The organism is Halalkalibacter akibai JCM 9157 (genome assembly GCF_000513135.1).
Lineage (GTDB): Bacteria > Bacillota > Bacilli > Bacillales > Bacillaceae_D > Halalkalibacter > Halalkalibacter akibai.
Window position 1 is genome coordinate 1 of sequence record NZ_BAUV01000024.1, and the last position, 56,850, is coordinate 56,850.

The 56,850-nt window shown below is 37.4% G+C and carries 64 protein-coding genes, 1 pseudogene and 2 riboswitches (1 of these 67 only partly in view); of the genes and pseudogenes, 58 read left to right on the plus strand and 7 right to left on the minus strand.

The features are described from left to right. Positions 1-88: 88 nt before the first annotated feature. The 4 genes from JCM9157_RS13390 (at position 89) to JCM9157_RS13405 (ending at position 2,498) form a co-directional block, all read left to right on the plus strand. A complete protein-coding gene (locus tag JCM9157_RS13390) occupies positions 89-274 on the plus strand; it encodes a cysteine-rich CWC family protein (RefSeq protein ID WP_035665388.1) in 186 nt (61 codons plus the stop codon). A 78-nt stretch (positions 275-352) separates the two neighbouring features. Then, positions 353-994: an SIMPL domain-containing protein gene (locus JCM9157_RS13395; RefSeq protein WP_158318625.1), complete on the plus strand. Its 642-nt coding sequence runs from the start codon at positions 353-355 to the stop codon at positions 992-994. A 309-nt stretch (positions 995-1,303) separates the two neighbouring features. After that, the gene (locus tag JCM9157_RS13400) at positions 1,304-1,918 is read left to right on the plus strand and encodes a hypothetical protein (protein WP_035665392.1); all 615 of its coding nucleotides are present in this window, start codon (positions 1,304-1,306) and stop codon (positions 1,916-1,918) included. A gap of 109 nt (positions 1,919-2,027) precedes the next feature. Beyond that, the gene (locus tag JCM9157_RS13405; protein WP_035665393.1) at positions 2,028-2,498 is read left to right on the plus strand and encodes an SMI1/KNR4 family protein; all 471 of its coding nucleotides are present in this window, start codon (positions 2,028-2,030) and stop codon (positions 2,496-2,498) included. A gap of 69 nt (positions 2,499-2,567) precedes the next feature. Here the strand turns inward: JCM9157_RS13405 and JCM9157_RS13410 are convergent, their stop codons facing one another. Together JCM9157_RS13410 and JCM9157_RS23475 are read right to left on the minus strand one after the other, a co-directional pair. Further along, positions 2,568-5,777: a DEAD/DEAH box helicase gene (locus JCM9157_RS13410; RefSeq protein ID WP_035665394.1), complete on the minus strand. Its 3,210-nt coding sequence runs from the start codon at positions 5,775-5,777 to the stop codon at positions 2,568-2,570. Between the two features lie 94 nt (positions 5,778-5,871). Then, on the minus strand, positions 5,872-6,078 hold the full coding sequence (locus tag JCM9157_RS23475; protein ID WP_052013144.1) for a hypothetical protein: 207 nt from the start codon (positions 6,076-6,078) through the stop codon (positions 5,872-5,874). A 459-nt stretch (positions 6,079-6,537) separates the two neighbouring features. Here JCM9157_RS23475 and JCM9157_RS13420 point away from each other — a divergent pair, with 459 nt between their 5' ends. From JCM9157_RS13420 to JCM9157_RS13455, 8 genes are all read left to right on the plus strand, one after another. Beyond that, positions 6,538-6,951, plus strand: a complete 414-nt coding sequence (locus JCM9157_RS13420; RefSeq protein WP_035665396.1) for an ATP-binding protein — start codon at positions 6,538-6,540, stop codon at positions 6,949-6,951. Positions 6,952-7,029: 78 nt separating this feature from the next. Next, the gene (locus JCM9157_RS13425) at positions 7,030-7,848 is read left to right on the plus strand and encodes a mechanosensitive ion channel domain-containing protein (RefSeq protein WP_052013145.1); all 819 of its coding nucleotides are present in this window, start codon (positions 7,030-7,032) and stop codon (positions 7,846-7,848) included. 102 nt (positions 7,849-7,950) lie between these two features. After that, entirely contained in the window at positions 7,951-8,967 is a 1,017-nt protein-coding gene (gene ltaE / locus JCM9157_RS13430; RefSeq protein WP_035665399.1) for a low-specificity L-threonine aldolase, read from the plus strand. A 166-nt stretch (positions 8,968-9,133) separates the two neighbouring features. Continuing rightward, a riboswitch (FMN riboswitch) is annotated at positions 9,134-9,280 on the plus strand. A 209-nt stretch (positions 9,281-9,489) separates the two neighbouring features. Continuing rightward, entirely contained in the window at positions 9,490-10,575 is a 1,086-nt protein-coding gene (gene ribD / locus JCM9157_RS13435) for a bifunctional diaminohydroxyphosphoribosylaminopyrimidine deaminase/5-amino-6-(5-phosphoribosylamino)uracil reductase RibD (RefSeq protein ID WP_035665401.1), read from the plus strand. Next, a complete protein-coding gene (ribE, locus tag JCM9157_RS13440; protein WP_035665403.1) occupies positions 10,576-11,232 on the plus strand; it encodes a riboflavin synthase in 657 nt (218 codons plus the stop codon). Positions 11,233-11,253: 21 nt separating this feature from the next. After that, a complete protein-coding gene (locus JCM9157_RS13445; protein WP_052013146.1) occupies positions 11,254-12,474 on the plus strand; it encodes a bifunctional 3,4-dihydroxy-2-butanone-4-phosphate synthase/GTP cyclohydrolase II in 1,221 nt (406 codons plus the stop codon). A 98-nt stretch (positions 12,475-12,572) separates the two neighbouring features. After that, positions 12,573-13,043 carry a 6,7-dimethyl-8-ribityllumazine synthase gene (gene ribH, locus JCM9157_RS13450; RefSeq protein WP_035665405.1) on the plus strand — a complete coding sequence of 157 codons (471 nt, stop codon included), beginning with the start codon at positions 12,573-12,575 and terminating at the stop codon, positions 13,041-13,043. A 298-nt stretch (positions 13,044-13,341) separates the two neighbouring features. Continuing rightward, positions 13,342-13,695, plus strand: a complete 354-nt coding sequence (locus JCM9157_RS13455) for a GNAT family N-acetyltransferase (RefSeq protein WP_035665407.1) — start codon at positions 13,342-13,344, stop codon at positions 13,693-13,695. Positions 13,696-13,721: 26 nt separating this feature from the next. Here the strand turns inward: JCM9157_RS13455 and JCM9157_RS13460 are convergent, their stop codons facing one another. Beyond that, the gene (locus tag JCM9157_RS13460; RefSeq protein WP_035665409.1) at positions 13,722-14,252 is read right to left on the minus strand and encodes a DUF309 domain-containing protein; all 531 of its coding nucleotides are present in this window, start codon (positions 14,250-14,252) and stop codon (positions 13,722-13,724) included. Between the two features lie 113 nt (positions 14,253-14,365). Here JCM9157_RS13460 and JCM9157_RS13465 point away from each other — a divergent pair, with 113 nt between their 5' ends. From JCM9157_RS13465 to JCM9157_RS13475, 3 genes are all read left to right on the plus strand, one after another. Further along, a complete protein-coding gene (locus JCM9157_RS13465) occupies positions 14,366-15,154 on the plus strand; it encodes a segregation/condensation protein A (protein ID WP_035665411.1) in 789 nt (262 codons plus the stop codon). After that, on the plus strand, positions 15,123-15,710 hold the full coding sequence (gene scpB, locus JCM9157_RS13470; protein ID WP_035665412.1) for an SMC-Scp complex subunit ScpB: 588 nt from the start codon (positions 15,123-15,125) through the stop codon (positions 15,708-15,710). Before JCM9157_RS13465 ends, scpB begins: the two co-directional genes overlap by 32 nt. A 130-nt stretch (positions 15,711-15,840) precedes the next feature. Next, positions 15,841-16,746, plus strand: a complete 906-nt coding sequence (locus tag JCM9157_RS13475) for a superoxide dismutase (protein WP_035665415.1) — start codon at positions 15,841-15,843, stop codon at positions 16,744-16,746. Positions 16,747-16,869: 123 nt separating this feature from the next. Here the strand turns inward: JCM9157_RS13475 and JCM9157_RS13480 are convergent, their stop codons facing one another. From JCM9157_RS13480 to JCM9157_RS13490, 3 genes are read right to left on the minus strand one after another with little or no spacing between them, the layout of a single operon-like run. After that, positions 16,870-18,381, minus strand: a complete 1,512-nt coding sequence (locus tag JCM9157_RS13480; protein WP_035665417.1) for an alkaline phosphatase family protein — start codon at positions 18,379-18,381, stop codon at positions 16,870-16,872. Positions 18,382-18,402: 21 nt separating this feature from the next. Further along, positions 18,403-19,083 carry a DUF421 domain-containing protein gene (locus tag JCM9157_RS13485; RefSeq protein WP_035665418.1) on the minus strand — a complete coding sequence of 227 codons (681 nt, stop codon included), beginning with the start codon at positions 19,081-19,083 and terminating at the stop codon, positions 18,403-18,405. Positions 19,084-19,137: 54 nt separating this feature from the next. Beyond that, on the minus strand, positions 19,138-19,650 hold the full coding sequence (locus JCM9157_RS13490; protein ID WP_035665421.1) for a hypothetical protein: 513 nt from the start codon (positions 19,648-19,650) through the stop codon (positions 19,138-19,140). Positions 19,651-19,812: 162 nt separating this feature from the next. On the opposite strand from JCM9157_RS13490, the gene JCM9157_RS13495 reads away from it, so the two are divergent. The 37 genes and pseudogenes from JCM9157_RS13495 (at position 19,813) to JCM9157_RS13670 (ending at position 52,852) form a co-directional block, all read left to right on the plus strand. Further along, a complete protein-coding gene (locus JCM9157_RS13495) occupies positions 19,813-20,016 on the plus strand; it encodes a DUF1657 domain-containing protein (RefSeq protein WP_035665423.1) in 204 nt (67 codons plus the stop codon). A gap of 72 nt (positions 20,017-20,088) precedes the next feature. Continuing rightward, positions 20,089-20,520, plus strand: coding sequence for a YhcN/YlaJ family sporulation lipoprotein (locus JCM9157_RS13500; protein WP_035665425.1), 432 nt, complete (start codon positions 20,089-20,091; stop codon positions 20,518-20,520). Between the two features lie 12 nt (positions 20,521-20,532). Further along, on the plus strand, positions 20,533-21,018 hold the full coding sequence (gene spoVAC / locus JCM9157_RS13505) for a stage V sporulation protein AC (RefSeq protein WP_035665428.1): 486 nt from the start codon (positions 20,533-20,535) through the stop codon (positions 21,016-21,018). Next, complete coding sequence (gene spoVAD, locus JCM9157_RS13510; RefSeq protein WP_035665431.1) at positions 21,012-22,028, plus strand: stage V sporulation protein AD; 1,017 nt, start codon at positions 21,012-21,014, stop codon at positions 22,026-22,028. The genes spoVAC and spoVAD overlap by 7 nt, the downstream gene beginning before the upstream one ends. Further along, positions 22,025-22,375, plus strand: a complete 351-nt coding sequence (gene spoVAE, locus JCM9157_RS13515) for a stage V sporulation protein AE (RefSeq protein WP_035665433.1) — start codon at positions 22,025-22,027, stop codon at positions 22,373-22,375. The genes spoVAD and spoVAE overlap by 4 nt, the downstream gene beginning before the upstream one ends. A 15-nt stretch (positions 22,376-22,390) precedes the next feature. Continuing rightward, positions 22,391-22,594, plus strand: coding sequence for a DUF1657 domain-containing protein (locus JCM9157_RS13520; RefSeq protein WP_035665435.1), 204 nt, complete (start codon positions 22,391-22,393; stop codon positions 22,592-22,594). A gap of 15 nt (positions 22,595-22,609) precedes the next feature. Beyond that, positions 22,610-23,191, plus strand: a complete 582-nt coding sequence (locus JCM9157_RS13525; protein WP_052013147.1) for a DUF421 domain-containing protein — start codon at positions 22,610-22,612, stop codon at positions 23,189-23,191. Between the two features lie 53 nt (positions 23,192-23,244). Next, complete coding sequence (locus JCM9157_RS25385; protein ID WP_235715004.1) at positions 23,245-23,472, plus strand: DUF1657 domain-containing protein; 228 nt, start codon at positions 23,245-23,247, stop codon at positions 23,470-23,472. Between the two features lie 412 nt (positions 23,473-23,884). Next, a complete protein-coding gene (locus JCM9157_RS13535) occupies positions 23,885-25,033 on the plus strand; it encodes a D-alanyl-D-alanine carboxypeptidase family protein (protein ID WP_035665441.1) in 1,149 nt (382 codons plus the stop codon). Continuing rightward, the gene (locus JCM9157_RS13540) at positions 25,026-25,619 is read left to right on the plus strand and encodes a nucleoside recognition domain-containing protein (protein WP_035665444.1); all 594 of its coding nucleotides are present in this window, start codon (positions 25,026-25,028) and stop codon (positions 25,617-25,619) included. The genes JCM9157_RS13535 and JCM9157_RS13540 overlap by 8 nt, the downstream gene beginning before the upstream one ends. Beyond that, positions 25,620-26,152, plus strand: a pseudogene (locus JCM9157_RS13545) (spore maturation protein). A gap of 188 nt (positions 26,153-26,340) precedes the next feature. Next, positions 26,341-27,498, plus strand: a complete 1,158-nt coding sequence (locus tag JCM9157_RS13550) for an iron-containing alcohol dehydrogenase (protein WP_035665446.1) — start codon at positions 26,341-26,343, stop codon at positions 27,496-27,498. A gap of 70 nt (positions 27,499-27,568) precedes the next feature. After that, a complete protein-coding gene (locus tag JCM9157_RS13555) occupies positions 27,569-28,984 on the plus strand; it encodes an NAD-dependent succinate-semialdehyde dehydrogenase (protein ID WP_035665449.1) in 1,416 nt (471 codons plus the stop codon). A 137-nt stretch (positions 28,985-29,121) separates the two neighbouring features. Then, on the plus strand, positions 29,122-29,850 hold the full coding sequence (locus JCM9157_RS13560; protein ID WP_035665522.1) for a pseudouridine synthase: 729 nt from the start codon (positions 29,122-29,124) through the stop codon (positions 29,848-29,850). A gap of 65 nt (positions 29,851-29,915) precedes the next feature. Beyond that, the gene (gene resA, locus JCM9157_RS13565) at positions 29,916-30,440 is read left to right on the plus strand and encodes a thiol-disulfide oxidoreductase ResA (protein WP_035665452.1); all 525 of its coding nucleotides are present in this window, start codon (positions 29,916-29,918) and stop codon (positions 30,438-30,440) included. Between the two features lie 17 nt (positions 30,441-30,457). Then, a complete protein-coding gene (resB, locus tag JCM9157_RS13570; RefSeq protein WP_035665454.1) occupies positions 30,458-32,104 on the plus strand; it encodes a cytochrome c biogenesis protein ResB in 1,647 nt (548 codons plus the stop codon). Between the two features lie 55 nt (positions 32,105-32,159). Continuing rightward, positions 32,160-33,350 carry a c-type cytochrome biogenesis protein CcsB gene (ccsB, locus tag JCM9157_RS13575; protein WP_035665457.1) on the plus strand — a complete coding sequence of 397 codons (1,191 nt, stop codon included), beginning with the start codon at positions 32,160-32,162 and terminating at the stop codon, positions 33,348-33,350. Positions 33,351-33,594: 244 nt separating this feature from the next. Next, positions 33,595-34,308: a response regulator gene (locus tag JCM9157_RS13580; protein ID WP_035665460.1), complete on the plus strand. Its 714-nt coding sequence runs from the start codon at positions 33,595-33,597 to the stop codon at positions 34,306-34,308. 2 nt (positions 34,309-34,310) lie between these two features. Then, the gene (locus JCM9157_RS13585) at positions 34,311-36,092 is read left to right on the plus strand and encodes an ATP-binding protein (RefSeq protein WP_035665463.1); all 1,782 of its coding nucleotides are present in this window, start codon (positions 34,311-34,313) and stop codon (positions 36,090-36,092) included. Positions 36,093-36,258: 166 nt separating this feature from the next. Beyond that, positions 36,259-36,441: riboswitch (cobalamin riboswitch) on the plus strand. A 184-nt stretch (positions 36,442-36,625) separates the two neighbouring features. Next, positions 36,626-37,624: an ABC transporter substrate-binding protein gene (locus tag JCM9157_RS13590; protein ID WP_035665466.1), complete on the plus strand. Its 999-nt coding sequence runs from the start codon at positions 36,626-36,628 to the stop codon at positions 37,622-37,624. Then, positions 37,587-38,645 (plus strand): FecCD family ABC transporter permease, encoded by a 1,059-nt coding sequence (locus JCM9157_RS13595; protein ID WP_035665470.1) that lies wholly within the window; start codon positions 37,587-37,589, stop codon positions 38,643-38,645. The genes JCM9157_RS13590 and JCM9157_RS13595 overlap by 38 nt, the downstream gene beginning before the upstream one ends. Positions 38,646-38,671: 26 nt before the next feature. Continuing rightward, positions 38,672-40,138 (plus strand): heme ABC transporter ATP-binding protein, encoded by a 1,467-nt coding sequence (locus tag JCM9157_RS13600; protein WP_035665471.1) that lies wholly within the window; start codon positions 38,672-38,674, stop codon positions 40,136-40,138. Further along, on the plus strand, positions 40,135-41,091 hold the full coding sequence (cbiB, locus tag JCM9157_RS13605; RefSeq protein ID WP_081734184.1) for an adenosylcobinamide-phosphate synthase CbiB: 957 nt from the start codon (positions 40,135-40,137) through the stop codon (positions 41,089-41,091). The genes JCM9157_RS13600 and cbiB overlap by 4 nt, the downstream gene beginning before the upstream one ends. Continuing rightward, positions 41,078-42,151, plus strand: a complete 1,074-nt coding sequence (cobD, locus tag JCM9157_RS13610; protein WP_035665473.1) for a threonine-phosphate decarboxylase CobD — start codon at positions 41,078-41,080, stop codon at positions 42,149-42,151. Before cbiB ends, cobD begins: the two co-directional genes overlap by 14 nt. Further along, entirely contained in the window at positions 42,148-42,726 is a 579-nt protein-coding gene (locus JCM9157_RS13615; RefSeq protein ID WP_035665476.1) for a bifunctional adenosylcobinamide kinase/adenosylcobinamide-phosphate guanylyltransferase, read from the plus strand. Before cobD ends, JCM9157_RS13615 begins: the two co-directional genes overlap by 4 nt. 60 nt (positions 42,727-42,786) lie before the next feature. Next, positions 42,787-43,575: an adenosylcobinamide-GDP ribazoletransferase gene (locus JCM9157_RS13620; RefSeq protein ID WP_035665480.1), complete on the plus strand. Its 789-nt coding sequence runs from the start codon at positions 42,787-42,789 to the stop codon at positions 43,573-43,575. Continuing rightward, positions 43,533-44,168 (plus strand): histidine phosphatase family protein, encoded by a 636-nt coding sequence (locus JCM9157_RS13625; protein ID WP_081734187.1) that lies wholly within the window; start codon positions 43,533-43,535, stop codon positions 44,166-44,168. Before JCM9157_RS13620 ends, JCM9157_RS13625 begins: the two co-directional genes overlap by 43 nt. A 65-nt stretch (positions 44,169-44,233) precedes the next feature. After that, positions 44,234-44,533: a bifunctional adenosylcobinamide kinase/adenosylcobinamide-phosphate guanylyltransferase gene (locus JCM9157_RS13630; protein ID WP_052013150.1), complete on the plus strand. Its 300-nt coding sequence runs from the start codon at positions 44,234-44,236 to the stop codon at positions 44,531-44,533. A gap of 15 nt (positions 44,534-44,548) precedes the next feature. Then, entirely contained in the window at positions 44,549-45,130 is a 582-nt protein-coding gene (locus tag JCM9157_RS13635; RefSeq protein WP_035665486.1) for a cob(I)yrinic acid a,c-diamide adenosyltransferase, read from the plus strand. 138 nt (positions 45,131-45,268) lie between these two features. After that, the gene (locus JCM9157_RS13640; protein WP_035665488.1) at positions 45,269-46,183 is read left to right on the plus strand and encodes a VanW family protein; all 915 of its coding nucleotides are present in this window, start codon (positions 45,269-45,271) and stop codon (positions 46,181-46,183) included. Between the two features lie 133 nt (positions 46,184-46,316). Beyond that, the gene (locus JCM9157_RS13645) at positions 46,317-47,810 is read left to right on the plus strand and encodes a spore germination protein (protein WP_035665490.1); all 1,494 of its coding nucleotides are present in this window, start codon (positions 46,317-46,319) and stop codon (positions 47,808-47,810) included. Positions 47,811-47,824: 14 nt separating this feature from the next. Then, positions 47,825-48,937, plus strand: coding sequence for a GerAB/ArcD/ProY family transporter (locus JCM9157_RS13650; protein WP_035665492.1), 1,113 nt, complete (start codon positions 47,825-47,827; stop codon positions 48,935-48,937). Then, positions 48,915-50,027, plus strand: a complete 1,113-nt coding sequence (locus tag JCM9157_RS13655; protein WP_035665494.1) for a Ger(x)C family spore germination protein — start codon at positions 48,915-48,917, stop codon at positions 50,025-50,027. Before JCM9157_RS13650 ends, JCM9157_RS13655 begins: the two co-directional genes overlap by 23 nt. 81 nt (positions 50,028-50,108) lie before the next feature. Beyond that, positions 50,109-51,056 carry a peptidoglycan DD-metalloendopeptidase family protein gene (locus JCM9157_RS13660; protein WP_035665496.1) on the plus strand — a complete coding sequence of 316 codons (948 nt, stop codon included), beginning with the start codon at positions 50,109-50,111 and terminating at the stop codon, positions 51,054-51,056. Positions 51,057-51,122: 66 nt separating this feature from the next. Further along, the gene (locus JCM9157_RS25390; protein ID WP_235715005.1) at positions 51,123-51,332 is read left to right on the plus strand and encodes a hypothetical protein; all 210 of its coding nucleotides are present in this window, start codon (positions 51,123-51,125) and stop codon (positions 51,330-51,332) included. Continuing rightward, positions 51,332-51,511 (plus strand): hypothetical protein, encoded by a 180-nt coding sequence (locus JCM9157_RS25395; RefSeq protein WP_235715006.1) that lies wholly within the window; start codon positions 51,332-51,334, stop codon positions 51,509-51,511. The genes JCM9157_RS25390 and JCM9157_RS25395 overlap by 1 nt, the downstream gene beginning before the upstream one ends. A 294-nt stretch (positions 51,512-51,805) precedes the next feature. Next, a complete protein-coding gene (locus JCM9157_RS13670) occupies positions 51,806-52,852 on the plus strand; it encodes a M14 family zinc carboxypeptidase (RefSeq protein WP_235715007.1) in 1,047 nt (348 codons plus the stop codon). A 46-nt stretch (positions 52,853-52,898) separates the two neighbouring features. Here the strand turns inward: JCM9157_RS13670 and JCM9157_RS13675 are convergent, their stop codons facing one another. Then, positions 52,899-53,147, minus strand: coding sequence for a ferredoxin (locus JCM9157_RS13675; protein ID WP_035665498.1), 249 nt, complete (start codon positions 53,145-53,147; stop codon positions 52,899-52,901). A 242-nt stretch (positions 53,148-53,389) separates the two neighbouring features. Between JCM9157_RS13675 and JCM9157_RS13680 the strand changes: the two genes are divergently transcribed. The 6 genes in view from JCM9157_RS13680 to JCM9157_RS13700 are tightly spaced (at most 56 nt apart) and all read left to right on the plus strand, a layout consistent with a single transcriptional unit that may run on beyond the window. Continuing rightward, a complete protein-coding gene (locus JCM9157_RS13680; protein WP_035665499.1) occupies positions 53,390-54,448 on the plus strand; it encodes a YpbB family protein in 1,059 nt (352 codons plus the stop codon). Continuing rightward, complete coding sequence (locus tag JCM9157_RS13685; protein ID WP_052013151.1) at positions 54,438-55,484, plus strand: RecQ family ATP-dependent DNA helicase; 1,047 nt, start codon at positions 54,438-54,440, stop codon at positions 55,482-55,484. The genes JCM9157_RS13680 and JCM9157_RS13685 overlap by 11 nt, the downstream gene beginning before the upstream one ends. Further along, entirely contained in the window at positions 55,460-55,957 is a 498-nt protein-coding gene (locus tag JCM9157_RS23485) for a RecQ family zinc-binding domain-containing protein (protein ID WP_052013152.1), read from the plus strand. Before JCM9157_RS13685 ends, JCM9157_RS23485 begins: the two co-directional genes overlap by 25 nt. Then, positions 55,941-56,525 carry a CPBP family intramembrane glutamic endopeptidase gene (locus tag JCM9157_RS13690; protein ID WP_035665501.1) on the plus strand — a complete coding sequence of 195 codons (585 nt, stop codon included), beginning with the start codon at positions 55,941-55,943 and terminating at the stop codon, positions 56,523-56,525. The genes JCM9157_RS23485 and JCM9157_RS13690 overlap by 17 nt, the downstream gene beginning before the upstream one ends. A gap of 15 nt (positions 56,526-56,540) precedes the next feature. Continuing rightward, positions 56,541-56,777, plus strand: coding sequence for a hypothetical protein (locus JCM9157_RS13695; protein WP_035665503.1), 237 nt, complete (start codon positions 56,541-56,543; stop codon positions 56,775-56,777). A gap of 56 nt (positions 56,778-56,833) precedes the next feature. Then, positions 56,834-56,850 carry the start of a DUF2663 family protein gene (locus JCM9157_RS13700; RefSeq protein ID WP_035665505.1) on the plus strand. The gene runs 436 nt beyond the window's last position, so the window shows 17 of its 453 coding nt (coding positions 1-17); the start codon lies at positions 56,834-56,836; its stop codon lies off the right edge, out of view.

Consider the following 56,850-nt stretch of genomic DNA (forward strand, 5'->3'; position numbering starts at 1 on the left):
GCCGTATACGGAACCGTATGTACGGTGGTGTGAGAGGTCGGGGGTTAGTCACCCCCTCCTACTCGATTTTTGATTAGGGGGAACAGAGATGGAGCTATGTCCAATTTGCAACAAAAAGAATAAGTGTGAAATGAAAAGTAAAGGGCAGTCTTGTTGGTGTTTTAATCAATCATTCCCTAAAAATATTTTTACATTAATTCCAGAAAACAAGCGGGGTCTAGCATGTGTTTGTGAGCAATGTGTATTATTTTTTACAAAAAAAGGGAACTTGTAAATCGTTGGTCTTTAACTTGAAAAAGACAATATATTTAGCTATGTATGGAATATGACTTGAATGAGAGGTTGGGATGAAATGAATCACCGACAGAACGTTCAACAAAGGAAAAATCAAACAGTAAAAGTGGTTGGTGAATCTACACTAATGGCTACACCTGATCAAGTACAGATTAGGATGGGTGTGATTACGCAAAATGTAGAGGTAACAGTTGCACAAGCTGAAAATGCTGAAACTATGACCACTGTTATTTCTGAAATTCAAGAGCTTGGTGTTCAAGAAGATCAAATCCAAACCGTCGTCTACCGTATAGACCCTGAGTACGATTATATAGAAGGTGAGCAAGTTTTTCGGGGATACCGAGTCGTTCATCTTATTCAAGTCACTCTTTCTCAAGTTGGATTAGTGGGCACGATTGTCGATGCAGCTGTTTTGAGAGGGGTTAACTCATTAACTTCAATTGACTTTATGGTGCAAGAACGCCAGGCGTTGTATTTAATCGCTTTACAAGAAGCTGTGAATCAAGCTAAAGAAAAAGCTTTAGCTTTAGTAGAAGCAATTCAAGGTACTCTTCATCCTATGCCAATCGAAGTAAAGGAACTAACGAATGAATCATTTCCAGATAGATATCCAGCGGTTCTTTCTGCTCAAACAACTCCGATCCAGCCTGGTCAATTAACTTTTCAAGTATCAGTTGAAGCAATTTTTAGTTATTATTAATAATGCTAAAAGGCGACTGAAAAAATGATTTGCACCCCAAAAGTTAGAGTTAGAATCTAACTTCTGGGGTGTATTTTTATGACCAAATATAGTGACGAGTTTAAATTAACGGTAGTATATGCGCAACATATAGGGCCATTGACTACCTTTGTGAATATGCTAATAAAGATTTTTTTAGCGGATCATATCGAAATGACTGCTTGAGAATTGACTAGAAATAACGAATTACTTCTAGTTTTGTCATGTACTTGAATCGAAGGTTTAATCATAGTAGTCTTTTCATAGACTGATATGATAGGGGTTGCTGATATGAATAAAATACTTATTAGTATACTGGGAGTTATTGTGGTAAGTATTTGTATGTATTACATAACTACGGATCGTTCAAAAGGAGAAACTGTAGTAGACGCTGAGGTTCTTCAAACAGAGATTAAAGAGGAAACGGAACAGTTGGAGGAAAATGAGGAAGCTGTTATTACCAAAGTTGATGCTTCAGAACAGTTGGCAGAGCCGGTAGCCTATCAACCAGGTCAAGAAACAGCTGTGAAAAATATAATTGCCAAGCAACATGATTTTTTAAACGAATTAGCAGGGTGGGGAAATGCGGAAAGTGTAAATTCTACTGAGCTACAACATGATCGAAATTGGATGAAGTTAGAAGAAGATGTTAAGTGGTTAATGGAAGAAGGTTTTGCCGAATCTTTAATTCTTGAAGATATGTTGCATGCAACCGAATTTCTCTCCATTTCCAGTCAAACTGGGGATGAGATGGCCATTCGCTATCTTCACCGTATTTTCCATGATTTAGATGCTCATATAAATGAGGAAAAAGTAGATCGCATTTGGAATGTGACAATTGCTTTTGGTTCGGAAGGACAGCAAAATCAACTATATGCGTATTTATCCGGTTCTAATAATGAATAATTGGTGTTAATACATAATAGCAACTTATAATACTTTTCTCTCCATTTAAATGTTATTCTATAAAAAGTTCAAATACTCTTGCTAGAAAGGGTTCAATGGGGGAAATAAAATGTCAATGGAATTTTATAAACAAACCGGCTTTTGGAAGAAGTCAACTCAATATAAACCAGGTGAACCATTAACAAATGAGAAGCTCATAAAGGTTGAGGAGCATCTAGGTCGCCAATTGCCTGCATCCTATGTAACTTTAATGAAAGCACAAAATGGTGGTGAGTTGAAGCATCGTTATGTTTTATTTGAAGATGGTGAAGCAGCCATAATTCCGTATTTTTATGAGGTAGACCTTGATCATGGGATTGGCTTGACTCCTGTTTTTATAGAGGAATGCGGTCTCCCAGAAGGGCTTGTTCTTTTAACAGGTGATCTTCATTCTTGGTTAGCACTTGACTATCGTAAGAGTAAAGATCCTTCTGTCGTTTATATTTCGGAAGATGAGTCAGAAAGTGGTTTATGGGAAGAGTATCCGTTAGCATTAACGTTTAGTGAATTTACAGCTCGATTGTTTAGAAAAGAAGGATAAATATGTAGTTTATTGGCTTTTTGATACTGTTAACCCCACTCATCATGAGTGGGGTTATTTAACAAACTCTTACGTTGTATATGACAATAAATCTCTAATGTCATCAGCACTTAATGACTGTAACGTTTCTTCCCCAGGTTGTATAATCGCGTCAACTAGTGCTTTCTTACGCTCATGAAGGTCTAGAATTTTCTCTTCGATCGTTCCATTTGCAATCAGTTTAACGACTTGAACATTTTTCGTTTGACCATAGCGATAGACGCGGTCAGCTGCTTGTTCTTCAATCGCGGGATTCCACCATGTATCATACAGGATGACTGTGTCTCCACCAATTAAATTTAAACCAGTGCCTCCAGCTTTTAGGGAGATTAAGAACAGAGATTTTTCTCCTTGATTAAACCTTTCAGCCATTTCTACACGGTTTTTGGCAGGGGTTTGGCCATCTAAATAGTGATACTCCCACTGGTTTTCATCAAAAGATTTTTTTATGATGTGAAGCATCGATGTAAACTGGGAGAATATGACCATCCGTTGTCCGGACTGTAACCCTTCTTCAACATATTCCTGAAGGCGCTCCATTTTACCAGACTGATAGGGCATGTCTTGATTAACTAGGTTCGGATGACAACAGATTTGCCGCAGACGTGTTAAGCCAGCTAATATTTCAATTCGTTTTTGTTGGAATTGGTTAGTTGTGATTGCTTCATTCACATCATGCGTTAGTTGTTTAACTTGGGCAACATACATTTTCTTCTGATCAGGACTCAGATCAGTATATTGAACCATTTCCATTTTGTCAGGCAATTCAGTTAGAACTTCTTTTTTTAGTCTTCGAAGAATAAATGGTCTGACTTTCTTTGCAATTTGTTCATTCTCAAGATCTTTGAACTGTTTCTTTGTCCCAAGCATACCTGGAAGCAGACTGTGAAAAATTGAATATAATTCATCTTGGTGATTCTCAACGGGTGTACCACTTAAAGCAAAACAACTATTTGCTTGAATAGATCGGACAGCTTTTGTTGTTTTCGTCGTTTCATTTTTAATTGCTTGTGCTTCATCTAAAATGAGACTATGAAACAGATGAGGCTCATATATATCGCTATCACGTTGAATCAAAGGGTAAGAAGTAATAAAAATATCGGCTTCGTTATAACGATCAAGTAGATCTTTCCGCATTTGTTTTGTTCCAGCAACGACTATTACGTTCAGGTTCGGAGCAAATTTACTGATTTCCTTTTCCCAATTATAAATTAAACTTGCAGGGGCGATGATCAGCGCTTTAAAGGAAGATCTATTTTCTCTTTCGGCTTGTAAGAAGGCAATGGTTTGCACGGTTTTACCAAGTCCCATATCATCTGCTAATATACCACCTAATCCTACTTGAGCAAGAGTCCGTAACCAACAATAACCATTTATTTGGTAATCCCTAAGTTGAGCTTTCAAGCCTTGAGGGAGATCCCAATCACTAAATTCAGGGGATTGGATATCAGCAAGAAGTTGGTGAAGCTTCTTAGATACACGTGTGTAGCCTTTTTCACGGTCGATTTCAAAAGCTTTGTGTAAGGGAACAGACATTTCTTTAGTTAAAGGCTGTTTAGAGGATGAAACCGATTTAAGTACTTGTTTCATCGGGTCAAAACGGTCATGATTTAATTGCAAGTAGGCACCTGAAGATAACTTGTAATACTTGATATTTGCTTGAAGAGCTGAGAGTACATTCATAATGTCTTCTTCAGGAATTCCTTCGATTGAAAAAGAAAGATCAAGCCAGTTCGTTTCTTGATTAACATCTAAATGAACGCTTGGTGTTGAAGTTGGGGTAGCAATTACTTTTTTTACAGCTGACGATGTATAAACATCAAGATATGATTGCAATAAAGGCAATTCCTCAAATAAAAACGGAATAATCTTCTCCCAAGAAGTAAGGGTGAGCTGTCCTTGTTTAGTGTCAAAATCGGTTCGACTGAGATAATCTAAAATAACTTCTTCTCTTCTAACATCTCTAGTAATAATTTTATCTAGAGATTGTTTTATATCTTCAGCAAAGGGATTTCTAGTATGCTCGCCATATTCAAAAGCAACTCGACCAGTTAGAATACCTTGGTCTATATCAAGGAAAAACTTAGCTCTAAGTGGCTTGGTCTCGATGGTTTCTTGCAACACATCAGTCATTTCCACTTGACCAATGGATTGTAAAGCAGGAAGGACATATGAGCAAAAGGCTTCTAGCTCTTCTTTGGGGATTTTATCAATGACATTACCGTTTTCTGGAAGTTCCCCGATGATTTGTAGTTGTTTTGCTTGTTCCTCATTTAGTCGATAGATGTTATTTTCGCATACTAGAACTTGAAACTCTTCTTCAGCAAAATAAAAATCTAGCTTGTTTGAGCACTGTAATTCAATATGATTCTCTAGCTCTATTGATTCTTTCATTGAAAAGGACAATAACCGTTGTTCGGCTAGTGGTTTAACTCTCACATCTGTTTGGATGTTTCCTTCAAGAGAATAATTGAAGGACGTATCTGTCAACTTGTCTAATAAAGGTTGAAGACTAATAGCTGGAATTTCTAAAAGGCGTTTTTGGTTCGAACGAAAGGAATAAGGTTGTCGCTCGGTTGCTTGTATTTCTAAATGCGTATAAATCTGCCTGAAAACGGCTAAATCCGACTCGGAGAAAAAGTGAATGGATGGATCATAACTGAAATTCGGAGTAAAAATATAAGATTCTTGAGAAATAGTCGCTTGAATGAATTCCTCTAGATCTCTTACAACATACATTCGTTTTGATCCAACCTTTAATTTTAATTCCACTTTAGAAATAACATCATTGCCATAGGAAGTTGTGAACAATAGTTCATATTCGACGAGTAACTGTTCTCTGGGCTTAGTAGAAGTAACTGGAAGCTTGGTCGAATAACCACGGAATCTTTCTAACATAATACTAGTAGAAGCTGATGTTGATTCGATATCAGCTATTATAGTTCCCTGCTCTTTTATTTCATAAAGCAAGGCTATAATATGCTTACAAGCACCAGTGTAAGATAGTGCTGCTTCACAATCACATGAATATGAAATATCTTCTATGTCATAGATTTTAACTTCACAATCATAAAGTGTCGAACCGTCAACAACAGCGCGGTAGGTATCTACTCTTGTACCACCTGTTCGATTTAAGTCTGAGATTTTTCCTAGACGGTGATAGTTAATTCCTCTATTAAAGGTTGCTTGATTAGTAGCAACAGACAAAATGAAAGCAGCCGTTAGCCACGGGTAGGGCATGTTGGATCCTCCTTAAACTTTTTATATATCATAACATGATCTGTCAGAATGAGGGAACGACACCGTTAGTTCTCAATGATGGCTGATTAGTATATTAATTAACGTTTCTTTTAAATTGTAATAATATTAGTTGTGAGACAAGAGCTAAAATAGGTAATTTCAACAGTGGACCGATTACTAAGGTTAATGCTATTATTGGTTGCTCAGGAAAAGCAATCATAGCAACGGCTAGGGCAAGAGGAGAATTTCTAGCTAGTGTAGTCAAGGTTAAGCTTGCTCTCTCTTTGTATGAGAAACGCATGGTTCTCCCCATTTTTTGGCTAACGATATAATTAATAATGAAAATAAAGAAATGGGAACAAGCAAAGATAATAGCAAATCCAAGTGTTGAAGTAAGATTAAGTCTTGAGATGCAAACATAGCAATAATAGTGTAGCTAAGAAAAATAATCGGCAACCAGCTTAAAGTAGAAGCTGTATGTTCTAACAGCTTCTGTTTAATAAGTAGCTTTGTTATCAAAGCTACTATTTTAGGTATAACCAAGATAAGAAAAAGACTTTTTATAAGAAATTAAAGGGTATAACTTTTCAATCACATTCATGTCAAACGCCACCTAGTGGAATAACCTTATTTTACTTATCATAATTAGGTTTTAAGTATGAATGTGTATGCTTTACTATTTAATGTTGCTCTGGAATATGCTTCTCGCTCATAGTGTAGCGAAAGCAACCTTCACATAAAAGTTTAAAAGAGGTGTATCATGTCTTTAGCATTAAAAATTACAACGTTTGAAGAGTTTGAACAGCACCTACCGAAAATTGAACAATTCCTTTTGCTTCACACAAACGATATGAATTTAATTTTGTTCTCTTTACTTGAAGCAATTAATAATGCTTTTGAACATGGAATGAATCAAAGTAACGGTATTGTTATTAAAGTAAATATATTCTTAGATAAAAAACATTTAGTTGTGACAATTAGCCACAATGGAGTCGGTTTTGACTACGAAGAAAAATTATTAGCTGTAACAGACCCAGATCAGTATTTCCTTAATCATTTAACGAGCCTTCGCGGTAGAGGAATAGCTATTATGAAAAGATGTGCGGATAAGCTTACATATAGTGATAAAGGACGAAAAGTCACATTGTTTTTTAATTTAGGCGAAATGTCTTAACTAATCTTGATTATTAAGTTAACAATTAATTTAAACGGGGCTTCCTAATATATAAAGTCTCTAGGTCCGGAGGGTACGATGCAAGAAGTTATCTTATATTTTAATGATAATCCAATCATCTATAAATCATTTTTAAGTTTAATTATTTTACTAATATACATTAAACTTATAAGAATTATAAATAGACTATTATTTAAAACAATCAAAGATAATAATTTATATTACATGACTCGGAAAAGATTATATTATTTACATTCTGTCATTATAATCGTGATTTTTGTCATACTGTGGTCGGAATCACGTTTAGATCTAACTATTTATGTTGGTTTTATTTCAGCTGGAATCGCTATCGCTCTTAGAGAGATTTTTACCAATCTAGCAGCATTAATAATCATAGTTATTCAAAAGACATTTGAAGTGGGAGACCGGATTATGGTAAATGATCGTGTTGGTGATGTGATTGATCAAAAGATATTTCATTTTGTCATTATGGAGATCAGCACGGGAAAGGTTGTTCATATTCCTAATAATTATATTTTTTTACATCCGATCTCTAATGCAAACAAAGGGTTTGGGTATATATGGGGTGAGATCGAGGTACGACTTACTGTAGAGAGTGAGTGGGAAGTAGCAAAAGAGCGATTTGAGATTATACTAAATAAGCATGTTTATCATATAGCAGCCGAAGCAACGGATAAAGTACGTGAAGCCTCAAAAAAATATAGAATCCATGATCAAAATCTAAATCCAAAAGTGTACATGGCAGTAAAAGATGGTGTTATTATACTTACAATGAGGTATTTAATGGATCCTAGACAGTCTAAGGTAATAGAAGATCGAATTTGGAGTGAAATACTTCTTTACGTTAAAGGAAACGATTCCGTTCACCTAAAGTAATTACTCTTGGTATAAAAGTCTTTGAAGTTTTATGAAATGATTGGTAGACAGGTCTGTTTGGATGTATAAATGTTTTAAGGGGAAATGAGGAGGAATTTAAAAATGATTGATTTAAGAAGTGACACCGTAACGAAACCGACCTCTAAGATGAGAGAGGCGATGTTAACAGCACCACTAGGGGACGATGTATATAAAGAAGATCCAACCGTTATTCAATTAGAGGAGTTAGCTGCAGAAACTTTAGGAAAAGAAGCGGCATTGTTTGTAACGTCCGGAACACAAGGTAATCAAATTGCAGTTTTAACTCATTGTGTAAGAGGAAATGAAGTAATACTTGAGAAAGACTCACACATTTTCTATTACGAAGGAGGAGCTATATCAGCTTTTGCGGGCGTTCAAACACGTACGCTTCCAAGTTTTAAGGGGGCAATGGATCCAAGAGAGGTTCAAGCCGCTTTACGAGGAGAAGATATTCACGAACCCGAGACTGGTTTAATCTGTTTGGAAAATACGCATAATCGTGCAGGTGGAGCAATTGTTCCGGTTGAGAATATGAGAGAGATTTATCAAATCGCTAATGAAACAAACATTCCATTACACCTTGATGGAGCACGATTATTTAATGCTGCAGTTGCGTTGAACGTTTCGGTGAAAGAATTCACTAAATATACGTCGACGGTGCAAATCTGTTTATCAAAAGGTTTAGGAGCACCTGTAGGTTCCATCATTGCTGGTAGTCATGAATTTATCATGAAAGCTAGAAAATGGAGAAAGAGATTAGGCGGTGGATTGAGACAAGCAGGAGTTTTAGCAGCCCCTGGTATTATTGCATTAACGGAAATGGTTGATCGTCTAGCTATTGATCATGAACACGCACAGTATCTTTCCAATGAAATGATGAATATACCTAAACTAAAAGTTGTCAATGCTGTAGATACCAATATTATATTAGTTGATATCTCCGACACTCGAATGTCTTCAACTACATATTTAGAGAAGCTAAAAGAAAAAGGTGTGTTGGCAGTAGCGTTTGGTCCATCTGTTGTTCGGTTAACCACACACTTTGATTTGACAAAAGAACAGTTGGAAAAGGCAATCGTTGCAATGGCGAAGATTTAAATGATTCAAGATAATTCGTTTGAATTATCCTAGCCATTTTATATTAAAACTTAACAAGGATTTAAATTTCTTGATTAAATAAAAATTAAATGATAAGATTCGATTAATTAAGGTACATTCTGCTAATTATTGTAGAGATGAAAGAACATTTCTTTAAAACTTAATATAGTTTCTTCGGGGCTGGGTGAAACTCCCGACCGGCGGTGATGAAGCTTTAGCTTCTTAGTCCGTGACCCGACTCTGTATTTTGGAGGCGGTGGACCTGGTGTAATTCCGGGACCGACAGTGAAAGTCTGGATGGGAGAAGGAACGAAACGGTGTACATAGGTCATTTGTTTAATTTTAAAAATGACTTTTAATATTAAGGGAGTAGTCTATCCTTTTTTAAGTACGTCGATGAACGGCAATTTTCTGTAATTGTGCGTCTATTTCGTAACCCTTTTATATTTCCAGTCCTGAGTTGATAATACTCAGGACTTTTTTGATGCTTTTTAACGGCAAAACTTGTGTGAGGGATCTTCTATGAATGATTTTGATTATATGAAACTGGCTTTGGAATTAGCAGAGAATACTCGAGGCCAGACATCGCCTAATCCGATGGTTGGTTCGGTAGTGGTCAAAGATGGTGCGATCGTTGGCGTTGGTGCACATTTAAAAGCAGGGGAAGGTCATGCTGAAGTTCAAGCTCTTAAAATGGCCGGTGACAAAGCGGAAGGTGGCACGATTTACGTGACACTAGAACCTTGCAGTCATTACGGTAAGACGCCACCTTGCGCTGATCTAATTATTGAGAAAAAGTTAAAAAGAGTAGTGGTTGCAACGACAGATCCTAACCCAGAAGTAGCCGGGCGCGGGATAGAAAAGCTTAAAAATGCTGGCATTGAAGTGATAGTGGGGATTCAAAAACAACAAGCAGATGAGTTAAATCAAGTTTTTTTTCATTATATTCAAACGAAAAAACCTTATGTGACCTTGAAGTCTGCTACAACTCTCGACGGTAAAACGGCAACTGTTGCTGGAAAGAGTAAATGGATTACTGGTCCGTTGGCGCGAGAGGATGTCCATCGTTTACGTCATATTCATGATGCCATTTTAGTTGGTGTCGGAACAGTTCTCGCTGATAATCCGTCTTTAACGACCAGACTACCGAATGGTGGGAAAAATCCTATTCGGGTTGTGTTAGATCGTAAATTGCGAACACCAATTGATTGTAAATTGATACAAGATCAGGAGGCTCCAACATGGATTATGGCGTCAGCAGAAGCTTCGCAAGAGCGACGAGTGGAATTAGAACAACATAATGTAGAAGTCATTCTTTTACCTGATGACGAGATTGAAACGATGTTGCATATTCTCGGGGCAAAGGGTGTAACATCATTATTTGTTGAAGGTGGAGCAGAAGTAAATGGAAGTTTTTTAAAAGCAAGAGCTGTTAATCAAGTGATTACTTATTTTGCTCCTAAATTATTTGGAGGAAAAACAGCTCCGACTGCGATTGGTGGAGACGGATTTTCAGAAGTCGATGAAGCAATTGAATTAGAAATTAAAGAAGTAACAACAATAGGTAATGACATTAAAGTTGTTTCCATTGTGAAAGGAAGTGAGTAAATGTTTACCGGAATTATTGAAGAAATTGGTCATATTGAGGAAATGCGTTCCAGTGGTGAATCCATGATTTTGAAAATTGTCGCACATCGTATTTTAGAAGATGTACATCTTGGCGATAGTATTGCTGTAAATGGAGTCTGTTTAACGGTAACTTCCTATTCATCTTCATCTTTCACAGTAGATGTAATGCCCGAAACAGTAAGAGCAACTAGTTTGCAAGGGTTAGGGAGAGGCTCTAGAGTGAATCTTGAACGGGCAATGAGTGCTAAAGGAAGATTTGGTGGACATTTTGTCTCAGGCCATGTAGATGGAACAGGCACCATTTTAATGAAAAAGCCAGAACATAATGCAATCTATTACCGTATAGGGGTATCGGCAGATTTAAGGCACTACATGATAGAAAAGGGCTCCGTTGCTGTAGATGGCACGAGTTTAACGATATTTGCAGTTGATGAGGAAAGTTTCACGATTTCGATTATTCCCCACACAATGGAAGAAACCATTATTGGATCAAAAGGTGTCGGTGACATTGTAAATATTGAATGTGATATGGTTGGTAAATATATTGAACAGTTCATCTCAAGACGTTTTGATTCTAATAAAAAAACAAAATCATCCTTAACAGAAAACTTTCTTGCAGAGCACGGCTTTAAGTAAAAAGGATTGGAAGTGAATGAAATGACCCAACAAAATGAAGCAGTTAAATTTGATCCAATTGAAGAAGCGATCTACGAATTAATGCAAGGTCGTTGTGTGATTGTTTGTGATGACGAGGACCGTGAAAATGAAGGAGATTTCGTTGCGATTGCGGAAAAAACAACTCCTGAGGTTATTAACTTTATGGTTACACACGGAAGAGGACTTGTTTGCGCTCCGATAACAGAAGATCGAGCGAAAGAACTAGATCTTTATCCGATGGTTGATCATAATACCGATCCGCATGGGACAGCTTTTACTGTGAGTGTTGATCATTACACGAATTCAACAGGAATTTCAGCTAAGGAACGTTCAGATACCGTTCGGGCTTTAATTGATGATGAATCGAAGAAACATCATTTTAAGCGTCCAGGTCACATTTTTCCACTTATAGCTAAAAACGGTGGGGTATTACGCCGGGCAGGACACACAGAAGCAGCGATTGATTTGGCGCGCTTATCTGGAGCTAAGCCTGCTGGAGTTATTTGTGAGATTATGAATGAAGATGGTACGATGGCAAGAGTACCAGAACTGAGAAAAATAGCAGATGATCTTGAGCTAAAGCTAATTACGATTAAAGATCTAATTAAATATCGTCATCGTAAAGATAAATTAGTCAAGCGTGAAGTTGAGATTCAACTACCAACTGACTTTGGTGATTTTCGTGCAGTTGGCTTCTCAGATATTATTGATGGTAAGGAAAGTGTAGCTTTAATTAAAGGTGACATTGTTGAAGGTGAACCGACTTTGGTTCGTGTGCACTCTGAATGTTTAACTGGAGACGTATTTGGATCGCATCGTTGTGATTGTGGGCCTCAACTTCATGCTGCTTTAGCCCAAATTGAACAAGAAGGTAAAGGGATCTTGCTTTATATGCGTCAGGAAGGTCGAGGCATTGGCCTTATGAATAAATTGCGTGCATATAAGCTACAAGAAGAAGGTTATGATACAGTAGAAGCAAATGAAAAGTTAGGGTTCCCAGCTGACTTACGTGATTATGGAATTGGTGCTCAAATTCTAAGAGAATTAGGCGTTAAAGAAATGAGATTATTAACAAATAATCCACGTAAAATAACGGGGTTAAAAGGCTATGAACTCGAAGTCATTGAACGAGTGCCACTCCAACTGCCCCACAATAAAGACAATGAGCGTTATTTGAAGACAAAGTCTGAAAAGTTAGGGCATATGCTTCATTTTAGATAAACAAAAGTAAAAGAAAAAACGAAGCTGCCGAACACAAATTCTGAATTAGCAGCTTCGTACATAAATAATATAATTTAAAACCAGGGAGGAAATGAAAAATGGGACATGTTTATGAAGGACATTTAGTAGCAACAGGATTAAAAGTAGGGATTGTAGTAGGGCGATTTAACGAATTTATTACAAGTAAATTACTTGGGGGAGCTGAAGATGCTCTTAAACGTCATGGTGTCAATGAAGCAGATATCGATGTAGCCTGGGTACCAGGTGCATTTGAAATTCCTTTTGCTGCAAAGAAAATGTTAGACACTGGAAAATATGATGCTGTCATTACATTAGGAACAGTAATTCGTGGTGCAACTCCTCATTTTGATTTTGTTTGTAGTGAAGTAGCAAAAGGGGTTGCGTCGTTAACTCTATCTTCAGGAAAACCTGTTATTTTTGGGGTTCTAACAACAGATACGATTGAACAAGCTGTTGAACGTGCAGGTACAAAAGCAGGTAATAAAGGATGGGATGCTGCTACTGCTGCGATTGAGATGGCTAATCTAGGTAGAAGCTTTGAAAAGTAAATTTAAAGCTAAAGGATAGATCTTAAAAGATCTATCCTTTTTTATTAATTTTTAATCTAAAGCATGGGACAGTTCAAATTATATTTTCATAAACCCTTCGCCTTTACGTATAAAAACCACCATAATCAATTAGAATAATTGGATATAAACATTTTTTCGATAAGTGCATAAAATATCATATAAAAAAAGAAATTGTAAAAAAAAAGGAACTAAATCTAGCGAATTATGGTAGAATAAAATTGGTGAAAGCGCATACGAAAACAACCCATTGTGGGGTTAGAAACGTGAGAGGGTTAATATGCTTGTACCTTATAAAACAACGAATCAAAAAATAGCAATGGGATTACTTTCTTTTATGCCAGAAGAGAAGGATGTAAAAAAGCTGTTAAAAACGATAGAACGTTACGACAGTGATCCTAATTGGAAACTTTATTTATGGAAGAAGGAAGACTTTGTAGGAGTAATAGGGATTTTTATTAAAGAGGATAGAGCCTACCTTGAACATGTCTGTGTTAATCCATCATTCCGACATGAAGGTATTGGTAGGGCTATGCTTAACGAATTAAGAAGGATACTTCCTTGTGAACTATCACCTACGTCTGCTACAAGAAACTTTATGATTGCATGTTCAGAGGAAGAAAAAAGTAGCTAGATACATCTAAGGCAGTTGAGTTAACCTCACTGCCTTTTTTGTTTTCGTAAATGAAGTTGCTTATCGCGCTCGGCAATGACTTCTTGTCGATTTCTTAATTTATGTTTATGAATGATGTTTTGACTTACAGTTGAGGAAGAAATGTAAGCCCAATTCAAACCTAGTTGCTTACATCTATTTTGGCATTCTTTAATTAAATTATGATCGTGTAACGGAAGGTTGATATCCTCAAATTTTGATCCTGGAGTTAATGTTAATTTAATTTGTTTGTTTAATTGTTGAGATAACTCTGAAACGTTAACTCCTAGATTCTCTATTGCTGTCGCATAGAGGGAAATACCCTTTAGGGCTTTATAATACATGCGTGTAGCTCCAGCTCTATTATTTCTTCTATGATGGTATAATCCTACTGCGATTTGAATGAATGTTACCCAATAATGATGGCGTTGATTTAATTCTTCTTTCTTCCAGTGTTCTTCTAATACTTCATGACATTCAAAATAGTCACGTTCTATATGAAAATGGATCAAATAGTCTATGTAAGCTGTAGGATACATGGCATAACTCCTTTTTGTGCTTTCTTTATTCTATCATAATTCAATCATGTTGCTTGTTTCAAATTATGTTATAATTTCATCTGTGGAAATTTAAAAAGCTAGTGGTGGTAACAATGAATCCCTATAGTGTAAAAATTGATTTATTTGAGGGACCGCTAGATCTTCTTTTACATTTGATTAACGAAGCTGAAGTAGATATTTATGATATTCCAGTAGCGGTAATTACCGATCAATATTTGGAATACATTCATGCTATGCAAGAGTTAGAACTTGATGTAGCAAGTGAATATTTAGTAATGGCTGCAACGCTTTTAGCAATTAAAAGTAAAATGCTTCTCCCAAAGCAAGAGGAGGAGCTTTTTGATGATGATTGGCACGTTGAGGAAGAAGATCCGCGCGATGAACTCATTTTTAAATTAGTCGAATACCGAAAATATAAAGAAGCGGCGACAGAGTTAAAAGAAAAGGAACAAGAGCGTAGTCTCGTTCATACTAGGCCTCCTTTTGATCTAGATCCGTACATATCTGATGAAGACAGACGAGATCTTGCTATTCAAGGCGTCTCATTATTTGATATGTTAAGTGCTTATCAAAGGTTACTCAAAAGAAAAGAATTAAAGGCGCCACGTATGACAACGGTAAAAAGTCAGGAGTACTCGATTGAAGATCGAATGCAGGAAATTGTATTAGAACTTGAAAATTTAAACGGGCACTGCAAGTTTACAGACCTTTTTCCAGATCAAAATCGTTGGCATATTGTCGTCAGCTTTTTAGCGATTCTCGAACTAATGAAAACGAAAACGATACGTTGTGAACAGACAACGAATTTCTCAGACATCATGATATACCGAACAGAGGAGGGGGCCCACAGTGACAATTCAAGAACTTCAAGCAACGATTGAGGGATTGTTATTTGTGGTTGGAGATGAAGGAATGACTATTGCTGAAATGGCTAATGTACTAGAAATGGAACCTGAAACCATCGCAGAAGTTGTTTACTCACTTCAATTATTATTTACGGAACAAAAACGCGGATTGCAAATTGTGGAAGTTGCAGGTGCCTTTAGATTTACTACAAGACCCGAGCATGCACCTTATTTCAAGAAGTTAGCTACTTCTCCATTGAACTCAAGCTTATCTCAAGCAGCCCTTGAAACGTTAGCAATCATTGCGTACCGTCAGCCTATCACACGAATGGAAATTGATGAAATAAGAGGCGTGAAATCAGATCGCTCTATTCAATCTTTAGCTGTTAAACTTTTAATAAAAGAAACAGGACGAGCTCCAGGACCGGGTAGGCCCATTTTGTATGGGACGACAAAGTTCTTCCTAGATCACTTTGGTTTGAAAAATCTGAAAGAACTGCCGCCATTACCTGATGGTATTGACGAAGATTCAATCGAAGATGAGGCGGATTTATTTTTTAAGAACTTCGAAGAACAGTTAGATTTAGATTAACAAAAAAGTTGCGAATGAGTGGAAGCTCAGTCGTAGCTTTTTTATTTCTATTTAGATTTCCTTGTAAATGTAGACATTCATCTTGCATAGGATAAAGCGTTACTGTCAAGTGAGATGAGGAGGAATTTAAATGAGTGAACAGCAAAATGCAATTTTACAATGGGCTAGAAATGTTAAAAAAGTATGGAATGAATATGGTTCTGAAATTGAGCGTAGAGCTGGTGTAGAGAAGACGCGATCTTTTATTGAATCATTAACAAAGCTAGAAAACGAATTAGGAGAAGATTCTTTAGAGGGATCTAAAAAGAATCGTGAAGATGAATTAGGTCTATTAGCGAATGAAGTATATGAGAAGTGGTGTCAATTAGAAGAAGTTCGTGCTGAAGGAAGGAAGGAGCCTATTGATCCAGTCCCAATTGGAGGGCATAAATTACCACCACTTCCTTACGCTTATAATGCATTAGAACCTTATATTGCTGAGGAAATCATGAGACTTCACCATAGTAAGCATCACCAGAGCTATGTAGATGGCCTAAATAAAGCTGAAAAAGAGATGCAAAAAGCTAGAAAAAATAGTGATTATGATCTTATTAAACACTGGGAAAGAGAAGCTGCTTTTAATGGAGCCGGTCACTTTTTACACACGATTTTCTGGCATATTATGAGTCCGCGTGGCGGGGGACAGCCAAAAGGAGAATTAGCCACTCAAATTAATAAAGATTTTGGAAGTTTTAATAAAATGAAAGAACATTTTTCAAAAGCAGCTGAAAATGTAGAAGCTGTTGGTTGGGCATTATTAGTGTGGTCTCCTCGTACTCACCGCCTTGAAATTCTTCAAGCAGAAAAGCACCAAAATTTAAGCCAGCAAGACATTATTCCTTTGCTCGTTCTTGATGTGTGGGAGCATGCTTACTACTTACAATATAAAAACGAAAGAAAACCTTATATTGAGAATTGGTGGAATGTGGTAAACTGGCCGGAAGTAGAGAAGCGTTATAAAGAAGCAAGAGAATTAAGGTGGAAAACATATAAATAATGAAGAACGCCTCAAGAGGTTAATTTCCTTTGAGGCGTCCTTTTGTAAACTCGCTGAAATGTAGCGGTTATTGTTCAAGTAAATCAATGAAATATTCTTTTAAAGATTCCATTCTACGATCGGTTAATGGTTGATCGGTTCCTGCGATAACGATAGAAGCCATTGTATCATTTTTATGCAAACCACCGTGTTCACCGCCGCCTGATGCACAGGTGCTCCTTCTGTTTTAAGGGTGTGACCAGGTTTAGCTGTTATAACCATTGTTGGGTCATGACTCCCTAAAGCACCAAACATCTGATGAAAAATATCAGGATAGTCACCGTACATAATTAATTCATCCTTTAATGTAATGTCTGCTACTTTTTCATCGCCGTTAATAGTCCATGTTTGATCGTACATGTCCCTGAACTGACCGTTTTTCTTTACACGTAAGGGCTCATCATGTAAACCATTCTTGAATAATATAAGTTCATCTCCTTCAAGCCATCCAATATGATCAATTCTTTCATCTTGCATAAGCTTTTCAGTGATATCTTCATAAGTAACCGCATTAGTAGTTGGATATAAATATGCAGACCTATGATTATTGGCAATAACAATATCACCACTAGTTGGCTCATCTAAAAGCGGAGTAACAACAAATGGATCAAGTAAAGGTTCAAGCTCAATCGCAACTTCTTCTTTTGATTCTTTTAGGAGATCTTGTCCGTGGTCACCTAGCACGACAAAAATATTTTCTTCTAATGCTTGTTCCCAACTATCGTATGAATTAAGAATGGTTTGCAAATGTAAGTCTGTTTTTGCAAAATGATTTGGACTAACAGGACCATGATGGTGGGCGTCTTTGTCGTAATTTGGGAAGAAAACCATTAGAAAATCAGGTTGTTGTTTTTCTTTAATCAACTTTTCTGTAACGGAAGCCGAATAAGAATCATTTAAACCAAAGCGATGATAAAGACTATCTTTTAGCGTGGCCCCTTGAACGATTTTTGGTTGTACTGCTGAACCGAAAGCTAATAAATCAGGACCTTTGGTCTTTAATTGATTAGGTAAATGTAAAAGAGTTTTAATGTAGCCTGGCAAATTTAAGTCGTGATTTGTATCTCCACGGTATACGATCATGTTTATAGCCCCTGTGGAATATCCTTTGTCATTTAATGTTTCGTAAATAGTCTCCACTTTAGGCGAGATATGACTTGAGTTTAAATGCACAAGCGAATTCATTAATGTATCATTCATACCGAGCTTCCAATACTTTGATAAGGTAGAGCCATAATCAACAAGGGTCTCTGCTTGTTGGTCGTACCAGACTAACCCTGGGATGCGGTGCTCCATAGGAGAGACTCCTGTTATCAAAGTTGTTTCAATCGGAACTGACATGGAAGGAAACGGCGCTATTAAATCGTGATGAACAAAGCCATTCTCCATTAGAAAAGACAGAGCGGGAAGGGCACCTCGTTTTAGACTTTCTTCCACAACTGGTTGCGTCATAGAATCAATAATAACGACTATTACGTTTTTGTCGTTTACAGGATCTGCTTCTGTCGACTGTACTAAAGATGCTCCTTCAGGACTCTTATTTCCACATCCAATCAGTAGACCGCTAATCAGAATACAAATAATGATGTTCCTCATTTTTATCACCATCCTATCATACTAGTACGTCTGAATTTCTAATCCTTCACCTTCTAACCATTCGGCATATAAAACCTCTTTCGGTCCAGAAATGCCTCTTTTAAATAATTCTTCTTTTAACCATGTGTTTTCTCGTTGTATTGTAAGAAGCCCTTCATCAACTACTTCACCATCAAGAATTAACAATACGGGAAGAGCCGTTTGTCTGAACGGAATATTCAGCTCATAATTTATTGGAATGTCGTACTTGTGCTTTCGCAAAACATTAACTGCCCCATTGGTTTCAAGCACACCGTATTCAACCTCTCTTATTGAAAAAACACCTCTATCTCGGAGAAGGTGTAATAGCTGATCAAGATCCAACTTGTTTTTTCTTAATTCGTCATAGTTAATCTTTCCATTCGCAATAATTAACGCAGGAGTTCCTTCCAACCAAGGTCTAGACTGACGAAACTTCTGTGTAATCATTTCAATTACATAAATTAAAGCCCCCCATACCACGACTGCATAAAGGACATAGTGTAGGCCAATATCTTTATCATAGATTGCATTCCCAACAAGTTCTCCTAAAACTAGAGCTGAAATAAAATCAAAAGGAGTTAGTTGAGTAATTTGGTTTTTTCCGAGTACTTTTGTCATGACAAGAAGGGCAAAAAAACCGACAAACAGCTCCAACGTTAATGACAGGAAATTTGTATTCACACTACTACCCCTCTTTTTGAGACTCTAATTTAGTTTGAACGAAACGTTCTGAGTTTATGAGTTTGAATTTAATTCAGCTAACCAAATATCTAATTGTTTGGAAATGTTTTTAGAGGCGTGGTGCATTTGTCCTAACTCAGTTTGAGGGTCATCTGCCCGACCTTTGAAAATCGTTTTAATTTTTCCTTCATGTGTTAACCAATAAGTCTCGATATATTGGTCGGCTAGAGCCCAATACTTTTTCATTAATAATGCCTGACTAGGAGAAAACACACTTGCTAATTCTAGATCAGACAAAGAATGTTTAAGAGGCATGTTTTCAATTGCATTGGCGTGGATCGAATACTGTTGCTTTGCTATCGCGTCTCGAATTTGAAAAGCAAGAATAAGGATATGGGCTTTTTTTTCTTCAAGTAATTTATGTTGATAATACTGGGTGGGTTCCATTAAAGATGTCTGAAGTTGTCTTAATGAATCTACATTCTTATTTAGAGTACGTTGGTTGCGAAGGACGAGGATAAGAACGATTAAAATGAAAAACAATAAGAGTAAATCTAAGATCAGCAAAAAAATACACCTCTGTTTCATAGTAATATCATTAGTTTAGCACAGAGCCTCTTTCAATTTACAAAATTTACAGCTAATAGTTTACTCGTTATGATTTCAACCTATAACGTAAGAATTTGTTTTACAACTTTATTCTCTTTTAAAATTTCAAGGAGGTAGCAGATGACAGTAGCTGCGAAAATGAAACAGACAATAGCGGGATTAAAAAGTGCTCAGGCTAGCTTAGAAACATTTGCTTTGGAAACGGAAAATCAACAAGCGAAACAACTGTTTCAACAGATGGCGCAACAAACACAAGGAGTTGTAGACGGATTAACTCCGCGCTTACAGCAAATTGAAGCGGAAGAGCCGCAGTACAGGCAATAAAAAATAAAATTGACATGAACCATTCAAAAGGTTCATGTCTACCCTACATATCTTAAAAAAGGAGAGAATTTGATGAAAGGTCTTATAAAAGGATTTATAGTTTTAGCCGTCTTAACCGGTTGTCAGATGCTTGAGCCTCAACAAGACATTAGACCACTTGAACTTTCAACAAATGCCGTAATCGACCAAGAATCAGCAGATGAAGCAAAAAAAATTGTTCTCTCTATGGAGGAAGTTACGGAGATAAAAGGAGTATCTTATGAAAATGAAATTTATTTAGCGCCGAGGGTGAAGCACTTTGACCGTTTTCGTTTAAAAGAAATTCGGAAAACTGGACATCAATCTGTTAAAAAACGCTATCCTGATGCAACTGTTCATGTCTCGACCGATCAGAAAATTTTTATGGAACTAGAGAAACTTGAAAAGGAGTTAAAAGAAAAAACAATCAGTGAACAGCGTTTGAAACAAAAACTAAAACACTTAGATGAAATGATGAGAGGTTAAGGAGGGTGAACAATGTCGTCTAGCAAAGAAAAGAATCTTACTCCTGCTCAAATTGAATACAAAAAATTAGCGGGGAAATATGAAAAGAAAAGACCAGTATTAAAAAATTGCATACGAGCTTTTCTAGTAGGGGGGTTCATTTGTTTAATCGGCCAAGGCTTAAATGTGTTTTATTATACATTTTTTGATTTTACCCAGCGTACAGCTGGTGACCCTACCGTTGCGACTTTGATCTTTATCTCTGTGCTACTTACAGGCTTTGGTGTTTATGATCACTTTGCTCAATTTGCGGGTGCAGGTACAGCTGTGCCTGTTACAGGTTTTGCTAATTCTGTCGCTTCTGCTGCGATTGAACATAGAACAGAAGGTTATGTTCTTGGAGTTGGTGGAAAGATGTTTAAACTCGCTGGATCGGTGATCGTTTTTGGAACAGTCGCAGCGTTTATCATTGCATTAATTAAAACGGTACTTATTCAATGGGGGGATTGTAGATGTTAAAAGGTCATCAAACATGGGAATTTGAAAATCAGCCTGTTATATTTTCAACAGGTACGGTTGGTGGACCTTTTGAAGCTGATGGTCGATTAGCAGATGATTTCGATTTATTGCATAATGATTTGTGGCTAGGTCAGGATTCATATGAAAAAGCTCAGAAAATACTACTAGAAGAGTCAATTTCGAAAGCTATTGAAAAAGCTGAACTTAGGAAAGAAGATATTCAATTTATGTTTACTGGAGATTTGATCAATCAACTCACACCTTCAAGTTTTGCAAGTCGAACTCTTGCCATTCCTTATCTCGGCTTATTCGGTGCTTGTTCAACCTCTATGGAAGGACTAGCTCTAGCTGCTTTTATTATCAATGCAAAAGGAGCACAGCGGATTGTTACTGCGGCCTCGAGTCATAATTCAGCAACGGAAAAACAGTTTCGCTATCCAACGGAATACGGGGGACAAAAGCCACCGACTGCACAGTGGACTGTTACTGCGTCTGGTGCAGCTGTCGTTTCTGCAACGGGCGAAGGTCCAGTCGTAACCTCAGCAACAATTGGAAAAGTAATTGATATGGGCTTGTCAGATCCCTTTAACATGGGTGCAGCAATGGCTCCAGCTGCAGCTGATACCCTTATCTCTCATTTTAGAGATCGTGAGCTTCCTCATGACCATTATGATTTAATCGTTTCTGGTGATTTAGGTGAAATTGGACTTCCAATTGCTAAAGAACTTATAAGGCAGAAAGGCCTAGAACTACCAGAAGAAACCTTTCAAGATTGTGGCTTAATGATTTACAAAGAAGATCAACCTGTTTTTGCAGGAGCAAGCGGACCTGGATGTTCAGCATCTGTTTTATATGGACATTTACTAAACCGGATGAAGCGTGGAGAACTAAAGCGAATTCTTGTTTGTGCAACAGGAGCTTTGTTATCGCCTTTATCTTTTCAGCAAAAAGAATCTATTCCATGTATAGCCCATGCTGTTTCAATTGAAATAGGGGGGATTTCTTCATGATATTTCTATCAGCCTTTGTTGTCGGCGGTCTCATTTGTGTTATTGGTCAAATATTGATGGATGTAGTTAAGCTCACACCAGCTCATACAATGAGTACACTTGTTGTAACAGGAGCTGTATTAGACGGACTTGGTTTGTATGAGCCGTTAATTGATTTCGCAGGTGCTGGAGCAACGGTGCCAATTACAAGTTTTGGTAATGCTCTAGTACATGGGGCGATGGCAGAAGCTGAAGCAAACGGAATTATCGGTGTCCTGACTGGGATATTCGAGGTCACGAGTGCAGGTATTTCAGCTGCGATTATTTTTGGCTTTCTGGCTTCACTTGTTTTTAAACCAAAAGGATAAAGGGGAGTTTAAGAAATGACAGTAGGTAGTCAGGTACAAGGATTATTAAGTTCCTTACAATCAATTGATGCAACATTATCGTCGCTTGCGATTAAGACAAAAGAACATGAAGCAAGAGAAGCCTTTCATCAAGGAGCACTTAAAACAAGAACGATTATTAAAGAAATTCAAAAAAGAGCAGCTCAGATTGAATTTGAAGAACCAACCTATCAACAATAAGAAGGAGGGGATTGTATGCCAGGGTGGGTTGAGGTTGCACTTCGTAGCTTAGTTGGTTTTTTGTTATTGCTCATTATTGCTCGAATGTTTGTTAAAAAACCAATAGGTGAGACATCACATCTAGAATTTGGATTGATTGCCTCAGTCGCCGTCATTTTAGCAATAGGCTCGATTCAGCTGACAATCCCAGTATCAAATTTATTAATTGGTCTATTGGTATGGGCTGGAAGTGCTTTTTTCATTTTGATGTTAAGTATAAAGAATGCAACGATTCGGTCTGCTATTTATGGTAAAGGAATTCCAATTATGAAAGACGGAAAAATCCTTGAGGATAATATGAAGAAACAACATCTGACTTCAGATGAACTATTACGTAAATTAAGAGCTAAGCAAGTATTCCAAGTAGCAGATGTGGAATTTGCGGTTCTAGAAGGAAACGGAGAGTTGAATGTTCTCCTAAAAAAAGAGCAACAACCAATTACAGCGAAAATGCTACATCATCCTGTGCCAAAAATCAAAGAACCAGAAACGGTTATTATGGATGGGAAAATACTTCATGAACCGCTATCGTCCCGAGGTTTAATGAAGAATGGCTGAAGACAGAATTAAAAAAACGAAATGCGACGGTTGAAAATGTATTTTTAGCTCAAGTGGACGAGTATGGTCAACTGACATTTGATTTGTTTAATGATACTCAGCAAGTAGCGCAGCCAACAGAATTGCCGCTTCTTGAAGCCAGTATCAAAAAAGCCCAAGCTGACATGGAGTTATTTGCACTCGATACGGAAGATAAACAAGCAAAACAGATGTATAGTTGGTGCGCTAATCAAATGAAACAAGTACATGAATTAGTTTCTCCCTATACAAAATCAAATTAATGTTAAATCCTTTGATATTTCTCATTTTTTCTTGTATAGGTAAGGTGAAGTTGTCGTTCCGCATTCAATGTACAAAGAAAAATAGACTCGATCTTTAGAATCCCTTCTTGCTCAAGACGTGAGCGAAGGGATTCTTCAGTTAATTGTAATACCTTCAATACTTCAATTCTCACATCCTTCAATAATCCCTCTGACATAGCTGTTGTTGCTGATCTTTTCCTTTTTTAAGAAGATTAGTCTTGTTATGACAAATAGACCAGATGACGCTTTAACATAATCAACTTTATTAGATTGAAGTTCAAGTCATAACATTGGTTGTCCTGCATAGACATTGCATATAAGCGAAAAAGACAGGCATGGAAAGGTAACTACAACAAGAGACTAGTTAAAAACAGACAGGACGGGGATTATTATGAGAAGAAAATTTGCACTTATCTGTTTAGCTATTTTACTTACGTTAACATCTGTACCGTTTAATGCGAATGCAGAACAAAGGAACTTCTCTGTTTCTGCACAAGCGGCTGTTCTAATTGAACAAGAGTCGGGACGAATTCTGTATGGGAAAAATGAGAACACCCCTCTTCGTATCGCAAGCATTACAAAGATTATGACAGCTATTTTAGCTATAGAATCCGGAAAGATGGATGAAATGGTGAAGGTAACCTCACGTGCTGAAGGAACAGAAGGTTCTTCTATTTATCTACGTGCAGGAGAAAAAATTAAGCTCGAAGATTTAGTCTATGGTCTTATGTTGAGAAGTGGTAATGATTCGGCAGTAGCAATTGCTGAACACGTTGGAGGAAGCTTAGAGGGCTTTGTTTATTTAATGAATGAAAAAGCAAAGGAAATTGGTATGCATAATACCATGTTTCAAAATCCTCATGGGCTTGACGATCACGAAGATCATTATTCAACGGCTTATGATATGGCTATTCTTACACAATATGCAATGCAAAGTGAGCATTATCAAACAATTGCTTCAACAAAAAGTCATCGTGTCGATGGAGAACAAATTCGAGTTTGGCGAAATAAAAACCGCCTTTTAACCGAGTTATATAAATATTCAACGGGTGGAAAGACGGGTTACACAAAACGCGCTAAACGAACTTTAGTTTCAACTGCAGAAAAAGATGGAACCAATCTAATTGCCGTTACACTTAATGCACCAAGTGATTGGCATGATCACATGAATTTGTTCAATTGGGCTTTTGATTCTTATACAGTCGAGCTGCTGCTTGAAGAGGGTATTTTATCAGAAGTTGAAGATGATTTTTATAAGGGAAAAGTGTATGCACCTTATTCTTTTGAATACCCATTAACACAGGCTGAGCAACAAGCCTTAAATAAAGAGATAACATTGTATCGTCCTCCTAGTGATCAAAGAATGGAAGAATACATCCCTCCTCAACCAGTTGGAAAGGTAGAGTTAAAAATAAACAATGAATTAATCGGACAGATTCCGTTGTTATATGAAGCACCTGAGGTTGAAGAGAAAAAAGGATTTTGGGCTAAAGTGATTGACATTTTCTCTTTCACTATTGGGGTGAGATCAATTGATTAATAAAATTTGGGTTGCAATGCTCGTCATCGGCATTGGATTTGGAGCAGTTAATGGAAAAATGGAAGAAGTGAATGAAGCTATATTTGCTGGAGCTAAGGATGCTGTAACCATTTGTTTAGGATTAATCAGTATCCTCGTCTTTTGGCTCGGATTAATGCGGATTGCTCAGGAAGGTGGATTACTAAATGCATTGGCTAAGTTGATGCGTCCGATTGCAACGAGGATCTTCCCTGAAGTTCCTCCTAATCATCCAGCGATGGGTTATATTTTATCGAATATGACCGCGAATTTGTTTGGCCTTGGAAACGCAGCGACACCAATGGGTATCAAAGCGATGCAACAATTAAAAGATCTAAATGGGGGACGAGATTTTGCTAGTCGATCCATGATTACATTACTAGCAATCAACACGGCTAGTATCACATTAATACCTACAACAGTCATCTCCATTAGAATGAGTTATGGGTCAGTATCACCAACGGAAATTGTTGGTACGACGCTAGTTGCAACAACTTGTTCGACGATAGGTGCTATTTTAATAGACAGGTATTTTTATTATAGACGAGTAAGAAAGGGGCGAGTATAGATGGGTTGGATCACGGTTATTTCCATTTGGTTCATTCCTGTCTTAATTGCCTTTGTTCTTATGTACGGAACATACAAGCAAGTTCCGACATATGAAACTTTTGTAGAAGGGGCAAAAGAAGGATTCGGAATGGCAATTTCAATCATCCATACTTAGTGGGAATGCTTGTTGCGATTTCTGTGTTCCGGGCTTCTGGGGCAATGGATTTTATTATTGAACTGATGAAGCCAGTTCTACAAGCAATAGGTGTACCGTCTGAAATTGTACCTTTAGCTATGATTCGGCCCATTTCTGGGACGGGCGCTCTTGGAATGACATCTGATTTAATTGCAACATATGGGCCAGATTCCTTTATTGGAAGACTCGCTTCAACAATGCAAGGAAGTACTGATACAACGTTTTATGTATTGACTGTCTATTTTGGCGCTGTAGGAATAAAGAAAATGGGGGACGCACTTAAAGTAGGTCTTCTAGCCGATGTAGTCGGTATCATTGCTTCTATTCTAGTAGTAAGCTATGTATTCGGTATGTAAACTGTCAGAAAAACTATGTTGTCGCAGGAACTATAAAAAATAAAGAGAATACTCTTATTTAGGTTTGACCTTCGGGGTTATCCTAAAAGGTCAACATAAAAGATCTTTTGGGATAACCCTTTTCAAATGTAAGTAATAGTTTGTTTTATATAAATCTAGTGCTGAAAAATGCATAAGGAGGTAATAGTATGACAGTTTCTGAGTTTTTTATAGCAAAAAAGTTAATTACAGGAAAAGATGGCCTGAAACAATTGAAAAGTGAAGTTGAACGGTTAAAGATCAAGCGTCCTTTAATAGTAACAGATGAAATATTAACCAAGATAGGGACAGTCAATCTAGTCGAAAAGGAATTAAGTGAAGTGAATTATCAATGTTATACAGGGGTTAAGCCAGAGCCAGAAATAGCATTAGTCGAGGAATGTGCATTAGTTGTTAAACGAGGCATGCATGACGGATTAATTGCTGTCGGGGGAGGAAGCGCGATAGATATTGCAAAGGCCGTAGCGGTATTTATCACAAATGGAGGAAGAATTGAGGACTATTTCGGCACTAACCTAGTTGCCAAAGCCGGCTTGCCTCTCATTGCTATTCCTACAACCGCAGGTACAGGTTCTGAAGTAACAAATATAGCGATTCTGTCAGATAAACAAGAACAAGTAAAAAAAGGAATTGTTAGTCCATATTTACTTCCAGATGTTGCGTTGGTTTCACCAGAGATGACCGTCTCTATGCCGAAATCGGTTACCGCTGCCAGTGGAATAGATGCGTTAGTACATGCAATTGAAGCCTACTTGTCAGTTCGAGCGTCTCCGGTCACAGATGCGCTAGCCTTATATTCTATGAAAATGATTGCCATTAATCTCCCTAAAGCGTTTGCTAACCCCAATAATCTAGAAGCGAGAGAGGCGATGATAACAGCTAGTTTAATGGCCGGAACGTCATTTGGGAATGCAGGAGTTGGAGCCGTTCATGCTCTTGCTTATCCTCTTGGAGGAAGATATAACCTTTCTCATGGGGTAACTAATGCCTTATTACTTCCTTATGTAATGGAGTCAAATCAAATTAGCTGTTTTGAACGTTTTGTAGATATAGGACAAGCGTTAGGGATAACTACATCAGATTTGACAACGGAGGAGGCGGCTGAAGCTGCTATTATGAAGATGAAGCGTTTATGCGCCTACGTAGAAATTCCAACTAGTTTAAAGGATTTTGGAGTACCTGAGGAAGACATTCCTCAATTGGCGATTGATGCTAGTAAAATAACTAGGCTACTAGATAATAACCCTCGAAAGTTGTCTGTTAAAGATATAGAAGTCATTTATAGAAGAGCTTATAAAGGATGTTAAGAGAATATCCTTGTTATAATGAACAAAAGACACAATAATAATGTTTAATATCAATAAGGAGGAAAACAAAATGATTGATGGGAATCTTTTAATAGGTGGAAAATGGGTTACTAAAACAGAGAAAATAGATGTTCTAAACCCTTCTTCGGGGGAAATAGTTGGTCAAGTATCAAAGGCTGGGGCCGTCGAAGCGGTCGAAGCGGTCGATGTAGCTTATATTGCATTTCCCGAATGGTCTAAGCGAACAGCAAACGAACGAAGTGAACTCGTCATGAAGTGGCACGACTTAATCAAAGCTGAAGCTTCAGAAATTGCTCAAATTATGACAGCTGAACAAGGTAAGCCACTGAAGGAAGCTATTGGAGAGGTTCTTTATGCAAATAGTTTCCTAGCTTGGTATGCAGAAGAAGGTAAGCGGATTTACGGTGAGACCATTCCAGCTTCTTTTCCTAATAAACGTATATTAGTTCAGAAGCAACCAGTAGGAGTGATTGCTGCCATTACCCCTTGGAACTTTCCGGCAGCGATGATTACGCGAAAAATTGCACCAGCATTAGCGGCAGGTTGTACAGCGGTAATAAAACCAGCTGAGCAAACACCATTAACCGCTCTATATTTGGCCAAGCTTGCTTTGAAAGCTGGAATTCCCGCAGGTGTCATCAATGTTATAACAGGTGATCCAAAGGAAATTGGTCAAGCTTGGATGGATGATGAAAGAGTAAGAAAAGTGACGTTCACAGGCTCTACGGAAGTAGGGAAATTATTAATGAGACAAGCAGCGGATACAGTCAAGAAACTTTCATTAGAACTTGGTGGGCATGCTCCTTTTATCGTAATGAATGATGCTGATTTAGAAGCAGCAGCTGAAGGAGCTATAGCCTCTAAATTCAGAAATGCCGGTCAAACGTGTGTGTGTGCAAATCGAATTTATGTTCATGAAGATGTGGTTGATCCGTTTATTACAAAATTTATTGAAAAGGTGAGAGACCTTGCAGTTGGGGATGGTTTTAAGGAAACGAGTGATATTGGCCCGTTAATAAACGAAGCTGCAATCACAAAAGTGGTGGAGCAAGTTCAAGATGCTAGGGAAAAAGGCGCTTCGGTTTTAGTGGGTGGCAACAAAATCTCAGGTCTCTTTTTTCAACCAACTGTTATTGCGGGAGCAACAGATGAGATGCTTTGTATGAATGAAGAAACATTTGGACCTGTTGCACCCATTTCAACTTTTTCTACAACTGAAGAAGTTATTAGACGTGCTAATGCTTCACGGTTTGGCTTAGCTGCTTATGTTTTCACTGAAAAACTCTCGACTGCCATTCAAATTAGTGAAGCGTTAGAATATGGCATCGTTGGTGTAAATGATGCGCTTCCTTCTGTAGCTCAAGCTCCTTTTGGTGGTTTTAAAGAAAGCGGACTAGGTAGGGAAGGTGGTCATCACGGAATAGAAGAGTTTCTCGAAACTAAATATATCTCAATTGGTTTCTAGAATACTAAAACATTACTTAAAGCTGTCTTGAGAGATGTCTCTTGATGGCTTTTTTTATTGAAAATAATAGGAGAGTTTCATCAAGCTTGAGAATTCATGTTTACAAGAGTATGATGGTACATGAGGTGAAGAACGAAATGGAACGTTTACAGAAAATCATAGCACAAGCAGGAATTGCATCAAGAAGAAAAGCTGAACAATTAATTATTGAGGGTAAAGTAAAAGTTAATGGAAAAGTAGTAAGAGAATTAGGTGTTAAAGTAATGCCTAATAAGGATGAAATAGAAGTAGAAGGTGTTCCAATTGATCGAGAAGAACCAGTTTATTACCTTCTGTATAAGCCTAGCGGTGTCATTTCAAGTGTAAGTGATGATAAAGGAAGAACGGTTGTTACTGATTATCTTGAAATCGAACAACGAGTATTTCCAGTGGGGCGTTTAGATTATGATACTTCTGGTTTGATATTACTTACAAATGATGGTGAGTTTGCCAATATGCTTATGCACCCAAAATTCAAGGTTGAAAAAGTATATATTGCGAAAGTGAAAGGAATCCCGTCAAGAGAGAAATTAAGACAATTACAAAATGGAATTAGACTTGAAGATGGCATGACAGCTCCTGCAAAGGTAAAGATGATGTCAATGGACAAAAAGAAGCAAACGAGCATTATTCGCTTAACGATTCATGAAGGAAGAAATCGTCAAGTTAGAAGGATGTTTGATGCGATTGACCATCCTGTCATGAAACTAAAAAGAGAAGAGTATAGTTTTTTAAATCTTAGAGGTTTAAATCCTGGGGATGCTAGAGCACTAAAGCCAATCGAAGTAAAACATTTACGTGAACTAGCTGTCACGAAACCGTCATAAAGCCATTCATTTTCATGAGGTTTCTAACGTTATAATAGAGGAAATTAAAAAAGGGGGAGAGTCTGTTGAAACAAAAACGCCTAGTAATGCGTTCAAGCATTTTGGCTGTTATTGCAATTGCTCTTGCCTATACGTTTTACTCAAATTTTATAGCTGATCGAAGCGTGGCAAAAGCGGGCGATTTATCAGTTAATTTTGTTTTACATGATTTAGAAGGAGAACGTATTGAGCTTGAAGACTTAAAAGGAAAAGGTGTGTTCTTGAATTTCTGGGGAACTTATTGCCCACCTTGTGTGAAGGAAATGCCGATTATGGAAGAATTGTATGCTGAATACAAACATAAAGGTGTTGAAATTATTGCGGTTAATGCAGCAGAACCTGGTTTGACCGTACAACGTTTTGCTGAGCGCCATGGACTTACTTTTCCGATTGCGATTGATACAAAAAGAAATGTGATTGACGCTTACGGAATTTCACCTCTACCTACAACAATCTTAATAAATGAACATGGTACGATTGTTCGTGTTCACCAAGGTGGAATGACAGAACAAATGGTACGTAACTTCATGGAAGAAATTAAACCTGGATGATAGATTGAGGTGTAAGAATGAACAAACTGATATGTGAATGCGGACATGAGAATCCTGTAGGGACGATTGTCTGTGAGTCCTGTGGCAAACCAATTGATTCTAAGGACAATCAAGAACAGCTTCTTGATATGAAATATGAGGGAGTTGCTCGCCGTTCGCAAACGTATACGACAACGGTTATTGATAAAGTATGGATGTTCTTTTCTTCTGTCAAGGTAGGGATATGGATTATTGTGTTGACACTTGTTGCCTCGTCTATAGGGACAATCTATCCTCAAGAAATGTATATCCCCCCAACTGTGAATGCAGCACAGTATTATGCAGACGAATACGGAATAACTGGGCAATTATACTATCAATTAGGTTTTCATAATTTATATGGCTCATGGTGGTATATGTTGCTAATTGCGGCCCTTGGGATATCGATATTTATTGCTAGTTGGGATCGTGTTTTTCCACTATATCGAGCTTTGAAAACACAGCGTGTTACGCGTCACGGGAATTTCTTGAAAAGGCAACGAGTGTTTGGGACTTCAAAAGTAAATGATGTAGATCAGGCATTAGAATCAGCTAAAAGCAAACTGAAAGAAAAAAAATATCGCATTTCTGAAGAAAACGGGAATTTAGTCGCCGAGAAAGGTCGTTTTGCTCGCTGGGGACCTTATATTAATCATATCGGTCTTATTGTTTTCTTAATCGGTTGTATGCTCCGTTATTTTCCAGGAATGTATGTTGATGAAAACGTTTGGATTAGAGAAGGTGAAATTGCCGTTGTTCCTGGAACGAATGGTCAATACCATATTGGAAATGAAGAATTTCTTGTTGAACTCTACGACGAAGATGATGAAATTTTCGGTCAGGCCATGCAACGTGCTGGTGGTCCTGTAGTTAAAACCTATCAAACTGATGCAGTATTATATGAAACTGAGGATACTGGTGTCATTGGAGAGCGCGAACTAGTTGAAATTGACCGACATAAAATTAGAGTAAATGAACCTTTTAAATTTGACAATTTTGCTCTTTATCAAGTTGATTATAAACTTCATGAATTAAACACAATGAGTTTTACACTTGAAAATAAAGAGACAGGGGACAGACACGGCCGAATAGATGTTGATTTATTTGATCCTGATAAGGTTTATGATTTAGGTGACGGGTACAGAATTGAAATAAGAGAGTATTTTCCGGATTATTTCTTAAATAGTTCCAACGTACCTTCAACAAGATCTCAAATCCCGGACAACCCTGTATTCATTTTTGATATGTATACTCCAGAAACCCCTGAAGGAGAAGTTAGTTTTGTTGGAATACGAACGAACCTTGAACCAATGGGTGAAAATGATTTTAAAATGACTTTTGTTGATGTGGACACGAAACACGTAACAGGCTTAATCGTTAGAAAAGATTATACACTTCCTTTCTTAATTGTTGGAGGGATTATCTTTATGATTGGGTTGGTTCAAGGTTCATATTGGGCTCATCGCCGCGTGTGGTTACAACGGATAAACGGTGAAGTCTGGATAGCTGGTCATACGAATAAAAACTATCTTGCACTAAGAAAAGATATTGATTATGCACTTGCTGGTACTGATCTGAATACACCAATAGACCAGGTCGAGGCACAAGAATTAAAAGAAGAAGAATTAAAGAAATTGGAAGGTTAATGAGGGTACGGGGAATGAAAGAGATTCCCTCCCTTTTTATGAGGAGGCTTTGAACATGGGAGCAATTAGTGGAAATTTACTATTTGTTGCTTTTTTCCTTTATTTAGGAGCGACCATAGCTTTTACTGTTTCAATAACAGGAGGGAAGTGGCGCAATAAAGAAGGAGAAATGAAAGGAAACCGTTGGGGATTCTTTGGCTTTATTTTGTCAATTTTAGGTTCTCTCTTTTCCATAGGGTATTTTATTACAAGGTGGATCCATGCTGGACATGCACCTGTAAGTAATATGTTTGAGTACATGACGTTTCTAGGAATAGCAATTGGATTTGCTTTTGTTATTATCTATGCTATTTATCGTTCAAACTACCTTGGGTTGTTTTCAATGCCGATCGTTATGTTAATTATAGCGTATGCATCTATGTTCCCAGGTGAGGTTGCTCCGCTAATACCAGCTCTTCAAAGTTACTGGTTAAAAATACATGTAATTACTGTAGCTTTAGGACAAGGAATTCTTGCTATTGGGTTTGTTGCTGGACTTATTTATCTGATCAGAACCATTGACTTTACTAAATCCAATAAACAAACAAAAGCTCTAGAGTTTGTTATGTATTCGATTCTTAGTTTAGTTACGTTTATTTTAGTTGGTTCTATTTTTAACGCAATGGATTATGAAGCGACATTTTCTTATGTAAATGAGAATGGTCTTGAAGCAGAAATGGTTTATAATCTTCCGGCATTAGTAGGACCTAATGAAGGTCAACTGATAACAGAAGATCGTATGTCTCCAATTTTTAATGCCCCTGCCATTATTGTTGCTAATGATTTGAATACAGTTATTTGGTCTTTGTTTTCAGGTTTAGTGTTATATTGGTTGCTTCGCTTAATTCTTAGAAAACGAATAGGTGGTGCTATACAGCCAATATTAAAAGGGGTTAGCCCACAAGCGATTGATGAAGTTAGTTACAGAGCGATCGCGATCGGATTTCCTGTTTTTGCTTTAGGTGGATTAGTTTTTGCGATGATTTGGGCTCAGATTGCATGGACAAGATTTTGGGGGTGGGACCCTAAGGAAGTATGGGCTCTTATTACATTCTTGTTTTACGCAGCTTATTTACACTTGCGTTTATCTAAAGGGTGGCATGGCGAGAAGTCTGCTTGGTTATGTGTAATTGGCTTCGCTATTATTATGTTTAATCTAGTGTTTGTTAACTTGGTCATTGCAGGTCTTCATTCCTATGCTTTATAATGATCTATTTTTTTAGAGTGTTTAAGAGAAGCAGTGGCTTTGCTTTTAACGGAATTTCAGTGAGAAAAGAACACTCAAAAACTACTTATGGTCACTTGCAGTGATCTCTTAAATTATTGCTGACAGAGTGACTTAAAAGGCCAATAAGCAGCCTCTTTAAGTCACTCTTTTTTCTTAATTTATAAATGAGAATCATTCATGTTACACTACATACTACAAGGTTGTTTTATTAGGAGGAAGAAAGATGGAAAAAGAAGCACGTATCTTAGTGGTTGACGATGAAGACCGTATTCGTAAATTGTTAAAAATGTATTTAGAGCGCGAAAACTATGATGTCGAGGAAGCAGAAAACGGAGAACAAGCTCTAAAAATGGCATTAGCCGAGGAGTTTGATCTTATCTTACTAGATATTATGATGCCAGGTATGGACGGGATAGAAGTGTGCCAAGAGTTAAGAAAGACAAAAGCGACTCCTGTTATGATGTTAACGGCCAAAGGAGAAGAAGCTAACCGCGTTCAAGGTTTTGAAGTTGGTACGGATGATTACATTGTTAAGCCTTTTAGTCCTAGAGAGGTTGTATTAAGAGTCAAGGCACTTCTCAGACGTTCTTCAACAACGAAATTTTTGCATACGGAAACCCAGGCTAAGGACGTTCTTGTTTTCCAACATTTAATGATTGACAATGATGCTCATCGTGTAACAGTCTCTGATCAAGAAATTAGTTTAACGCCAAAAGAATACGAATTGCTTCATTATTTAGCTCTTTCACCCGATAAAGTTTTTTCAAGAGAGCAATTATTAAAAGATGTTTGGAATTATGATTTCTTTGGAGATTTAAGAACTGTAGATACACATATAAAAAGACTACGCGAGAAGTTAAATAAAATCTCACCAGAAGCAGCAGCGATGATCTCAACTGTTTGGGGAATAGGCTATAAATTTGAGGCAGTGAAGTAACAATGCTTTGGCGAAGCGTTGTAGGGAAACTATGGTTAACTATTTTACTGCTTGTTTCGGTTGTATTAACATCTTTGATGGTACTATTACTTCAGTCATTTGAACGATTTCATGTTAATGAAGCAGAGTCACGACTAGTCAGTCATGCGAAAATGATTGCTTCTATTTATGAAGGATATAATACAGAAAACGATGCTCTGAATACCATCTCTCAATACGCTACTGCGTTTGATATGCATGTCATATTTTTAGTAGAAGGACAGAAAGTTTGGAGTACCGATGAAGCAGAGTCACATCAAGTGGCTCTAGATACTTTTTTTACAGATGAAACGTTGTCACAAGTTTTCTCAGGCGAACAAGTCGTAATGACTGAGGGAGATTTTCCTTTTACAGGGAATGGAGAAGAGTTTCATTCAGAAATCATGATTGTAGGAATTCCTTTAAACCCTGATCAGCTTGAAAACAGTGCGGTATTCTTGTATCAATCACTCTCAGCAATAGAGGAAGCTTCTAGTGAAACAAGACAAATTATTTATTTCTCCGCTGGCATTGCCATTATCCTTACGACCATTTTTGCTTTCTTTCTTTCTTCAAGAATTACCGCTCCGTTAAGGAAAATGCGTCAAGTTGCGCTAGAGGTAGCTCAAGGGAAATTCAATACTAAAATTCCGATATTAACTCATGATGAAATTGGTCAACTAGCAATTGCTTTTAATCGCATGGGACGTGAGTTGAATAATAATATTCATGCATTAAATCAAGAAAAAGAACAATTAGCAAGAATACTAGTTAGTATGGCTGATGGTGTTGTAACTTTGAATAAAAAGGGGACGGTTGTCCTAACGAACCCACCTGCAGAGCGGTTCATTCAATCTTGGTATTATGAACAAGGAATGAATAATGAGGTGGACCAACAGCTTCCTGCTAGTTTGCAAAGATTGTTTGAAAAAGTTGTTTTATTAGAAAAAGAACAAGTAAGCGAAGTCGAAATACAAGGCCGTAGTTGGACGGTTTTAATGACACCTTTATATGATCAGCATGAAATTAGAGGGGCTGTTGCTGTCATTCGTGATATGACAGAGGAACGTCGTCATGACAAACTTCGTAAAGATTTTATTGCTAATGTTTCGCATGAATTAAGAACTCCAATTTCTATGTTGCAAGGCTATAGCGAGGCTATTATTGATGACATAGCAGGATCAGATGAAGAAAAGAAAGAAATTGCTAAAATCATTTATGAAGAATCATTGCGTATGGGGCGTTTAGTTAATGAATTACTAGATATAGCTAGGATGGAAGCTGGCCATGTTGAATTAATTAAAGAGCCTGTGAATGTTGAAGAGTTTACTGAGAGAATTGTTCGAAAATTTCAAGGGTTGGCCAGGGAGAAAGACATACTCTTAACTCTTGATATTGAGAAATTATCAGCAATGATGTTTGATCCAGATCGAGTTGAGCAAGTGTTAACGAACTTACTTCATAATGCGATCCGTCATACTAATAAGCTTGGAGAAGTTACACTAGCTGTGAGACAATATGAAGAGGGAATCAAATTTGATGTAAAGGATACGGGTTCAGGAATACCAGAGGCCGACTTACCATATGTTTTTGAGCGTTTTTATAAAGCGGATAAGGCACGGACAAGAGGTCGAGGTGGTACGGGACTTGGATTAGCAATTGCTAAAAATATTATCGATGCTCATGATGGACATATTTCCGTTCATAGTAAAGTAAATGAGGGAACCACGTTCTCTTTCTTCATTCCACATAAAGAAACAGATTGATAAGGGGGGTGTCTCAAAAGGGTGTTCACCTTTTGGAACAATCCTTTTTTCTTCGACAAGAAATCTTGGATTCTGAGAACAAAAAGTTAGATTTTGGCTCTGTCAAACAAAAAAAAGTGTCATATTTTGCTTTTTCATGTATACTATATTTACTTATCATAATCTCATAAGAAAAAATTCTATAGGTCATTTAGTCATTAAATGATAATAGGGAAGTTGGTGTAATTCCAACACGGTCCCGCCACTGTAAATGCGAAATTACTTCAATTACCACTGTCTATAATGAGATGGGAAGGTGAAGTGATTGTTAAGCATGAGTCAGGAGACCTGCCTATAGAGAATGTGAAACCTTCGAGGAAAAGGGGCAACAATTGATTTACGTTCTATGTTGTTTAACAGAATGTCAATTCTATTGTGATGTCAGCCCTCCCGAAAAAAAGGAGGGCTTTTTGTATGCGGAAGTATAACTTCCTTACATATGTTCTGGTTTCGAGAAAGAGAGAGATAAGAAAAATAAAAAAGGGGTTAGAGAAATGAAGCAATTCAAATTTTTATTAATGGCATTGTTCTTAGTTATGTTTGTTGCTGGATGTGGACAAGACCAAGCGACTGAAACAGAGCCAGGTGCTGACACAGATGTAGAAGTGACAGAACCAACAGATGAGCAAGTTGAAGAAGAATCAGGAGCGTATCCTTTAACAGTTACCGATGCCGTTGGTGAGGAAGTTACGATAGAAGCTCAGCCTGAGCGTATTGTTACGTTAGTTCCTAGTGTAACGGAAACGGTTTTTGCTGTTGGTGCAGGAGAGGCAGTTGTCGGCCGTTCTGAATGGGATAATTACCCTGAAGAAGTGCTTGAAATCGAAAGCATTGGTGGAATGGAATTTGATGTTGAAAAAATCATTTCACTTTCGCCAGACTTAGTTTTAGCACATGAATCAGGTGTTGCTATGGCAGAGGAAGGTTTAAACCAACTACGTAACGCAGGTTTAGTAGTGGTAGTAGTTCCCAATGCAACTTCTATTGCTGATGTTTACCAATCAATTCAGTTTATTGGCACAGTTACTGGCTATTCAGATACAGCAAATGAGATTGTTACAAACATGCAAGCTGACTTTGCTGTCATAGAAGAAAAAGCAAGTGAAATTACGGAAGAAGACCGTAAAAGAGTATGGGTAGAAATTGGACCAGCTCCAGAAATTTACACGACGGGAAGCGGAACATTCATGGATGAAATGTTGTCGCTAATTAATGCGGAAAATGTAGCTGGGAATGAAGAAGGTTGGCCAATGTTTACAGAGGAAGAGGCTGTAGCTTTTAATCCAGATGTTATCCTCTTAACATACGGTCACTACTTTGAAAATGCGACAGAAGCAGTTAAGGCTAGAACTGCATGGGCAGATGTGCCAGCAGTAGCAAATGACCAGGTATACGAACTAGTTTCTGATGAGGTTGAAAGACCTGGACCACGTTTAGCAAGGGGAGTCGAGCAGATTGCAAAAGCAGTTTATCCAGAGGTATTTGGCGAATAATATCATCATTGCATATGTGGTCGTGACTCTTTTTAGCTTTTTAGCTTTAGTCATCAGTATCAGTAGGGGAAGCGTAGAGCTTCCCTTTCTGACTGTTCTCCACATTTTAGGGACAGAACTATTACATTTACCGTTGTTGGTTGAACTAGACCCAATGCACATTAATATTGTTATGGAAATTAGATTTCCACGGGCTCTACTTGCAATGTTTGTTGGGGCTTGTTTAGCAATGGCTGGATCAGCTTTTCAAGGTTTTTTGAAAAATCCCTTAGCAGATCCTTATACATTAGGAGTATCATCAGGGGCGGCTGTAGGAGCAGTAGCCGTTTTATTTTTCGGAATTTCACTTCCCATTATCGGGCGATTCACCCTTCCTTTGATAAGTATAGTTGCAGGTTTTCTTACACTTTTTCTAGTCATATCATTTGCAAGAATGGTGCAACGTTCGATGTCCGCGGAAACGATTATTTTAGCTGGAATTATATTCAGTTCTTTTCTAGGTGCTTTTATCTCTTTAATGATTGCTTTAACAGGAGAAGAATTAAGGCAAATTTTGGGATGGTTAATGGGTAGCGTAGCGATGCGGGGATGGCCTTATATTTGGATGATATTACCTTGTTTTTTAATCGGGTTCTTCCTATTGTTTTTTAACCGTCATGAGTTAAATGCTTTAGCTTTTGGGGAAGAAACGGCAAGACAACTCGGGGTAAACATACCGGTTCGGAAATTGATGATTCTACTAGGAGCTACGATTTTAACTGGGGGAGCTGTTGCGGTTTCGGGTACAGTTGGCTTTGTTGGACTTGTTATCCCTCATTTAACTAGGCTTATATGGGGTTCAGATCATAGACACTTGTTACCGTTGTCTATGTTTGTCGGGGCTGGATTCTTAACGTTAACAGATTTAGTTGCTAGAACGATCATCGCTCCAACTGAGTTACCTATAGGGGTTATAACGTCTATAATCGGAGCACCTGTTTTCGCTCTTATTCTGTTAAGACAACGTCGAGTTAGCTCATAAACCTATTTGGAGAGGAGGTCACAATAATGATTTCATGTTTGAATGTTTCGGTACAATACGGTCAAACAAAAGTAGTTAAAGATCTTTCTTTTGATGTGAAACAAGGTGAATTATTTGGAATTATAGGCCCGAATGGAAGTGGAAAAACGACTCTGTTAAAAGCAATCGGTGGAAGCCTATCTTTAGAAAACGGTAAAATTGTCATTGATGGAAATGATCTTTCTTCATTTCAATCAAAGGAATTAGCGAGAAAGCTTGCGGTTTTGCCACAGCAATCGGAAACGGCTTTTTCTTATTCGGTCTGGGATGTTGTTGCTTTAGGAAGGTATCCGTATCAAAAAGGGTGGTTACAAGGATTAACAGCTGAGGACAAAGCTGTTATTACTCAAGCTCTCAAACAAACAGATACGTTTCAATTTAGAAAGAAACCGTTACAGCAATTAAGTGGTGGTGAACGACAACGTGTACTCCTCGCGAGGGCCCTGGCACAAGAGCCTGATTTACTTTTGTTAGATGAACCGACAAACCACTTAGATATTTCTCATCAAATGTCATTACTAAATTCATTAAAGCAATGGTCCAGAGAAAAAAAGTTAACTGTGATCGCTGTTTTACATGATTTAAACATGGCTAGTCTTTATTGTGATCGTGTGTTGTTGATGGATGAAGGAAGGATGGTTTCTCTTGGAACCCCTATCAATGTCATGGAAGAAAAACAGCTTGAGGATGTTTATGAAGCTGCGCTTCAAAGAAAAGAACACCCAGCTGTGCCCAGTCCTCTAATCACATTTATTCCTGAACAGGTTGTTGCGGCCGCTAACATTAAAGGGTTAACAATTGAACATTCAAGTGAGTGGATTAAAATTGAGTGTCAGAATAAATGGAAGACATTATCTTCAGCTGTAATTGGAGCAGGCTTTCGCTGGCATCATCAATTTGTTAATCGTCATGTAGACAAGAACTATGTTAGTGAGAATGTGGAAGTAGAATTTTCTCAATTTCTACAGAAGCGGGGAGTGAGTTCGTCTGATTCACTTGGAATGATGACAGCGGCTTATCTTGAAGATGCTTGCTTTTACAACTCGGAACCCGAATCACCTTCATTATTAGTCGTTATTACGGCTGGTGCGTCAAATGCAGTTGATGCTTCACAATCATTTAAACGAGCTGATTGGGTTCAAACAATTGGCACGATTAATATATGGGTTTTTATTGATGGGAAGCTACCTGAATCTGCTTATGTCGAAGCAATCATGACTGTTACAGAAGCAAAGACGAAAGCGTTAAACGATGAACAGATTATTGATCCTGAAACTGGAACAATTGCAACTGGTACATCAACCGATAGTGTGTTAATTGCAGCGAGTCAAACAGGAGCTTGTTACGATTACGCAGGAACTATTACGCCTCTTGGTAAAGAAATAGCTAAACTTGTTTATGATGGGACAAGAGAAGCACTTAGAAACAACAAAAAACGGAGGGGGATTACGTGATAACACATCTTGTTGCTGCATGTCTCGCTGTCATGATAGACCGGGTAATTGGTGATCCGCGAGCTATTCCTCACCCCGTAGTTGGCTTTGGTAAATTAATTTCTTTTTTGGACAAACATCTGAATAAAGGGAGCGAAAGAAAATGGAGGGGAATAATGATGCTCTTAATTGTCTGTTTCTTCGCATTTTCTGTTCCTTTTCTTATCATTTTCTTAGCTTATCAATTTCACTTATATGTAGGAATTATTATAGAAGCTTGGTTAATCTCTACAACGATCGCAGCGAAAGGATTAAAAAAAGCTGCTATTGAAGTGTCAACCCCATTAAAATCAGGGAACATAGAGGAAGCGAGATTGAAGCTCTCATATATCGTTGGACGGGACACAGAAACATTAAAAGAAGAAGAGATTGCTCGGGCAACAATTGAAACAGTTGCCGAAAATACGAGTGACGGAGTAACAGCTCCATTATTTTTTGCTATTATCGGTGGTGCACCGCTTGCAATGCTCTACCGGGCAGTCAACACTTGTGATTCGATGGTCGGATATAAAAACGAGCGTTTCAAAGAATTTGGATTTTCATCAGCCAAGTTTGATGATATTCTCAACTGGATCCCTAGCCGGGTAACTGCTTTCATAATGGTTTTTTTTGGTCAACCTAAAGGGAAAAAATCACAGCTAGAGTGCTGGAAAATTGTTTTACGCGATGCAAGAAAACACCCAAGTCCAAACAGCGGTTGGGGGGAAGCTGCTGTAGCTGCTTTACTTGGGATTCAATTAGGTGGGTTAAATACATATAACGGGGTCGTTTCAAACCGGGCACTCATGGGTGACCCTCTTCTAAAAATAACAAATGATCTTATAGAAGAGACGGTTGAAATTATGCTAAAAACCGTTAACCGTTTTACTTTAGTGTTTGTCGTCGTCGGAGGTGTTTATTATGTTGTTACCTAATCATGGTGCAAATCCAAGTATTCTCTTAAAGCATCTTGGAAAGGAACAGACGGACTCTGTTATAGATTTTAGTGAAAATACGAATCCATTTGGTCCACCTGCCTTTATAAAAGATTTGAATAGTGACCAGTTGGTAAGCAGTATAAAGGCTTATCCAGATCCTAATGTAACAGACCTCACTGAAAGATTAGCTTTTACAAATAAAGTGCCAAAAGAAACCATTCTTGTTGGAAACGGGGCAGCCGAACTCATTTATTTAATTGCTCAACTATTTGAGAATAAACATGTTGCGATTGTTGAGCCGGCTTTTTCGGAATACAGAGAAGCTTGTGAGGCGTTTGGATGTGATATTACTTCCATTGTTCTACCGCCACCATGGAAGCTAGATGTTGAAAAAGTTACCTCTACCTTTTCAAAAATTGAAGCTCTTTTCATTTGTAGCCCAAATAATCCAACTGGAGTACAATACACAGAAAAAGAGATCATTTTTTTATTGGAAGAAGCTGAAAAAGCAGGTGTTTACATTATTTTAGATGAAGCGTTTTATGATTTTTCTGAAGAAGGTGTTGGCTTAGCCCGTTTGCAAAGAAACTTCTCTCGGTTCATCATTTTGCGTTCTTTAACGAAGATGTTCGCTATTGCTGGAATTAGACTAGGTTATTTAATAGCCGATAAAAATATAATTAAGAAAGTAAGTCTTTATCAGCCTACTTGGAGCGTCAACGGAATAGCCCAACACATAGGATTAAAACTTTTAGATGAAAGATCATTTGTCACGAACACGGTAGAAAATATTCACATTGAGAGAAGGCGTATGACGCAACTACTTCAAGAGCTAGATTATATTGTTTCGGATTCATCTGTTAATTTTTACTTGCTTGGTGAGGAAACGAGAATTGATTTAATGCCTCTTTTCATGTTCCTCGTTGATAAAGGAATCATTGCACGTCATACCTATAACTTTAGTGGGTTAAATGGTGCCTATTTGAGGTTTGCAGTTAAAGATCGGTTAAGCAATAATCATTTATTAGCTGCTTTATCTGAATGGAGGAAAAGATGATTTTTTTTATATCCGGAGGAGTCCGAAGTGGTAAGAGTCAGTACGCCGAACAAAGAGCGAAAGAATTCCATTCAAGTAATGGGAGAAATCTTTATTATATTGCAACTAGTAATGTCTATGACTTAGAAATGAAGGCAAGGGTAGCTTTACATCAACAACAAAGAGAACAAGACATGGAAAGATGGAAGCTATATGAAAGAAAAACGGATTTACACCAACTTTTACCGGTATTTCAAGCTGGTGATACTATTCTTTTAGATTGTGTCACAACTCTTTTAAGCAATGAATTGTTCCAGGACGGGGAAATTACAGGGAAGAACTGGGAAGATGAAACATACGTAAGAACCTTAGAAAATAAGTTGACCAGCCTTTTTACGGAAATGGCAAAAGCTCCTTATATAGTTGTAATCGTTTCGAATGAACTGAGCTTTGAACCGATGAACTATGAATTAAGTACGCAAATATATTTGCGCTTACTGGGCCGTCTTCATCAAAAAATCGTTTCTCTTGCTACGGAAGCGATACTCGTTGAAAATGGAATCCCTTTAATAAAGAAAAAGGAGAACTATATATGAATACTCTAGCCCATTCTCTTGAGAAAAAACATCCCTATTATGGTGCAAAGGTAGCTTTACATGAATTATAGAATATGGATTGACGGCATTGTACTTGCATTTCAGTTTCTAACTACAATACCAATCAGAAAGGAAATAAAGTGGGATGACGAACGAGCGAAAGCATCTGTTGCCGCTTATCCTATTATAGGCCTAGTAATTGCTTCTTTATTGGCTTGTCAATGGTTTGTTTTAAATAGCTATCAGATTTTTTCACCGTTGATAGCGGTTTGCTGGTTGTTGACATTTTCACTTCTTTTTTCAGGTGGTCTCCATCTTGATGGTTGGGCTGATTTTCATGATGCTGTGTTTTCACGAAGAAGCAGGGAACAAAAATTAGAAATCATGAAAGATCCGCGAATTGGTACGTTTGGTGTTCTTGCGGTTCTATTTCTACTCGGTTGGCGCTTTGTATTTTTGTTAGAAATCATTCAAATGAAGCATTCGCTCATTATCTATGCTGTTTTTATTATACCTTTTTTTGTTCGTATGCTCTTAGGGTGGCAACTTCTTTTAGGAGAATTTGCTAGAAAGCAAGGAATGGCTGTTGCGTTAAAAGTTGCAAAAGGTAAAGAAGTAAGAAGAATTTATTATATTTGGTCTATAATTTGTTTTATCCTTATACTCTTTTTTACTCCAAGTTTAATATGGTTATTCTTAGCAGCTTTTCTATTTTTATTTCTTTGGCTAAAATGGGTTCACTATCAAATTGGTGGAATTACAGGTGATACGATTGGAGCTGGTGCGGAAGGAGGAGAAACGTTTTTATGGGGAATCCTTTGGTTCTTACTCTTATTAGACATGGTTTAACTCAATATAACGATGAGAAAAGATATTTAGGTTGGCTTGACCTTCCTTTGTCTGAAAAGGGAAAAAAGCAACTTGAAAAATCCCGGTTTGCTAGTTCAAAAACGAAACCGGCTTTATTAATTACGAGTGATTTAAAAAGAACAATAGAAACAGCCAATATCTTATTTCCAACACAGCCATGTATTTCTTTATCTAAGTTAAGAGAATTTCATTTTGGGGAATGGGAAGGGAAAACATATGAGTTGTTAAAAGAAGAACCCCTATACCAAAAGTGGTTAATGGATTATCAAACAATTTCTCCGCCAAAAGGGGAGACCTTTCAGGATTTTAGTGAAAGGACAAATGAAGCTTTTATTGAAGTATTAAATTTAGCTGAAAAAAACAATGTGACAGACATTACGGTTGTCTGTCACGGTGGTGTAATTAGACAATGGCTTACAGAATTTGCACCAAGAAAGCAGTCTTTTAATGAGTGGCTTGTACCGATTCATTCAAGATTTCAGTTGGAAGGTAACATTGATGACCTAAGGAGAGGATTAACATTCACTTCATTACTGGAGGAGCCTATCATGGCAAAAATAGATGGGCATTAACCTTTTATCAAGACGAACAAACTAATACTTGTTTTAATGCTTATAAAGAATTAAGGATAAACCCTTTGAATACAATAAATGGAAACGTATTCATATATGGTTTAGAAGCAGTAATAGAAACATTCTTAACTGATCACAATCCACGTGGCAGTTTTCAAGGTTGGTTAACTAACTGGCTTAAATGGGAAAAGGATAGTGATTCAAATCTAGTTTTAATTGGAGCTGACGTTGGTAAGGGGATTGTCCCTCTTGAAAAACACAAACGGTTGTATCGTGATGTAGTTGGATGGTGCTATCAAGATGTTGTAAAGAAGTCCGATCGGGTAGATCTAATTTGGTATGGCATAAATCAACAATTAAAGTAATGGAGGATAAGCAAAATGAAACTGTATACAAGAACAGGTGACGATGGAAAAACGAGTGTAATCGGGGGAAGACTTGAGAAGGACGATATAAGGGTTGAAGCATATGGGACAACTGATGAACTAAACTCATTTATTGGTGTAGCTATTTCTCAAATAGATAGTGAGTTGTTCCCAGATATTAAAGCGGAATTAATAAAAATTCAACACGAATTATTTGATTGTGGTGGGGATTTAGCGGTTGCCAAGAAATCAGAGCATCCTTATAAGGCAACTCAAGAGATTGTAGATTTTTTAGAAGCGAGAATTGATGAATATATTAAAGAGGCGCCTGAATTAGAAAAATTTATATTACCTGGTGGATGCACACTTGCCTCTACATTACACGTTTGTAGAACGGTCACGAGGCGTGCGGAAAGGCATATTACAAGACTGCACCGCGAGTCTGAAATATTTAACCCTATTGTTCTTAAGTATATCAATCGTCTCTCCGATTATTTATTTGCGATTGCCCGTGTAGCTAATTACCGTTCTGGCATTAATGATGTCGAGTACGAGCGGAGTGCGCTTGTTTTTAGGGATTCTAAAAAGAAAAAATAGTACCAAAGAAAGATGTCACAACAAGTTAATTTGTGACATCTTTTTTACATTTTATTCTATAAAGTTTTGTAATTATATGGTATTTTTAAGCGTAGATCTCATATATTGAAGGGTGTTCATGTTAGGAGGGGAAGATTTTTGAAAAAAGCCTTAATACTTTTACCTTTGTTGTTCCTTGGTGGTGGGTGTAGTGCAATTGCCTCAGCTAACGACACCAAACCTGCAGTTATGCACTCTTCGTATTTTAAAAGTGAAACAAAACAAAAACCAATTGTTTATTGGCCAGTTACCCTAAAAGACAGTTGGAATGAAATGGATCATAATATAACAATGAATGATTTCGGTTTTATTCTAACTCCAGAATTAGATGAAGATTCATTAAGACAATTAGCAAGTGAATTAGCTAGTCAGATAGATAAGGCAATGGTTAATCCAAAGTTGAAAGAAAATGGAGAAGTGATTGCTGGTCAGCCACGTGTTATTTTAGCTGAGGAGGAATTGATAGAGACTTTACGAAATTTGGAAGTTGGGACTTCAGAGTTAGAATTGCCAATTTATGTAACAGAACCGTTGTCAGCCGAAGAGATTCGTGGAATTGATCAAAAAATAGTTGCTTCATATAAATCCTATTTTAATCCATCGGTAGCGGGACGTTCCCAAAACGTCTTTTTATCATCTGAAGCAATAACAGGGGTTGTAATTGGTCCTGGAGATTCATTTTCTTTTAATCATACAGTTGGACAAAGAACAAGAGAGAGAGGATATCAAGAAGCAAAGGAAATTGTTGATAAGGAATTTGTTATGGGCATTGGTGGTGGTATTTGTCAAACATCGTCAACGTTATTTAACGCAGTTGATCAGGCTGGATTAGAAATGATTGAACGCTATACTCACTCACGTGAAGTTGGATATGTACCAGCAGGTCGAGATGCAACAGTTTCTTGGGGCGGACCAGATTTTAGATTTAGGAATCCTTTTTCATACCCTGTATTAATTCGCTCCTCTGTTGATAAGCAGCGCGGTGAGATTCAAGTAACCGTTCATAAACACTAATTCATAAATAACGGGATAGCTATGTCATTAGCTATTCTTTTTTGCGTTCCTATTAAAACATCCTCCTTCTGCATAAATCCTATTATTCATTTCATACTAAAGACAAAGTTTTGTTCGAGGAAGGGTGAGATAAATGCTTGGAAAATGGTTGTTGAAGCAATTTAGAGATAGTCGACATGAGACTATAGACGAGGTCTTAGCTATGTTTCAACAGTCAAGTGATTTTAGTGTTTATCCGTTAAAAAAAGAATCAAAGACTTTGTACATAGGTTATTATCAGACTATGATTGATAGTACCCGCTTAAACCGTGATCTTATTCCTTATGTGACCGCTGGTGAGGAACATAGTCTTGAAACAATATTACCTAAAATCCCCATTCAAAATAAAGAAATCATCACCTCAACACGTCTGCTTCGAGAAAAAGTGATGCATGGTTCGGTAGTCATTTTTGAAGGAAAACATCCTAAAAAATGTGCTGTGATTGATACTGCTCTTGACTCTAACCGTGCTGTTTCACAACCCGAAATGGAATTTACTGTGACGGGACCACAAGAAGCCTTTATTGAATCGTTAGAAACAAACATTAATTTAATTAGGAAGCGTTTGCCACTCCCCAACTTACAAGTAAAAGAGATGAAAATAGGGAAAATTACACAAACTAGAGTTTCCATTCTCTATATTGATGGTATTGTCGATCAGGATAATCTGCGGACAATGGAACAAAGATTAGCAGCTATTGAATTCGACCAAGTCATCGACTCGAGTAGTCTAGCACAAATGATCAGTGACAACTCGATGTCTATTTTTCCGCAATTAATTAATACTGAAAGACCAGAGCGTGTAGCGGCAGTGCTGGCTGAAGGAAAGGTTGCCTTTTTAGCGGATGGATCACCTGATGCCATAATTGGACCGACTACTTTAGTGGAGTTCTTTTCTTCATTAGAGGATTATTATCTTCCGTGGCAAATTGCCACTTCAGTACGCTTACTCAGGTTTTTCGCTGTTTTATTTTCAGTATTATCAACCCCAATCTATGTGGCTGTACTTACGTTTCATTATGAATTAATACCGAGAGATTTATTATCAACGATTATTGCTTCGAGAAGTAATATTCCGTTTCCGCCTATACTAGAAGCCATTTTTCTTGAGTTAACGATTGAGTTATTAAGAGAAGCCGGAGCAAGACTGCCTACTAAAGTTGGACAAACGATTGGAATTGTTGGTGGAATCGTAATAGGACAGGCTTCTGTTGAGGCTGGCTTAACGAGTAATATTCTATTAATCATTGTTGCTTTAGCAGCACTTGCATCATTCACGACACCTGTCTATCAGATGGGGAATACGATTCGTTTAATTCGTTTTCCATTTATTATAACGGCTGCTTTTTTAGGTGGGGTAGGGGTTGCCTTTTGTTGCTTGTTAACAGTTGTTCATCTATTGAATTTAACCTCTTTAGGTAGACCTTATTTAGAGCCTTTGTATCCACCAAGGTTTACTGACTGGAAAGATGCATTTGTTAGATTACCCTTTAGTTGGATGTCCTCGCGCCCAGTTTATTTAAGACCGAAAGACAAAGGCCGAGTCAATTTTACTAGAGCCAAGATGAAACATGATATTGACGAATAAAAGGAGGTGGAAGTGTGGATAAGCCCATAAAAGAACAGTTTTTAGTGTCAGGCTTTTTAACCTTCTTCCTTATTAACGGTATGCAAGTTGGGGTTGGGATTCTTAGTTTTCAGAGAAATATTGTAAAAACTGCTGGATATGATGGTTGGATTTCTGTTTTAGTAGCAGGAGTAGCCGTTCATATCATCGTTGCTTGTATTTATCTATTGTTAAAACGCACTGATGGGGATTTAGTTACCATTCATCAGAAACTTTTCGGAAAATGGGTAGGGAATGTATTAAGCCTTTTTGTTTGTTTCTATTTCATTGCATTAGCGACGACTGTGTTAAGAGCTTATATTGAAATTGTTCAAGTTTGGATGTTTCCAGATTTACCTACTTGGTCGATTGCAATTGTTGCCGCCTTATTTTTTTATTACGTTGTTTCAGGAGGGTTTCGTACAGTTGTTGGTTTAACATTTATTGGGGTGATCATTCCCGTTTTATTAACACCGATGTTATTATTACCATTAGAATATGCTCAATTTATTAACATACTACCAATTGCTAAACATTCTCTTACTGAAATCGCTCTTGGTGCTAAAGAGACAACTCTGAGCTTTATTGGATTTGAGTTGTTACTTCTTTATTATCCTTTTTTAAAAAATAGAAAGTTAACTCAGAAATGGGCTCAACTAGGTGTGTTCTCTACGAATTTTTCTTACACGATTTTAATGGTCATTAGCTTGGCATTTTATAGTGAAGAACAGCTTAATAAAACAATTTGGGCAACCTTAACTTTATTTAAAGTTGTCCAATTACCTTTTATGGAAAGGTTTGAATATATTGGTATATCAATGTGGATGTTTTTAATTGCACCCAATATTGCTTTAGCGTTATGGGGGGCTAGTAGGTGCGCCAAAAGAGCTTTCACGATGAACCAACGACTTGCACTCGTTGTCGCATTAGCCATTATGACAATTACAGTTATCTTCTTACCTACCAGACAAGAAGTAAATCTATTTTCAAATTGGGTTGGTGAGGTTGGATTTTATTTTGTCTTTGTTTATATCCCTTTCCTTGTCCTATTACAAATCATTGTCTTGAAAATAAGGAGTGGTAAACGTGAGCAAACAACTAATATGTAGATTAATGCTTAGTTTACTGATTGTTAGTTTATTATCTGGGTGTCTTGAAACACGAATAGTGGATGAGGTCGCGATGATTCGAGCGGCTGCTTTTGACATAGAAGACGATACTCGCATAAAACTTACAGCGAATTTTCCAACCTTTCCTGAAGAGGGGGAGGGAAACGTATTAAAAGATGGCACCATAACAGCATCTGGTGAAACGACAAAAGGCACTAAAGTTATTTTGAATAGCCGTACTCAAAAACCTATTGTATTTGGTCAATTGCGTGTCCTTTTATTTAGTGAAGAGCTTGCTAAACAAGGAATAGAGTTATATGTAGACGCGATGTACCGTGATCCTTCTGTTGGTAACCGAATTTATTTGGCGATAACGGAAGGGGATGATGCAGCTAAATTCCTTGAGGCTGAAAAGCAGGGTGGAGAGTTATCAGGAGTTTATTTGCCTGAATTAATTGAACAAAATATGGAAACAAGCTTCTTAGTACCAGTTAATATGCACCAGTTTTTGTTTAGTTTGTATAACGACGGAAGAGATCCTTATTTACCTGTTTTAAGAATGAACGATAACAATGATTATGCATGGGGAACCGCTTTATTTTCAGGTGAAGTTCTTCATTCAATGCTTGATCATGATGACTCGTTCATGTTAAAAATGATGATGCAAACGACGAGGCAAGCAACAAAGCAATTTGAACTCGTGAATGGTGAACAAACAAATTATGTTGTGATTGAAAACATTAGCAGCGATGTAACAAGAACAATAGATAAAACAGGGGAAACACCAACTTTTATTGTTACGATTGAGATTAATGGAGCGATTGAAGATTACGATGGTGAAGAAAACTTAGATGATCAAAACACGATAAAAGAAATTGAAAAATCAATAGAAAAGCAGATCCAAACGCAAACACAGGAATTATTATTGAAATTTCAGCAAGATGGTATAGATCCAGTTGGGGTTGGAGAGAAATACCGAAGTACGACTAGAGATTGGAATGCTCAAACATGGCAAAATGAGATCTACCCCAAAGTTGAAATGGTCGTTCACACTAATTTAAAACTCATACAATCGGGTGCGGTCGAATAAAAAAATGGAATAATTTATCTCTAACCTCCATAGGATAAAACGTGTGACATTTGAGAAGGTTCTTAATTCAAGGAGGACATCATGGTAGATTTTATAAAACGAATTTGTATAGCTCTTGCTTTGGCTACATTTATCGGGTTATTGTTTATGACTACAACGACCACTTTTGCCGAAACAAAAACAGAAGTGCCAGAGGAGCTTTTCGAAGCGCTTATCTGGCCTACTGTTGGTGAAGTGACCGATACGTATGGGACAAGAGGTGGCAAGCATTACGGCATTGATGTAGCAGCACCAGAAGGAACAAACGTTGTCTCAATTGCTGATGGAGTTGTTACTCGTTCGTATTATTCGGATACATATGGTAATGTAATTTTTATTGAGCATTTAAATGGTCTTGAGACCGTATATGCGCACCTGCACGTAAGAGGAGCAGAAGAAGGACAAGCAGTCACAGAAGGAGAATCGATTGGTACGGTTGGTAATACAGGGCGTTCGTCAGGTAATCACCTCCACTTTGAAGTACATAAAGGCAATTGGAATATTGATAAATCAGAATCAATAGATCCGTTTTTGGTGTTATCGAATGAACCAGAATTTATGTTTGCATCTCTGGGAGTGGATTCTCCTTATGGACAAGACTGGAAACAAAGAAAAAGTACATTTGTTATGAGTCCGAAAATTCTCGAAGATCGCACCGAGATTAAAGTGGTAGATTCTGAAGAAATGAGAAAAGTCAAATCTCTTGAAACAATAGAAGTAGTTGTTAAGTCAGGAGATACTCTTTGGAGTATAGCTAGTTCATACAATATGACAGTAGAACAATTAAAAAATTTAAATGACATTACAGATGAGCGAATTAATGTGGATGACAAACTGGTGGTTGAACAAACCAATATTCATATCATTCAACAAGGGGATACACTTACGTCTATAGCAGCTCAATACGGCCAAACGGCTGCTGAAATTATGAAACAGAATCAACTAGATTCAGATGTTATTTTTCCGGGTGAAAAAATCGTCATTTTCTAATCTATTCAAAAAACTTGTCGAATATGGTAAAATAAGGTCAGTTAAGAGTATGAGGATGACAGTTGAATGATGATTGAGCAGATTAATGTGAACACAGAATTATTCCAATGGTTAAATAAGAAAACGGACCTTAACAGTTCTCAGGTTGATTTAGTAGATGGATTTATTTTCATGCTAAAAAAAATAAACCATCATAAGTCCATTCGATTAGTTGATGATAAAAAGCTCCACCTCGGTTTTGGCGCTCGCACGATCGGACATTCGGTTATGAACTAATGAAACAAAAAGGGAAAAATAGAGTAGCTCATTTATATCAATTTTATATTGACGTTGCTTTTGCCGAGAGGTTAGTAGAAGTCAGATTAAATAGTGTAGTTGTTACGATGAAAGGAAGAGAATACCTGTTAAAAAACCGTGATGAGCAGTTAGAGGTTTTATTCAGGTATATTTGGTAGGCTAACTAGCAAGGGTGAATTTTAAAAAGAGATAAGGTGCTTGAAACTTAAGGAAAAAGTTTTAATCACCTTATCTCTTTTTTACAATCTGTTACCGTGCATTGAGTGAATTTTGGAATATGGTCTTACTGGTAACGAAGTGGACTGGAGCGAAAAAGGAATGAACATGTAAATTTACCCTCTAACACTATGTGTGTGAAAACAGCCATTTACCAAAAACAATGGTGTAAGTAAAAATAAAAGCGTATGCTTTGCCATCTTAAATCATATATATGAGTAGGAGGAGGGGGTAAAATGAAATATACGGTCCAAAAGGGAGATACTCTAGCAAAGGTTGCTTATTTATTCAAAGTTAGACCATTTGATTTACTACTATTTAATCCACATATTTATTCGGAGCAAAGTTATCTTTATCCAGGATTAGACCTTCATGTACCGTCTATTAACAGAGATCTTCCACTCATAGGCGATGATGTTCATACAAACTTAGAGTTCGGTCAAACCGACATTGAAAATAAAATACCAGAGCTACGAAATAAAGGCATTCATGTGGAAATCATTGGCTATTCAGTTATGAATCAACCACTCTATGCCTTTAAAATTGGTGAAGGAAAAAAGGAAATATTCTACTCGGGTGGATGGCATGCGAATGAATGGCATACAAGTAAATTCTTAGTTCAGTACATAGAACAACTAGCGGAGCATAAGCAAAATAAAACGTTATGGAATGGTTATGATATCGATAAAATTCTAAATGACATTACTTTGTATATCGTACCTCTTGTTAATCCAGATGGGGTTGACCTCGTTCTTCAAGGTATTTATCCTAGTCACCCTTACTATGAGGATGTTCTAGCGATAAATAAAGGAATGAAAAGGTTTGAGCATTGGTCAAGTAACATAAGAGGTGTCGACCTAAATCATCAATGGCCTGCAGGATGGGAAATAGAGGCAGTCGAAAGTCCTCAAGAACCATGGTCTCGTCATTACAGCGGGAAAGCACCACTCACGGAACCAGAAGCAATGGCGGTCTATACTTTTACGAATAAACATTCTTTTTCTCACGTGTTGGCTTTTCATTCACAAGGTCAGGTTATTTATTGGGGCTATCGTGGCATGGAACCTTTAGAAAGCAAGGAGATGGTCGAACGACTATCCTTGCTTCTTCATATACGCCCGTTCATACAGCTGAAAGTGATGGAGGGTATAAGGATTGGTTTATCCAAGAAACGGGTAGGCCTGGATTCACTGTGGAGGTTGGGGTTGGAACAAATCCATTATCCGTTAAAGCATTTGCCGAGATTTGGTCCAACAACAGTATGCTTGCACTTGAAGGATTAATTTTATAAATAAAGAAAGGAGTAGCATAAGCTACTCCTTTTCTCCACTATTCAAACTTAAGAGCATCGCCGTCAAACGATTCGTCTGACACTTTAATGGAATCAGTAGGACATCCTTCTTGCGCATCAATCATGTCTTCCTCTAGTTCATCTGGGATAACGGCTGTACCTTGGTTGTCATCTAAGATAACAAAAGCAATCCCCTCATCATCGTAATCATAAATATCTGGAGCAGCGGCGCCACAAGCTCCGCATGCAATACATGTGTCTTTATCGACAATTGTATATTTTGCCATTTGTAAAAACCTCCATTATTTTTCTCCTCGTTTTGAAGCTGAAACATGATAGCTATATAAAAGCTGGTAAGAATGTTTCTCTAATAAATCATTGTAAAACGGATTACCAAACTTTTCAACCTATTCATCTTATTTTTTAATCCCGTCATGTTATTTATCTCCTCAATCTGATATTTCAAGCACTTTCTTCTCTGGAATTTGTTACAATAACGGTAGAAATATTAGCGCTTGGAGGTGATCAGGTGGAATTAAGGCAAGCGCTCATCTGTACTATTTTACATGAATTCAACGGGGAAAGGTCAATTTACGGGGCCCTTCATTTATTGAAAGGAAAAAAATCAGCACAGACCATACAAGACGGAGCCTTTTTCAATTTACTTCCTTATTTTGGATTGTTTCCAACACTAACTAGACAAGAGTTAGAGAAAGAAGTTGACATACTTATTCAAACTGGACAAGCGGTGGTTGGTGAAACAGACAAAGTTAGTCTGACAAAGCATGGAATCTTGGAGTTACAACAATTTCATGAGAAACATAGGTTTTTAAAAGATCTCCAGGCTTGGAAGTACAATGCTTCAACCGAAATAGTCTGGTTGCGTATCCGCTTGTTTATTCAAACGATAACTAACGTCGCAGCTGGGATAAAAGGGTTTTATCCGATCACTCATCATACAGACATTCAAACATGGGTAAAGCAACAGTTAGTGCTTGAGACAGATCGCACGAATAAACTAGCTCAAATTTCAAAGCAATTAACTGAATTTCTTTCCGAATGCACAGAAGTACAAGCGTTAATTTTTGTACATCAATTGAGTGGAGTTAAACAAATTGGATTAACAAGACAACAACTTTCTGAACACCTTAAGTTAAGTTTAGAAGAGGTTAGAATTTATCATATTGCTACACTTCATCGCTTATTTGCAAAATTAGAAGAAGAGCCTATTTCCTTTAGCGATCTGATTTTCTTTATGGAAGGTCAAAGGCAGGAATTGATTTTGACTGAATCGGCTAGGCAAACATTTACACTTCTTAAGGAAGGACATACCATTGGTTCAATTTGTGAAAAAAGAAAGCTAAAAAAAAGCACGGTAGAAGACCATATTGTTGAATTAGCCATACAACATCCACAGTTTTCAATTAGACCGTTTGTGACGACAGAAATGGAAGAGGAAATTATGTATTGGGCCAATACTTTACATACTAGCCGACTAAGAGAAATTAAAGAAAAAGTAACAAACGAGATAAGTTACTTTATGATTCGACTAGTCTTAGCAAGAAAGAAGGTAAAGAATGAAACTTGAACAAGCCTTAAGTCGTTATTTTGGCTACTCGACCTTCCGAGAAGGTCAAAAGGAAATCATTTCAACATTGCTGGAGGGGGAAAACGTATTAGCGATGCTTCCAACAGGAACTGGTAAATCTATTTGTTATCAACTTCCTGCCTTGCTTGCTAATGGTGTGACGATTGTCGTGTCGCCCCTCCTCTCCTTAATGGAAGATCAGGTTCAACAGCTTCGGAGTGAAGGGATAAAAGCGGTTGTAGCAATAAATAGCTTTATGAATCCAGAAGATCGAGATACGATCCTTCATTCTTTACATTTATACAAAATGATTTACATTTCTCCTGAAATGTTACAGAGTTCTTTTATACAAAACCGATTAAAGCGACTTCACATATCCTACTTTGTCGTTGATGAAGCACATTGTATTTCGCAGTGGGGACATGATTTTAGACCAGATTATCTTCGTTTAGGATCTGTAAAAAAAGCACTAGGCGACCCCACTTGCCTTGCAATAACCGCTACTGCAACTAAAACAGTTCAAAAAGATATTTGTGATAGATTAATGCTAATTAATCCACACAGATTTATTTATTCAGTGGACCGTCCTCAAATTTCGTATTATATGGAGAAATGCCTAACAACAAATGAAAAAGTAAATCGGGTAAAAGACCTGGCTAAGTCATTAGAGGGACCTGGTATGATTTATTTCTCAAGTAGAATGTGGGCGGAAAACATTTGTCATCTCTTAAAAAGAGAAGGGATAGCCCGAGTCGCTTATTATCATGGTGGTTTAACTAATGAAGATCGTTTATTGATACAGCAGCAGTTTATGACTGGTCAAATAGATCTTATCTGTTGCACTAGTGCTTTTGGAATGGGGATCAATAAAAAAGACATTCGTTATGTGATCCATTTTCATTATCCAGTTGACCTAGAATCATATGTCCAAGAAGTAGGAAGAGCAGCAGGGATGGTCTTCCTAGTAGTGCAATTTTGCTTTATTGTGATGAAGATCAAGGATTGGCGAGAATGTTGCTTGAAAGAGACAAACTAACAGATGAACAGTTACAAGAACTTTTGCATGTGATGCAGAAAGTAAATTCCTTTGATTACAATGCGGAAAAAGAATTAGTGCATATGAGAGGGGTACCAGACGTGGCTTGGCGTACTCTCAAATATCAGTTAGAATCAAGGGGGATCATAAGAAAAGAACAGATATTACCTTTCTCAGTAGAATCACTTATACTAAGTATTAGAGAAGAAGAACAAGAAAGAAATCAAATAAAGCAAAAAAATCTTGAAGCATTTTTAAGATGGATAAAAACTCAAGGCTGTAGAAGAGAAAAGTTACTTTCCTATTTTAACGAGAATTTAATTCAAGAAATTCAACCCTGTTGTGATAACTGTGGGGCAAGACTGCCCCAAATTAACAACAAGGGGCATGTATCATCTTCGCTACTACCCTGGAGGAAAACACTTATGGAACTTTTTAATGTTGGTGAATCAAAACATGAAGAAACAACGTGACATTGTAGCCAGTTTAACTGATAAAGAGTTGGTTCTTAATGTTTATTTAACACAAATGATTATGCTCCTTATAGCTGGAGTCATGGGTTTCTTTGTGTTCGACTCTTTGCAACAATTTCTGATGTTGTTTGAGGTAAATACAACAATAGTCATCATTGGTGCTAGTATTGCTTTTGCGATAGTAGTCGTAGATCTTGCTCTCGAGAAGGTATTACCGAAACAGTGGTTGGATGATGGGGGAATCAACGAAAGAGTTTTCAGAAACCTCTCTATTCCCAAATTAAGTTTATTATGTGGAGTTGTTGCTATTGTTGAAGAATTATTGTTTCGAGCTGTCGTGCAAACAGCTTTTGGTTTAATCATTGCTAGTATAATTTTTGCTCTAATACACATTCGATATTTGGACAAACCAGTTTTATTTATTAACGTGTGTCTTGCTAGTTTTATTCTTGGCGCATTATTCTACTGGACAGGGTCAATCGTATTGACGATCTTCACTCATTTTCTCATTGATTTTGTTCTAGGTTTGATTATTAGAAACCGGTATTTAAAACAAATTAATACTTAGGATGGTGAGTAACAAATGTCTGAGCATGATCAAGCTAAACAATTGCGTCAGCAGATGAAATCACAGAAAAGGGATAAGGCAAAGGCTGAGGCTAGCGACCAAACTCTTCCCCCTCGTAGCCGAGTTCATCAAAGTAGAGCAAAACATAAAAAGAAAAAATATACACTTTCGTTTCCGTTAATACGGTTATTATTAATTCTTTTTTTAGCTTTAATTATTGCTGCGGTTACTTTTCCTTACTGGATGCCATAAAGACAAAAGAATATTACTGTACTTGTCTCATATAGTGGTTATGGGAGGGTGCTAAGATGAAGCAATTTAAAGA

Coding starts and splice junctions, on each gene's coding strand:
- JCM9157_RS13400 (WP_035665392.1), top strand. CDS start 1,304: ATGAATAAAATACTTATTAGTATACTGGGAGTTATTGTGGTAAGTATT.
- JCM9157_RS13395 (WP_158318625.1), top strand. CDS start 353: ATGAATCACCGACAGAACGTTCAACAAAGGAAAAATCAAACAGTAAAA.
- spoVAE (WP_035665433.1), top strand. CDS start 22,025: ATGATATTTCTATCAGCCTTTGTTGTCGGCGGTCTCATTTGTGTTATT.
- JCM9157_RS13480 (WP_035665417.1), bottom strand. CDS start 18,381: ATGAGGAACATCATTATTTGTATTCTGATTAGCGGTCTACTGATTGGA.
- JCM9157_RS13500 (WP_035665425.1), top strand. CDS start 20,089: ATGAAAGGTCTTATAAAAGGATTTATAGTTTTAGCCGTCTTAACCGGT.
- JCM9157_RS13520 (WP_035665435.1), top strand. CDS start 22,391: ATGACAGTAGGTAGTCAGGTACAAGGATTATTAAGTTCCTTACAATCA.
- JCM9157_RS13685 (WP_052013151.1), top strand. CDS start 54,438: ATGAAACTTGAACAAGCCTTAAGTCGTTATTTTGGCTACTCGACCTTC.
- JCM9157_RS13460 (WP_035665409.1), bottom strand. CDS start 14,252: ATGTATCCTACAGCTTACATAGACTATTTGATCCATTTTCATATAGAA.
- JCM9157_RS13525 (WP_052013147.1), top strand. CDS start 22,610: ATGCCAGGGTGGGTTGAGGTTGCACTTCGTAGCTTAGTTGGTTTTTTG.
- JCM9157_RS13580 (WP_035665460.1), top strand. CDS start 33,595: ATGGAAAAAGAAGCACGTATCTTAGTGGTTGACGATGAAGACCGTATT.
- JCM9157_RS13645 (WP_035665490.1), top strand. CDS start 46,317: ATGCTTGGAAAATGGTTGTTGAAGCAATTTAGAGATAGTCGACATGAG.
- JCM9157_RS13695 (WP_035665503.1), top strand. CDS start 56,541: ATGTCTGAGCATGATCAAGCTAAACAATTGCGTCAGCAGATGAAATCA.
- JCM9157_RS23485 (WP_052013152.1), top strand. CDS start 55,460: ATGTTGCTTGAAAGAGACAAACTAACAGATGAACAGTTACAAGAACTT.
- ribD (WP_035665401.1), top strand. CDS start 9,490: ATGAATGATTTTGATTATATGAAACTGGCTTTGGAATTAGCAGAGAAT.
- JCM9157_RS13475 (WP_035665415.1), top strand. CDS start 15,841: ATGAGTGAACAGCAAAATGCAATTTTACAATGGGCTAGAAATGTTAAA.
- JCM9157_RS13390 (WP_035665388.1), top strand. CDS start 89: ATGGAGCTATGTCCAATTTGCAACAAAAAGAATAAGTGTGAAATGAAA.
- JCM9157_RS13420 (WP_035665396.1), top strand. CDS start 6,538: ATGTCTTTAGCATTAAAAATTACAACGTTTGAAGAGTTTGAACAGCAC.
- JCM9157_RS23475 (WP_052013144.1), bottom strand. CDS start 6,078: ATGCGTTTCTCATACAAAGAGAGAGCAAGCTTAACCTTGACTACACTA.
- spoVAC (WP_035665428.1), top strand. CDS start 20,533: ATGTCGTCTAGCAAAGAAAAGAATCTTACTCCTGCTCAAATTGAATAC.
- JCM9157_RS13670 (WP_235715007.1), top strand. CDS start 51,806: ATGAAATATACGGTCCAAAAGGGAGATACTCTAGCAAAGGTTGCTTAT.
- JCM9157_RS25390 (WP_235715005.1), top strand. CDS start 51,123: ATGATGATTGAGCAGATTAATGTGAACACAGAATTATTCCAATGGTTA.
- JCM9157_RS13615 (WP_035665476.1), top strand. CDS start 42,148: ATGATTTTTTTTATATCCGGAGGAGTCCGAAGTGGTAAGAGTCAGTAC.
- ribE (WP_035665403.1), top strand. CDS start 10,576: ATGTTTACCGGAATTATTGAAGAAATTGGTCATATTGAGGAAATGCGT.
- JCM9157_RS13600 (WP_035665471.1), top strand. CDS start 38,672: ATGATTTCATGTTTGAATGTTTCGGTACAATACGGTCAAACAAAAGTA.
- JCM9157_RS13465 (WP_035665411.1), top strand. CDS start 14,366: ATGAATCCCTATAGTGTAAAAATTGATTTATTTGAGGGACCGCTAGAT.
- JCM9157_RS13560 (WP_035665522.1), top strand. CDS start 29,122: ATGGAACGTTTACAGAAAATCATAGCACAAGCAGGAATTGCATCAAGA.
- JCM9157_RS13625 (WP_081734187.1), top strand. CDS start 43,533: ATGGGGAATCCTTTGGTTCTTACTCTTATTAGACATGGTTTAACTCAA.
- cobD (WP_035665473.1), top strand. CDS start 41,078: ATGTTGTTACCTAATCATGGTGCAAATCCAAGTATTCTCTTAAAGCAT.
- JCM9157_RS13410 (WP_035665394.1), bottom strand. CDS start 5,777: ATGCCCTACCCGTGGCTAACGGCTGCTTTCATTTTGTCTGTTGCTACT.
- JCM9157_RS13425 (WP_052013145.1), top strand. CDS start 7,030: ATGCAAGAAGTTATCTTATATTTTAATGATAATCCAATCATCTATAAA.
- resB (WP_035665454.1), top strand. CDS start 30,458: ATGAACAAACTGATATGTGAATGCGGACATGAGAATCCTGTAGGGACG.
- JCM9157_RS13495 (WP_035665423.1), top strand. CDS start 19,813: ATGACAGTAGCTGCGAAAATGAAACAGACAATAGCGGGATTAAAAAGT.
- JCM9157_RS13455 (WP_035665407.1), top strand. CDS start 13,342: ATGCTTGTACCTTATAAAACAACGAATCAAAAAATAGCAATGGGATTA.
- JCM9157_RS13590 (WP_035665466.1), top strand. CDS start 36,626: ATGAAGCAATTCAAATTTTTATTAATGGCATTGTTCTTAGTTATGTTT.
- JCM9157_RS13675 (WP_035665498.1), bottom strand. CDS start 53,147: ATGGCAAAATATACAATTGTCGATAAAGACACATGTATTGCATGCGGA.
- ltaE (WP_035665399.1), top strand. CDS start 7,951: ATGATTGATTTAAGAAGTGACACCGTAACGAAACCGACCTCTAAGATG.
- JCM9157_RS13535 (WP_035665441.1), top strand. CDS start 23,885: ATGAGAAGAAAATTTGCACTTATCTGTTTAGCTATTTTACTTACGTTA.
- JCM9157_RS13635 (WP_035665486.1), top strand. CDS start 44,549: ATGAAACTGTATACAAGAACAGGTGACGATGGAAAAACGAGTGTAATC.
- JCM9157_RS13405 (WP_035665393.1), top strand. CDS start 2,028: ATGTCAATGGAATTTTATAAACAAACCGGCTTTTGGAAGAAGTCAACT.
- ccsB (WP_035665457.1), top strand. CDS start 32,160: ATGGGAGCAATTAGTGGAAATTTACTATTTGTTGCTTTTTTCCTTTAT.
- spoVAD (WP_035665431.1), top strand. CDS start 21,012: ATGTTAAAAGGTCATCAAACATGGGAATTTGAAAATCAGCCTGTTATA.
- ribH (WP_035665405.1), top strand. CDS start 12,573: ATGGGACATGTTTATGAAGGACATTTAGTAGCAACAGGATTAAAAGTA.
- JCM9157_RS13660 (WP_035665496.1), top strand. CDS start 50,109: ATGGTAGATTTTATAAAACGAATTTGTATAGCTCTTGCTTTGGCTACA.
- JCM9157_RS13585 (WP_035665463.1), top strand. CDS start 34,311: ATGCTTTGGCGAAGCGTTGTAGGGAAACTATGGTTAACTATTTTACTG.
- JCM9157_RS13690 (WP_035665501.1), top strand. CDS start 55,941: ATGAAGAAACAACGTGACATTGTAGCCAGTTTAACTGATAAAGAGTTG.
- JCM9157_RS13555 (WP_035665449.1), top strand. CDS start 27,569: ATGATTGATGGGAATCTTTTAATAGGTGGAAAATGGGTTACTAAAACA.
- JCM9157_RS13445 (WP_052013146.1), top strand. CDS start 11,254: ATGACCCAACAAAATGAAGCAGTTAAATTTGATCCAATTGAAGAAGCG.
- JCM9157_RS13620 (WP_035665480.1), top strand. CDS start 42,787: ATGAATTATAGAATATGGATTGACGGCATTGTACTTGCATTTCAGTTT.
- JCM9157_RS25395 (WP_235715006.1), top strand. CDS start 51,332: ATGAAACAAAAAGGGAAAAATAGAGTAGCTCATTTATATCAATTTTAT.
- JCM9157_RS13550 (WP_035665446.1), top strand. CDS start 26,341: ATGACAGTTTCTGAGTTTTTTATAGCAAAAAAGTTAATTACAGGAAAA.